Below are 57,671 nucleotides of genomic sequence, written 5' to 3'. Positions count from 1 at the left end.
CTTGCTTTTCGATCTACTTCCATTACAATTTCTAAACTATCATACGAACGCGGAATAATTAAAAGTTCTAATTCATCGAGCTTTCCATAATATTGACCTGATACAGGAACAAATTCAAACTCTTGTGCGAATGGTACATGATCGCGCAAACGATACGGAAGTTCTTCACATTCGGCTTGACGAAGACGAAATCCAAGGTTTTGGACTGCATCTAGTACACTTTTTAATAACAGGTTGGGAAGTATTTGAATGTAATCACGGTCACTTGGGTCAACACTGCGTTTAATATCAAGCCCAGTCTGTACCCAAACGGTATTCATTCCAAATGTTAACGGCGCTTCAATCGGCATCGGGAAAGAAAATGGAATTTCTCGTTTTTCATTTATCCCGATAGTAATAGGAGTTGTTAAACGAACTTTCTTTAAATCATATGTTGAACTCATTTTCTTATCATCTACTTCGCGAATATACGTCGTAGACAACGTTAAATAAATACAATCAATTTCTTGCGCTACTGATCCACCAGTAATATGTACAACCCCTGTAATTTCTTCACCGATAAACCATTCTTCTTGTGTTAATACAGTATCAACTTTTGCACTGCCAATCCCAACGCTTGCTAAAAACTTTTGGAACATGTATTTCCCACCCTTTCTATTATACAGCGCACATCTTCAAGTAATTCTTGTACATTTTCATAATATGGCTCTTTCATTTGTAGCATCCGCATAATTACATCACTACTATTTGCTGATAATGTTAATTCTTCGTACCAAGGCCGTTCTTCTTTTGAAGATTCATAACTAGAATACAGCAAAAACAAAACAAAATGTCCAAGAGCATAAAAATCACTCCGATAATGGATTTCACGCATATGCGCTTGTTCCCCTTTATAAGATTGAGCTCGTTCATCATTTTCACCAATAAAACGAGCTAATCCAAAATCAATGACAGATATTTCATCATCATTCATTAATATATTAGGAATTCGTAAATCGCGATGCACAATACCATGACTATGAAAATAAGAAACAACTTGAAGTACTTTATATAAAATAAGAAAAACTTCTTTCTCTGTATAAATTTCTCTATAATCAAAAATAAAATCTTCAAATGTCTTTCCCCTCATTTCCTCCATTACAAAAAAAGAACCTTTTCTCCATGTAAAACTATGAAAGAAACGAGGAATTGCATGATGCTCTAACTGCTGTAAAATCGTTTGCTCATATGTAAACGATTTCCTACCTGATGCGTAGCACTGTTTACTTTTTCGAAGTTGTTTTAAAACTCTTTTCTCACCGGACAATAGATCCGAAACAAGATACGTAAAACCATAACTTCCCATACCGAGAATTTGATGAATTTGATATCGCTGTGCAACGACAGTATTGATAGATAACGGTCGATCAATCCACGCCAATATTTTTTGAAAATTCATCAGCTACTAGAGAAAAAGCTGTGACTTTTATGTTTTCTTTTATAATGATGATGTCCATACCCATGGGATGGATGATGCTTATGATAATCACTGCTAGAATACGAACGATGTCGATGTCGATAATCACTACTGGAGTAAGAGCGGTGCTTATGTTTATTCCCAAGCAAAGAATCAATAATTTTTTTGAACATCTCTTCACCTCTTCAAAAAATTTTCACTTTTATTATACCAAATACAACACGAGATAGTGATATTAGTTTTTATTTATACGGTGCAAAAAACGACGAGTCTATCCCGTCGTTACTTTCCTTCATCATCTTCGTCAAATACCTCATCAATCATACATTTTTCTAACAAATAATCAAATGCAATATCTGCAAGATCTTCAATTTCTTCGTGCTTTGGTACATAGCCTCTTACAATTAATTGCTCATAAAAAAATTCCGCAATTTCTTCCGTATCAATCACGACTTCTATTTCCTTCATGAGCATCACCCCTTTAATTCTGTTTTATGAAGAAAAATAGAAATTATGTATAACAATAGAAAACATTTTTCTTTTTTTGCTAGATAAATAGGTTATATAAAAAAAGTTTTTGCATAGGATGTAGTACAAGCTATATAAAGGAGGAAAACACAATGAAATATAAACAAGAAATCATACATACAGAAGACGGTTTCGTACATGAAGATGTGTGGGTGGACAAGCTCGTTTCTATATTTATTATCTTTTTAACAATTATAGGCATACCATATACAACTTATATTTTCTTTCAGTTCCTTTTCTCTTTTTAAGTTATTTTTTCTCGGATAATTTGATTAAATAATTACGTACAACATCCATCACAATTTTATATTCTTCATCTTGAAATGTTTCATACAATGTTCTGTAATCATTAAAAATATCTAGTAAACCATCAATAATCTCTTTTCGATTCGTTTTTATACTTACTTTTTTCGAATTATTAATAGACTTTAATTTTCCTAGATCTAGCTTATTCATACCTGCCTTATCTTGTTTCATTTTCTTTAAAATTACATTTGCTGTTTGTGCATTCACAATAAGGGTCAAATCGGATTCATCCGCTTCGAGCCATTCCCCATCTGTAATACGAGATAATTCATAAATTGTATCTTCCCAAGCATCATTTTTATAACGCCATACTTCCGTCCGGTAACCAACAACACGAAACACATCTTTTTCATAGCCTGTTACTTGAACGAGATCACCAAAAGTAAATTTATAACGAAGTTCAATCCACTCTAATTCGCCATCCTTCATTTCTTGGTCCGTCACAAGCTGCAGTGTATGTTCTACATAAAATCCATCGTGATTGTTTACTTCATATACATGAACGCCATCGAGCATTTTAATGTTCGTGATTTTACCAACTGTACCATATAACGTAATCACGACTATATCTCCTATATTGTATTTGGGCTGTTTTTTTCTCGTCATGTTTCTCTCTCCTTTTGTAGTCGTGATTTTAAGTATGTGACGATAACAGTATATGCGCCCCACTCCGAAAACGCTTATAACATGAGGTTGTATAATTGAATATTTTTCATAAAAAATACACTCCACTATCGGAGTGTACTTAATACAAATTGAAAAATGATTCGTAGTAAAACAATCTACAAATAGTCGTTTCACTCTACCGCTCTTGCATATATAATTCCCAGGCACGATCAAAAATGCTCATGCTTTCTAATGAACCACTTAACTCTAGGTATGAACTAATTTCATCATAATCCTCAGATTGCTTTGGAAAACTATGATCTTCATACATTGTTTCTGCCAAGTCGGATAGTTCATCTTTCAATAAGGAAGCACGGTGCTTCATCATATAATGATAAAATGACTTTTTCAACAATATTCCCTACCTTTCTAACTTGGCTACATTATACAAGGCAAACAAGAAAAAAACCAGCATAAAAAATGCCGGTTAAAAATCAAAATAATTTCGCTTTAATAAACGTGGACGCTCCATAAGCTCTGTAAATTTGATTTGTTTTGGCAAATCTTTCGTATAAATCAAAAAGAGTTGATCTTCAATTTCTTTCACAATCGTATCTGACTGATAATGCATTCCGCAATTTGAACATGCGATACAAGGTGTTTCTTCAATTGTAACTGTTTGTGTTCCATCTGGTAATTCCCAGTATACGGTGTTTACGCTTTCAATTGCTTCTTCACCTCCACACCACATACATCTCATACTGCATCTCCTTCAGTTTTTGTATCCTCATCTACTTTTGCCATTTGCGCTTTAAATTTTTTATCTTTCAATTGATCACGCTTTTCACGTTTATCTTTTAATGAAGCATGTGTATTATTTGTTTCATAATCTTTACGGCGATTCATACGCTGCAAGCCTTCAGGTACAAGATTAAATTTCTTATCACTCATTAGCGCTGCTATACCAACATCAGAGCGCTTTTCTTCGTAAGTAGGATAAATTTCTTTGAAATATCCTTCTGCTCTGCCTGCTACATAATTTTCTGGCTCTGGATACGTTGTAATAACACCTTCAAAGTTACGAAGAACAACTTTATCAGCACTTTGTGAAATAATGTAGTTTGGCTGAACGGCAATTTTACCACCGCCGCCCGGTGCATCTACAACAAATGTTGGTACCGCATAACCAGATGTATGTCCGCGTAATCCTTCAATAATTTCAAGACCTTTTGATACCGGCGCACGGAAATGACCAATTCCTTCTGATAAGTCACATTGATAAATATAGTAAGGACGTACGCGAATTTTTACTAAATCGTGCATCAGTTTTTTCATAATTGGTACGCTATCATTAATTCCTGCTAAAATAACAGCTTGGTTTCCAAGTGGTACACCTGCATTTGCCAGCATTTCACAAGCAAGTTTAGATTCTTCTGTAATTTCAATAGACGTATTAAAATGTGTATTTAACCAAACTGGATGATATTTCTTAATGATATTGCAAAGATTTTCCGTAATACGCTGCGGAAACACAACGGGAGCCCTTGTTCCAATACGGATAATTTCCACATGCGGAATTGCACGTAAGTTCTTTAAAATATACTCTAAAATGTTATCGTTAATAAGAAGTCCGTCACCGCCAGAGATTAATACGTCACGAACTTGCGGTGTTTCACGAATATAAGCAATCGCTTCGTCTAATTGTTTCTTTGGTACACCCATCCCAATTTGTCCACTAAAACGACGACGTGTACAATAGCGACAATACATCGAACATTGATTTGTAACTAGGAAAAGAACACGGTCTGGATAACGATGAGTTAATCCTGGAACTGGTGAATCTTCATCTTCATGAAGCGGGTCTTCTAAATCATACTTCGTTTTATATAATTCCTCTGTAATCGGAACAGATTGCATACGAATTGGACAACGTGGATCATCTGGATTCATAAGGGATGCATAGTATGGTGTAATGTTTAATGGGATTGTTTTTGTTGAAATTTTAACACCTTCTTCTTCTTCCGGTGTTAAATTAATAACTTTCTTTAAATCATCTAATGTTTTAATTGTATTTGTTAACTGCCAAATCCAATCATTCCATTGTTCCTCTGTAACATCTTTCCATAATTCAATATCTTTCCAATGACGTTGTGGTTTATATACGTCTTGTAACATTGCCATTCCCCCTTTTTAAACGCTCACTACTTATTAAAGCAATAATCATGCCAACTTTATCGGTTACATCTAGATTTTGATTCGCTTTTACTAGTACAACCTTAACTATTACAAGCTTTCTTACTATAAAAATATCGTTTTATACGAAAACAAAAAATAAATACCCCTTAAAAGAAACAGAATTTTCTTTACTTTTATATATGTAAGCACTCATTTATTGGTGCAAATGCACAAAAAGCTGCCAATTATTCGGCATATTTCGCATATTTATTTAATTTATACTGCAACGTTTGTCTTGGAATGCCTAACAACTTTGCAGCCTGTAAAACGTTTCCTTTCGATTCTAACATTGCTTGTTCAATCAAGTCTTTTTCCGTTTGATGAAGTGCCTCTCGAAGTGGTAATATCGACTTTTTCGGCAGATGCGGTGTTTGTCGAAACGAACGTGGTAAACAAGATAATGTTAGCATTTTCCCTTCTGCTACAATGACCGCATGTTCAATCATATGCTTTAATTCACGTACATTACCTGGCCAATTGTATTGAAGTAAGTGCTGCTTTGCATCTTCATCTATTCCAACTACATTCTTTTTATATTCCTTATTATAAGCTTTCAAAAAGTGCGGAGCTAACAATAAAATATCTTCCTTTCGCTCACGAAGCGGCGGAATAAATAAGGAAAACACATTTAACCGATAATACAAATCTGTACGAATTTTATTTTCACGAAGACACTCATCTGGAGGTTGATTCATCGCTGTAATTACACGCACATCAACTTTTCTTGTTTTATTATCACCGATGCGGCGAATAACACCATCTTCTAGTACACGAAGCATTTTTGCTTGTAAATCTAACGGCATCGAATTCAGTTCATCTAAAAATAAGGTACCACCGTCCGCAAGTTCAAATAAGCCGGCGCGCTCTATGGCACCTGTATAGCTTCCTTTTGTCGTTCCAAACAGTAAGCTTTCAAGTAATGATTCTGGCAAAGCAGCACAGTTTTGAGCAATAAACGCGTTATTTCTTCGTTTCGATGCTTCGTGTATCGCTTGTACAAATAACTCTTTTCCCGTCCCTGTTTCACCGTAAATCAGCACGTTTGCATTTGTAGTTGCAACCTTTTGCGCCAATTGTTTCGCCTGTGAAAAGCGCTTATCATTCGTTATAATCGTATCGAATGCTACATGCCTGTATGGTGCTTTTTTCGGTGATGACCGTTTCATTTTCGACTGCAGGTCAGCAATTTTTTCCGTTAACTTTTGAATCGTAGAATAATCTTTTGCAATTTCAACAGCGCCTGCTATGCGTCCTTCTATAAAAATAGGAAGCGTTGTATTCACCGTGTATACATCTTCTCCCCTTTGATTTTGATATCGTTGCACTTGGTGTAGGATTGGCTTTTTCATTTGCAATACCTTTAACAGTGTACTCGTTTCTGGCGTTAACGAGGGAAATGCTTCTAATAAATATTTACCAAGTACATCTTCTACATTCGATCCATCATGTTTTGCTGCCACAGTGTTATAAAAAATCGTAACCCCATTTTCATCTACTGCATGAATAGCTTCATCAATGCTACTTAAAATCGCTTCAATCACTTCTTGTGTTGAAATCGCCAGCAACGTACTTCCCTCCTTTGCTCAAAAATCAGCAATTATGGTGCCAAATTTTGAGCATCAATCACTAAGATGAAACTCCCATCAGCGAAGATATTTTCTTCTACGCTTATGGAAGTTAAGTAAGTTGATTCTTTATGAACTGTTATCTACGAAATACGAGATAAATCCTTTACCCAAACGTTCATATCCTCTAACTTATCGAAAATATAACAGTTATTCGCAAGTCGGCCTGTATACGTATATCCAAGCTGATAAAATGCTGCGTTCATACCAAATGAAAGTGCCCGCGCGATTGTATACGAACAAAAAATACCTCTCTCTTGCAGTTCCTCTTCTAACTTCATCAGTAAACTTTTCATAAAACCGTGTTTTCGATACTCTGGTAATGTTGCACAATTTGTTAATTCTGCATTTCCTTCTTTTACGTTTATTTCTGCTGAAGCGGTGCTTATAATCTTTCCATCCGTTTCATACACGTAATAAATTGTATCTTCCTTCATCGTTTTCACAATATAATCGACTTCATTTAAAGGTGTTGGATAAATCTCAAATACTTTTCCAAATACATCCGCAAGCTGCTGTGCATCTTCTTCTGTCGCTTTTCGTAATATAAACTGTACTTGTATTTCTTTTTCTATTACTTTCTTAGCAATTACACCACTTAAAATTTCATCTTCCTTCACCCACTGCACGCTATTACGGCGCTCATCATCCCGATACTTTACCATAAAATATGCATCATGCCCCTGGAAGTATTGAGGAATATTTGCTTCTAGCGCAAAGCCAAGAGAGAGCCACTCAGAAATGTGCTCTCCCTTTCCTTTAATAATTAATTTCGTGAAAGAATGAGAGTTTGCGAGTTCTTCAACTCTATGCATTACTTTTTCAACATTTCCCTTATAATGGTCAACTCGAATACGTTTATTAAAATAATCTAACGTGCCTTCTAAAGTATAGTACTTCGTCTGTTCTACAAATTCTTCGTAATATTTCATTGGTCCACCTCGCACCAATCCAGCAGTGTACATGCAATAATCTTTGCCGCTGCAATCATTTTATCAATTTCAATATATTCATTTGGATAATGTGCGACTTTCGTTTCCCCTGGACCAAATACGATCGTTGGAATATTTGCGATTTGTGTAAATAACCCTCCATCTGTTCCCCAAGGTGATGCCTCAACAATTGGCTCTGTGCCTTCAATATGTAAAAAATTATCTTTTAGTGTCGTGATAAGCGGATGGTTTTCTTCCAATTCCCCCGGAACCCATCGTGCGCCAAACCATTCTACCTCTACTGGATGTTCTGTAAACCATGAATCTACCTGATTTAACTGTCCTACCCAATTTTCAAATTCTATTTTTGCATCTTCCATACTTTCATTTGGCGCTACGCCGTATCTGCCTTCTAAAGTAAGAAAATCAGGTACAGAACTTGGCCAACTGCCACCTTCAATTTTCCCAATATTAATCGGGATTGGAATCGGAATTCCTTTATATAAAGGATCCGTAATCCGCTCATTTCGTTTTTCTTCTAGCTTCCTCATATGCTCAACAACAAGCATACTTTTCTCAATAGCACTTACACCTTCATAACGTGTCCCACCATGCGCAGCTTTCCCCTTTACGAATAAACGAAACCACATTGAACCTTGTTGTTTCGAGAAAAATTTCATATTCGTTGGTTCTGGAATAATTACGCCATCTGCCTCGTAACCTCGTAAAAGTGTCGCAAGCGTACCTGCGCCGCCGCTCTCTTCTTCTATTACACTTTGAAAATATACATCTCCCTTTAGAAAAATGCCTGTTGCTACAATGGCTTCTATCGCCAGCATGAGCGATACATTACCACCTTTCATATCAGTAGTGCCGCGACCGTATATACGATTCCCAATTTTTTCTCCTGCATACGGATGATGCTCCCACTGCTTCAAATCTCCTTCAGGCACCACATCAATATGACCATTTAAAATCATCGACTTTCCGCCGCCGCTCCCCTTTAATGTTGCTACAATATTAGGACTATCATTAAAACTTGTACGCGGTGAAACAAAATACGGATGATCTTTCATTTTCGTAAACGACGGCTCCCAAATATCCAAATCTAAACCAAGCTCACGCAGCTTTTCAATTACTACTGCCTGCGCACCGCTTTCATCTCCGCTCGTGCTTTTTTCTTGAATTAAACGTTTTAATAATTTCACACTCATATTTTCATGACTTTCAATATATTCACACACTTGTTTTTTATATTGCTCCAATTGTTACCTCTCCTTTCAGTCAATCACTAGTAAAGATGGACTTACATGAAAAGCAGCTTCTGTACATTTTTTAATATCTTCTACTGTGTACGGACTCATTAATTCTTGCAATACTAATCCTTTCGGTGTTACTTCCATTACAGCCATATCTGTAATAATGACGTCTACACATCGTTTTGACGTAAGCGGAAGTGTACATTCTGAAACAATTTTGGATTTTCCGTATTTATCGACATGACTCATTACAACGACAACACGTTTTGCCTTTTGTGCTAAATCCATGGCACCACCTATTCCTGGTACACGCTTTCCAGGTACAATCCAATTTGCTAAGTCACCTTTTTCACTTACTTGTAGTGACCCTAGAATGGTAACATCAAGTAATCCTTTTCGAATCATTCCAAATGCTGTGCTGCTATCAAAATAACTAGCTCCGGCAATAATTGATGTTGGCAAGCCAGCCGCATTACATAAATTTTCATCCTCTTCGCCTTTTACCGGTGTTGGCCCCATACCTACAATGCCATTTTCCGCATGAAACATAACATGCATATCATCTGGCAAATGATTCGGAATAAGAGATGGGATGCCGATTCCTAAATTCACAATCATCCCGTTTTGAATTTCCTTTGCCGCACGTTTTGCAATTTTGTTGCGAACATCTACTCCCATGCCCATTTCCAGTTCACTCCTTCCGATGGAACGATATAATCAACAAATACACCAGGCGTGATAATTTCTTCTGGATCGAGTTCTCCAAGTGGAACAATTTCTTCAGCCTCGACGATCGTAATATCACCGGCCATCGCGACATGTGGATTCATATTGCGCGCGCTTTTATCAAACACTAGGTTTCCAAACGGGTCTGCTTGTTTCGCAAACACGATAGATACTTCTGCAGTTAGGGCCGTTTCAATCAAATATGTCTTCCCATTTATTTCAACCGTTCGTTTTCCTTCTTCTACAATTGTATCCATCCCAACATCAACAAGAACACCACCTAGTCCTACTCCTCCAGCTCGAATTCGTTCTGCTAATGTGCCTTGAGGAGAGAATTCAATTTGTAATCTCCCTTCATTTAACTGCCGTCCTGCATTTGGATTTGAACCGATATGTGATGTAATTAACGATTTTACACGCTTATTTGTTACAAGACGGCCAATGCCTACATCAGGAAAACCTGTATCATTTCCAATTAAATGTAAATCACGAATTCCTTTATCTAAGATTGCTTGAATTAAAGAGGGAGGAGAACCAATCCCTCCAAATCCTCCAAACATAAGCGTCATCTCATCATGAAAATATGGCATAACATCTTGTATTGTTTTTATCTTTCCAAATGTATTTGTAATAGTTGTCATACGATACTATGCCCTCCTTTTTGCGTCATTTCTTCTACGCTTTTCGCAAAAATATGAAGTAGTTCATCAAGCTCTGCATATGTAGTCGTAAGCGGCGGTGCAACTAATAATGCACTATCTTCCTTACCCGCTTGTCCCGATACAGCTTGGTATAAAAGAAGACCGTTTTTCGCCGCAACAGAAATAAGTTCAGACGCCTTTGTAAACGGTTGCAATTCTACCCCGATTAACAATCCTTTCCCGCGTACATCAGCAATGATTGTCGATTGTTGCTGCACCTTTTGCAAACCTGCCATTAAATATTTCCCTTTTTCAGCAGTTTCTTCTGGTAAACGGTGCTTCTCTGTATATTCAATTACCGCTAAAGCTGTCGCCGCAGATAGTGGATTTGCACTCAATGTATGTCCGCTCATCACAGAACGAGACCCTCGTAAAATCGGTTCCATCACACGATCACTTACCATCGTGGCAGCAATTGGCGCATAACCAGCTGCTAATCCTTTTCCGAGCGTCATAATATCCGGCTGGACATCCCAATGCTCCATCGCAAACCATGCTCCTGTGCGGCCTAGTCCTGTCATAACTTCATCAGCAATAAATAAAATATCATAATGCTCACAAATCTCTTTAATCACCTTATAATAATCTTTCGGTGGTACTACAGCTCCCCCAGCTGCACCAATAATTGGCTCCGCAATAAACGCTGCAATATGCTCTGCGCCAATACGTTCAATGGATCGCTCTAACTCTGTCGCACACGAAAGTTGACATGTTGGGTACACCTTTTGTACAGGGCAACGGAAACAATACGGTGCTGGTAATGTCGGGTAATCTTCCAAAATGGAAACAAAACGTTGTCTACGCAATGGATGCCCAGACAATGATAATGCTCCCATCGTAATTCCGTGATAACTCATCCAGCGTGACAAAATTTTATTCTTTCCTTGAATACCGCGCTCTTGAAAATGTTGAATCGCAATCTTCATAGCCGTTTCATTTGCTTCTGTACCGCTATTCACGAAAAAGCTCCAATTTAAATCGCCCATATTTAAATCGCTTAGCTTCTTCGCTAGCTTCTCTGCTGGCTCACTCGTAAACTGTGAACGATATACAAAAGCAATTTCTTCTGCTTGCTGTTTAATAACCTCTGCAATCTCTGTTACACCATGACCAATGCTTGCTGTAATCGCTCCTGACGAACCATCAAAATATTTATTTCCATTTTGATCATATAAATAAACACCTTTCCCGTGTGAAATCATCGGATACGGTTGACCAACAAGTGGCTTAATTAAGTAATCACGCATGACGTTCCCCCCGTTTCTTCAACTCATATATAAATATGTAGAAAATCAATTCTTCTTTCATAAAAAAAAGAACTCTCTGCTTAAGCAGTGAATCTATTAAAAAGCCAATATTATAGAATATAAAAATAAATGCATAAAAATAAAATAGAAAGAAATTTCAGAAATAAAAACCTATAAATCAACAACGTTTTCTCTACATCCCTCCCTATCCAAACGAAAACATCAATTAAAAACCACGTACTCCTCTCTTCTAAACTATCATTTTAAGCGAAAACATGTTGCTAATATGTAAACTTCGACAACCCTCTAGTAAATTTCCTTCTTACTTCTTCATTTTATTCCATATACTTTCAAACAAATTTAGACAAAATTTTCACAAAAAGAACCTCGTCCTATGATAAGACGAGGTTCTCCTACTGTATATTATCCCACTACAACTTCTTCTCTTTTTTCTGTCTTGCTAGTTAAATATTCTACGATATTACGAGCAATATGAACACCACATGCACTTGCTTGTGCTAATCCCCGTGTTACGCCAGCACCGTCTCCGCCTAAGTATAAACCGGAAATTTCTGATTCAAAGTGTTTATTAAGTTTTGGTCTTGCAGAGTAGAATTTCGCTTCTACACCGTAAAATAATGTATGTTCAGAGGCAATGCCTGGTGTGACATGGTTTAATGCCTCAGTCATTTCAATTAAGCTCTTCATTGTATTGTATGGCAATACAAGACCTAAGTCTCCTGGTACCGCTTCTTTTAATGTTGGCTCAAGAAACCCTTCTTGAATACGCTTCGGTGTAGAACGGCGACCTTTTAAGATATCTCCATATTTTTGTATCGTAACCCCGCCCATTGAAATGCGATTTGCTAAGCGTGAAACTTCATGTGCATATTCGTTCGGCTGATCGAATGGCTCAGAAAATTGATGTGATACTAAGAGCGCAAAGTTCGTATTATCACTACCTAGCGCAGAATCTTTGTACGCGTGACCATTCGCTGTCATAATACCAGAATGATTTTCAACAACGACGTGACCAGATGGATTACTACAGAATGTGCGTACTCGCGTTCCTACAGATGTGTTGAATACGAATTTTCCTTCATAGAGATGCCTATTTATTTCTTCCATCACAATATTTGAAGTTTCAACGCGAACACCGATGTCTACTTGGTTCGTGTTCATTTTTAAACGGCGTTTTTTCATAATTTTAGTAAGCCAAGCAGATCCATCACGACCTGGTACAATGACTACTTTTTTTGCAGATAATATTGTTCCATCTTTTAAAACAATTCCACGAACGGTATGTTCATTCTCTGCCTTTTCAGTTACGATATCGTCCACTTCCACTTTAAATTTCATGTCAATTTTCTCTTTTAAATATTCGAAAATGCTTTTTAAAATTTCTAAGTTTTGTTCTGTACCTAAGTGACGAACTTGCGCACGTAATAGTTTTAACCCCGCTGCATAAGCACGTTTTTCAATATCACGAACTTCATCCGTTAATGGATCTGTAATTGAAGTAGTTGCGCCGTGTGCTAAGTTAATTTTATCTACATATTTGATTAAGTCCATTACTGTCGATGGCGATAAATAATCTGTCATCCAACCACCGAATTCACTTGTAATGTTAAATTTCCCATCTGAATATGCTCCTGCCCCGCCGAATCCATTTGTGATAGAGCATGCTGGTAAACATCCTGCATACTCTTTCTTTCCAACAGCAGGCGGACATTTCGTTATTTTCTTTTGAAGAATCGGACAATTACGTCGATATATATCATGTCCTTTATCGATTAATAGCACCTTTGCATCTGGCATTTTACCAGTTGTTTCATAGCAAGTAAAAATCCCCGCAGGACCTGCACCTACAACAATTACATCATAGTTCGTATTCATATATTCATTCCCCCATTGCATTCCTAAGAAAACCCTTACTAAAGGTATCATGTCCCATTTGGAAAGTCAACAGATTTAACGAACGATTATTAATAAAAATGTTTAAATGTTCGTGAAAAATCACGTTTTTTTATGTAAACAAATAAAAATAGCATCCAAAACAAGAAAGAACCGATTAATCATTTCTGCATCACTGGAGAGTAAGACCCCCACCTCACATTTAAAAGAGGCAATAAAGCTAGGTGGAGGATAACTGCCTGTATAAACCCAATTGGGCAAACTTTTCATCAGTGAGGCGAAAAGACTCCCACTGATGGAAGTTTCACTTTATTTTTAATCGGTTCACCATGACGCTCTTTCTGCATAATTAGAAACGTACGCAAGTAGCTCCAATTATAATTAATAAAATAAACAACACGACCACGATTGCAAAGCCAAAACCACAGCCTCCAGCACCACCGCAGCCATAACCACTGCCATAGCCTGGATATCCTCCACCATAGCCCCACATAATTTTTCACTCCTTACATCCATTTAAAATAGTTTACATTTACAAAATATGTAGGACAAACATTATTTTGTATGTGTGTTTGCCTAGAAATTAAAAAAATCTCCAGTTCAGATAGAGATTTCATCCACTTAAGGCTTTTTTTGCATATCTTCTCCTTGTACATGCATATAGTTGTAATAATGAGAAAAGAGGGAGGCATATCAATGAATTCATTTGAAGGAGAAAAATACGCGCAGCAAGCTTCGATGTATGAGCAACTTGCTCGTTATTACAAATATACAAATCCCCAAAAATATATGGAAGTATACTTAAGACACTATGAGGTGATGAAACAATTCGTACAAGCTTATGAGAAGAATCGTGTATCACTACCATTTTCAAGTGAGCAATCATTACCCTCTTACGTTCGAATCCTACACGCTTCTCCTGATTTATCTGCTATTGATATTGTCATGAATGGACAAAAAGTAGTAAAAAACATTTCATTTAAGCAATATAGTCCATATCTTTCACTTATCCAAGGACAATACCGCGTTGATATCGTACCTACTGGCGAAGAAACCCCCATCTTTTCAACGCTCGCTCCTGTAATGGGAAATCATGCATATACTTTTGCGGCAGCTGGAAATTCCAATAAACTGCAACTTCTACATTTAACTGATAATACACCTCTTCCATATGGACAAGCCAAAATACGATTCGTTCATTTATCTCCTGATGCACCTCAAGTAGATGTGGCTTTAAAAGATGGGGAAAGCCTGTTTGAAAAGGTTATATTTAAACAAGCAACAGATTATTTACAAGTGAGCCCTGGAGTCGCAGATATTGAAATAAGTGCTGCAGAAACAAAAAACGTTATTTTAACAATACCTGAGGTGAAAATTGAGGCAAATAAAATTTATACGATTGTTACACTTGGTTATGTAAATAAATCCCCAAAACTGGAGAGTTTATTTTTGACAAATTAGTTTTCCATAAACATGCGACTAACAAAAAAACAGAATAGAAAAAATATTGAATTTTATTTATAATTGTAAATAAATATATATTTCCAGGAGGTTGAACATGACTCATTTTGAAGAAAATTTAAAAAAGTACGCGCAATTAGTTATACAAATTGGGATTAATATTCAAGAAGGACAAACTCTCGTTATCCATGCCCCTATTACATCTTCACGCTTAGTTCGTGAACTATCAAAGCAAGCCTATAAATCTGGAGCAAAAAATGTCCATGTCGAATACTCGGATGAAGATTTAACGTTAATTAAATACTTACATTCACCACTAGAAGGTTTGAAGGAATTCCCTCACTGGAAAGCAAAAGGACTTGTTGAATTAGCGAAAAACAACGCTGCCTTTTTGTATGTTGATGCATCTAACCCTACTCTTCTTCAAGATATTGATGCAGAACGACTTGCAATTGCGATGAAAACAAGTGCAGCTGGTATGAAGGAACTGACCGAATACCGAGTTAATAGTCAATGTAGTTGGTCTATTATCTCTTTTCCAACCACCGAATGGGCGTCGCAAATCTTTCCTGAACTTAGTGCTGAAGAAGGTGTCAATAAATTATGGGAGCTTATCTTTACAACTACAAGAGTAACTGATGATAATCCAATACAGGCATGGCAAAATCATATTCAATTATTAAATAGTAAAGCACATCATTTAAATGAGAAAAAGTATAAAAAGCTGCACTATAAATCTGATAAAACTGATTTAACGATAGAACTTCCGGATACTCACAAATGGTTAAGTGCACAATTTCAAAATAAAATACATACTCCGTTTATACCGAACATGCCTACAGAAGAAGTATTTACTGTCCCATTAAAAACTGGTGTAAACGGTGTAGTAGGAAGTACAAAGCCCTTAAATTATGGCGGTACATTAATCAATAATTTTTCTCTTACTTTCCGTGAAGGAAAAGTTGTTGATTTTTCAGCCGAAACTGGTTATGAAACTTTGAAAAAATTATTAGAAACAGATGAAGGCGCCTTGCACTTAGGAGAAGTTGCGCTCGTTCCGTACGATTCACCTATCTCTAATACAAACGTTATCTTTTTCAACACATTGTTTGATGAAAATGCATCCTGTCATCTTGCATTAGGCAGTGCACTCCCTATGTGTATCAAAGACGGTATTCATATGAGTAAAGAAGATCTGCAAAACAATGGATTAAACGATAGTATTACACATGTTGATTTTATGGTTGGATCTGCCAACCTCGATATTGATGGTGAAACATTAGATGGAAAATTTGAGCCTATCTTTAGAAATGGTAATTGGGCATTTTAATTTTTTGTTTCAAAACATAAAAATATATCAACTTTTCTTTCAACAAAAACACACCGTTCAAAATGAGAACGGTGTGTTTTTAAATGTACAATGTACCACACTTTAGTACCTATTAAAAAATATATAAATCCATTTTAATTTTTCGACATACAAATTGCTGCCATGCACAGCCAAATGCTCTGCGCCTCTTAAAAAAGACCGTTATATGTGGTCTATAATCGATACGTTTATAGACTGACCGCTCGCTCTGCCGTTATATTGCTTTTTCAAACGAAATATGAAATTCTGTCCACTCTTTTGTTGACTTACACGTAATGTACCCTTTATGTTTCTCCACAATTTGTTTACAAACAAATAAACCAATTCCAGTTCCTAACTTCTTTGTAGTTACAAATGGTTCAAATATTGTTTCTATATTTTCTATTGGAATCATCGGTCCGTTGTTTTTAATAAAAATATGTATTAATTCTTCATCTTCACAAATTTCAATAACAATTCTCTTGCTTTCATCTATTCCTTCAAGAGCGTCAATAGAGTTCATTAAAATATTTAAAAACACTTGTCTAACTTCGCTTCGATACCCTGTAAATGGTATTGGATACGGCAAATTTTTCTCAATAGAAACATTTGCATTCACTAAACTCGGATATAAGAAATGAATAATATCATGAAATAAGTCATTCAGCCAAAATCTTTCTGCTTCATTCCATATTTCTTTTTTTGATACAAGTAAAAATTGAGAAATTCTAAAATTTAATTGATCAAGCTCATGTGAAATTATATCTAAATACGGAAGATTCGGTTGATCTGATTTTAACAATTTTACAAATCCCATAATAGATGTTAATGGATTACGAAATTCATGAACGAAACTCGCTGACATTTGCCCTAATATTGTCAATCTCTCTTTATGTGTTTCATTAATAAATTTTTGCTTTTCTTCCAAATTTTTCGAAATAATCTCCGAATATTTCAGAACTGTATAATAAATTAAACGATCAAAACAAATATGTATCTTACCCATGATTGGTTTCAATTCACGAGCGTTCACATCCAATTCACACATCGCTTCAAATAATTCATTCCGCCCTACATTTGCATTATAGACAAAATCGCCAATATTTGCGTCTGCCTTCGCACGTTCAATGGCAATTTTCTCACATAATGGTCTAATAAGCTCAATATCTTTCTCACTCATAATAAGCTCAATCATTAATGATAATATTTCTTCTCCGTTCTCAACGATTTCTTGTTTAAAAGGATCATTTTCTGAAATAATAATTTTGTTTTTCCATTTCTCTACGAATTGCTGATTATTAATTTTTAAGTACGTACAAAACATTTTACTAATATCCTCGATCGGAAAAACCCCCATTCCCTCCATCTCCATACGAAAAATACCCTATATATATATTTTGAATATTAACACAAAAAACATTTTTCGTTAAGACACTATTGTCACATTTTGTTATTTCATGTTGATAAAATTTTTCAATATAGTATGTGAAATTATTTTTTTTGCATCCTTTTCATTTTTTTCATACAATATAAACAGGAAAGGTGTGAAAAAAATGATAAATAAAAATGTGGAAGACTATCTTCAAGAAGGCATTCACGGCCAAAAACAAAACAAACCTGAAGAGCGTAACATGTTTTTAAGCACATTGCGTGAACGTGTAGAAATAGCATTAACGATCGGACAAGTGATGCAAAAAAGCGTATATCCAGAGATTAAAGATCGTATTAGTTCTTCTAAAGGATTAACATTGTATGTGAACGGTAACATCACTTATCCACATTTATCTAAATACATTACATTAGCAAATGAAAAACAAGTGCCTTTTACAATTGTACAAAATAAAGATGCAAATACACCAATTGGACTTGTTCTCGCACATAATACAGCAATTGAAAAAGAACAGATTTATGTAGAAGATGAAATATACAAGCAAGAAATGAACTGACAAAATACGCCCGGCCTCTAAACGGGCGTATTTTGTACGATAAAGTGAAACTTCCGTCAGTGGGGGTTTTCTTCATCCCCCACTGACGGTTAGTTGAACCAATCGGGCTTTTACGGGCAGTTATCCCCCACCTATCTTCTTTGCTTCTCTCTGAATCTTGAGGTGGGGGTCTTACTGCCCACGAATAGCGGGATAAATAAAAAACCTCACCTTAAAGGTAAAGGTTATGAACTGACTTGTTCTTGAAATGAAACGGGCTGTTCTACTACCTCTGCAGACTGAACTGTAAGTTGCTTTGTCACTTCAATTTGTTTAATGTAATATCCATCTAATTCAACAATACGAAACTTATAATTTTCAATATCGATACTATCACCTTGTTCAATTTCAAGATGTTCTGTTAAAATCCAGCCTCCAATTGTATCAACATCTTCATCGTCGATCGCAAGTCCTAACAATACATTCACTTCACTAACAAGTACCTTTCCTTCTAAAATTAATCTTGTTTCGCTAATGCGCTGAATTTCTGGCTTTTCATCTGTATCAAATTCATCCTGTATGTCGCCAACAATTTCTTCTAATATATCTTCAACTGTTACAATTCCCGATGTCCCGCCGTACTCATCCACTAAAATTGCCATATGCGTGCGTTCCCGTTGCATTTTCACAAATAAATCATGAATAGCGATGGATTCAATAATTTGAATAATTGGACGAGCATACTGCGCAACAGTTTCTTTATTATTTGTGCCATTATGTTTCACAAAATCTTTGAAAATATCTTTAAAGTTTACAAAGCCAATAACATGATCTTTGTCACCGTCAATGACAGGATATCTCGTATATTTCTCATTTGACATCATTTTCATTGCTTCCATAACAGATTGCTCTTTCTCTAAAATGACCATTTCTGTTCGTGGAACCATTATTTCTTTCGCTATTCGATCGTCAAATTCAAAAATTTTATTCACATATTTATATTCTGATTGATTAATTTCACCATTTTTATAACTTTCTGATACAAGCATACGTAACTCTTCTTCTGAATGTGCTGCTTCATGCTTTTGCATTGGCATTATACCAAACATTCTTGTAACTATACGCGCTGAACCATTCAATGTCCAAATAAAAGGATACGCAAGTCGATAGAAGAAGATAAGCGGTCTTGCAACTGATAAGCTAATTCCTTCTGCCTTCTGAATCGCCAATGTTTTCGGAGCTAGTTCGCCTACAACAACATGAAGAAAGGTAATGAACATAAAAGCTAGAAAAACAGATAATATAGATGTCGCCGAGGGAGGCACTTCCAATTTTGTAAAAATCGGTTCCAGCATACGTTTCACTGTCGGTTCTCCTAGCCAACCAAGGCCGAGTGCTGTCACTGTAATCCCTAACTGACATGCTGATAAATACTCGTCTAAGTTTGTAATGACTGTTTTCGCTGCAATTGCACGTTTATTTCCTTCTCCAATTAAATAATCGATACGTGAGCTCCTAACCTTGACAATTGCAAATTCAGCTGCAACAAAGAAAGCAGTTAAGGCAATTAAAACAATCACCATACTTATACTAAATATGTCCAAATACGTTTCCTTACTCACTTTGTAAGTAAGGAAGCCACCTCCTAATTGTTTTATTCTAAAGAAAAGACTACTCTAACAATCTTACAAGTTTCTACACTAGTAATTCCCTTTTATACATTATATGCATACATGATAAGGATATTTACGTTTATGATAACGAAACTTATACTCTCCGTCAAATAAGAGAAACAACTGAAATTATATACATACAAATTAAAAAATCGACATAAAAAAAACACTCTTTCTTTCCGGGATGGCGAGAGCAGCTTGTCAGGCATAGAAGCGGCCAGGTTCTTATTCTATGCCTGGTAAGGTTTAAAACAAAAAAAAGCAAGTAGCGGTCATATTGTATTTTGCATAGAAGTGACTTATATGTCGAAAAATCAAACTAGATATATATAGACATTTTTTTCATTTTCGAGATGTTTCTATCCTAAAAAAATTTATTTTTGTCAAAAAGCACTTTCTTTGCCGATTCCTCGCTTCTTTTGTCAGCTATGCAGGGAACAAACAAGTTATCACGAAACCTTCTAATTAATGAAATATAGGAGGGGTTATTGTGGAGTATAAAACGCCGATGATTGCCAAAACGTTAGGGATTAGTCCAAAAGCTGTTATCCGCCTTGCACAGCAAATGGGATTAGAGTTAAAAAAGAATAAATTTGGCCACTATGTTTTTTTCGAAAAAGATTTACAACAAATGCTTGATTTCCAGCGATCTGCACCAAGTCAAAATCATGAACCATCTTCCTATCATGCTGCTGAAGCAGCACCGTCAAATGAAATGGAACAGTTTATAAAAGAATTAAAACATCTATCCTTACGATTAGATCGGCTAGAAGAAAAATTACACAATAAAGCAGATGATGTCGTAAGTTATCAGTTGTTACAACACCGAAATGAAATGGAAGAAATGTATGCAAAAATTAACCAATTAGAAGCAGCACTTAAACAAAAAGAATCTATCTATATTACACAGGAAGTCGCAGCGTCAAAACAAGAAGAAAAACCAAAACGTCGGAAAATGCTTTTAAGTATTTTTGGATTTTAATACACGTAATGAAAAAGGTGACGTTCATTGAACATCACCTTTTTCATTATGATAACATCACTTTCATATCTTCTTCTGCCGTTGTAATGAGTTTTAAACGAAATGCGTCCTGTAACACTTGTAGTACACTTGGTGATATAAACTCCGGTGCTTTCGGGCCGATACGAATATCTTGAATACCAAGGCTAAATAATCCGAGTAAAATGGCTACAGCCTTTTGCTCAAACCAAGATAATACAATGCTAACTGGCAATTCATTCACTTCACATTGAAATGCTTCTGCTAAAGCGGCTGCAATTTTTACTGTTGAAATCGAATTATTACATTGTCCGAGATCAATATAACGCGGTATATTCGTTCCTGGTACAACACCATAATCTACGTCATTAAAGCGGAATTTCCCGCAAGATGTCGTTAAAATAACTGTTTCTGCTGGTAAGGATGTTGCTAATTCCCGGTAATATTCTCCGCCTTTGCCAGGTGCATCACAGCCAGCAATGACGAAGAAACGTTGAATTTTACCAGCTTTCACCGCATCAATTATTTCTGGTGCAAGGGATAATACAGTTTCATGGTGAAATCCCGTTGTTAACTGTTCTTCTGACTCCATTTGGACATCTGGAAGCTCCAACGCCGTTTCAATAAGCGATGTAAAATCATTATTTTCAATCCTACGTACTCCTTCTAATCCTGCAACATCATAGGAAAAGAAACGGTTTGCATATGTTCCTTTAATTGGCATGACACAATTTGTCGTTGCTAATATAGCTCCTGAAAATTTTTCAAATAAACGACGCTGATCATACCAAGCCTTTCCGATATTCCCCTTTAAATGCGTATATTTTTTCAACTGCGGATAGCCATGTGCTGGCAGCATTTCAGAATGTGTATAAATATTGATACCTGTTCCTTCTGTTTGCTTTAATAACTCTTCTAACGCGAACAAATTATGTCCTGTAACAACAATCGCTTTTCCATAGGCGCGATTTTGTGTAATTTGTACTGGTTCTGGCACTCCGAAATGATCAATATGTGCCTTATCAAGTAATTCCATCACATGAATTGCAGCTTTCCCAACTTTCATTGCCATATCTAAATGTTCTTGTTCATTAAAGTTTGAATTTGTTAACGTCATATATAATGCTTCATTTACTACTGCATCTACAAATGGGTCTGTGTACCCAAGCTGCGCTGCGTGGGTACGATATGCAGCAATTCCTTTTAATGCAAAGACGATAATATCTTGTAAACTTGCAATGGTTTCATCTTTTCCACAAACTCCGATAATTTTACATCCTCCGGTAGACGTTTGTTCACATTGATGACAAAACATCATTCCCATCCCCTCTCTAGCAATCTTTATAGTGTAAGCGTAATACAAATCACTATCGAAAGATGTGATGAGAATCACATGGAATAATGCAATTATGTGACAATAATTACCTTGTTAACATAATTTTTTTACTGTTTTCTTTAATTAGTGCTTGTGCATGTTCATTTCCTTGAATCACGTCACGAAATTCTTTCAAGGAGTACATATGTGTTAATCCTTTCAAAACATGAATACAAACTGGTACACCTTGTATCTCATCATTAACAGGAAATGCATCATCAATTGGTTCTATTGGAAACCCTAATGAACGTAAGTACATATACATACGCTTTGTTACAACCGCAATATACCACTCTGCTTTAACTTCTAATGCATGTATAAATAAAATCGTCGCAAGTTGTTTAAATTGCCCACGACCGCGAGATGTTTTTGCAATACTTAACTTTCCAACTTCGTACAAGTTTTTTAACCCTTTTATATATTCATTTTCAGAAAACGGATAAAAAAACTCGGAATTCGATTGTTCAGGTGTTGTATAATTTATGCATTCAATGGTTCCGATATAATGATTGTCCTCTATCAATAAAAATCTTGAAGGTGTTAAATTTCGTTCTACAAACATTAAGTTTCGTTCTTCACAAAAATCTCCCCATAATTGTTCGAACCAAAAATGTTCTTCCTTTGTTTGAACACGTTGGAACATACTTCCCCGCCTTTCCCATCGCTATTTACTTTTGTTAGCGCTTTCACAATCTATCATATAAAAAGGTAACTTGCTATGCAAGAAAAAATATTTTTCATTTAAAAATAATGGTTCCTAAATTATTTTTAAATTTATACAAAAATCCCCTGAAAAACATGTTACATCTTGAGAAGGCCCTACACATCTCAAATTTCAAAAGAAAAACTGACCAATCAGGGGATAAAGTGTAACATTATTCCCTTATCCCCGCCAGCCATCTCTGAAAAATGTTCACTAATTCTTTCTTCCCCGCTAGCCTCTCTTCTCCTTTTTTTGTTTTATACGGATACAATTGTAAAAATACACCGCAACCTGCTTCAATTTTTTTGGCATGCAAATGACTGCCTGGATATACACATATAACTTCATAAATTGCACGGCGGTGAAATAATCGTTTTCCATCCTGCTCTTCTACGTATTTAATTGACCAATATTTGTACATCTGCTCGGTTGCTTTCGTATTTCCAACTGGCTGAAAAATGTTATACATCGGACTATATTTTACTTCAATAATAATTGATGATTGATATTCATAAGCAGTTTCCCCTCGCTTATAACAATCGATACGAATATCCGGTTTTTTTGTATCTTCTCCATTATAAAAATGGCTCTGTTTACTAAGTGCAATAAGTGGATGGGTTTCAATTAAATCATTGAATGCCACATGCAGCTGCAACTCTTCGTTTTCTAACACGATTATTGTACCATCTTGTAAACCGTCTAAATAGAAATACGATTGAATTTGTTCTGCAATTGACGGAACATCGTTAAAGCCAATCTCCTGTAAAATTGCCACAACAGTAAAATATGCATAGTACTCATAAATTAAAAATGTCGGCTTATAAACAAATAAAAATGATGGTTCTATTTCATTGTGCTGCGGTAAAAATTCAAGCTGACGTAATAACTGATGATAAACAGGGGGGAGTGTATGTGTTGTAAGCGTAGCTTCTTCCCGAACACCTCTCCAAAATGGTGTGTATAAAAGATGTGAAAAATACGTAAGTATACTTTGCAAAATGGAATATAGCACTTTATATTCTTGAATTTTCATCGCAATTTTGCGCAAATCAGTGTCTTTTAACAAATGAATATTACTATATTTTTGTTTGTCTCGCTCAGTTACAGAGCCATTTCGCTCAATCATTTGCATAATGGTATGCACTGCTTTTTTCTCTTCTCTTCGCGTTTGCTGTGCCCTCTCTAATTTCTGAATCGTTTCACGTAAAAACAAATCAATTTCTAATAGCTTATTATAAAACAACTTCGTTTTATATTTTACATAGCCATTTTCATTACAGTGCTTTTGCTCTGTAAATCGGCGATTAAATCTTTTTGCATACGGCTTTTTCTCATGTGAAATGATGCTCTTTCTTGTGGGCTTTCTCTCTTTTATTTCCCATATATATTCTTGTTCAAAAAATTTCTTATGCTGCACTTCATAATATAACTGCTTTACTTTTTTCATTTTTTGCGGCAACACACGTAGCATACGCATATATGAATAATCTTCAATCTCTGCAAACGTAACAAATGTCTTTTTATAATATCCCCGATCTAAAATGACTCCACCTAGTATAGACTTTACATATTGCTGAATTAACTCTAGTTGATCGTCAAAAAAATTTTTCGGAACGATTTGAAATGCTCCGTAAAACAGCTCTTCTCCAATCTGCACTTCAAAGTGATATATACCGCAGCGCCATGGATATGTATAATCCGTTTTTCCGTGCTCATACAGTAAAACGGTACGCTGTTTTTCATGCAGTTCATATTTCCATTCCATATGGTGCTTTTGGCCTTCATATACTTTATTCCAAATAAACGTAACTTTAATAGGATATTGTGATTGTATATGTAACCGAAGCGGTTTTAATTCTTGTACTTTGTACACACATGAAGAAATTGTAACTGGTGAAACACAAAGTTTATTTAAAACAATATGTTCCCCCTTCTCTCCTGCTCCTACTATCACTTTCAATACGAAAGGAAGCCTCTCCCCTGTCTCTATAATCTCTGTCTCATACGGACTTTCATTTAACATATCCGTACAGCTCCAACTCTCGCTGTTTTTGTTTCATATACAGCAGTGAGTGTTCAAAGGTTGAAACACGATTTGCAAGTGATGACTGTAATAATTGTACAAGAGACATCTCTTTTTTCCCCTCTTCACGAAGCAATGCCCCTATTGTCGCTTCTGTGCCACGTAACTTCGTTAAAATACGTTGTTTTATTTGTAAATCAAATGCTTCTTCACGACTTATTAACAAAGATTCTCCTTCATCATACGGAATATTTTGTAAATAAGATGCAATTGCCGATGCAACGCGAAAAGAAATTCCTTTTGAAGCATCGTGAAGAAATAACAGTTGATGCACTTTATCTAATAACTCCAACTCTTCATCTGTAAACACGTCAAGCATTACCTTGTGGTGAACCCAATTCATTCGAAATTCTAATGCTGAAACAGATAATGCACACGGAATATTTATCATCTTTCTCTCCACTATACTCATCTCACAAAATGGGATTTTTTGAAGGAATACGACATTTACACGGTCTAATAAACGGTCAGATAGCTCCTTTGTTGTTTCATCAAAATTAACTGTACCAATAAATATGACATTATCACCAATTTCTATTTGCGGTGGTACATCCTGTTCTTTTTCATTACTAGCTGCATATAAAGTTAAAATACGATTTTTCCGATTTAGCTGCAAGAGTGATAGAAAAGGAGTAAACCAATGTTCAATATATGACAAGTTCATTTCATCAAATACAATCATATATAATTGATTTGGATTTTTAGCGGCATCTAACAGTGTTCGAACAAGTTTAGTTTCACTTTCCATATACGTTCCATTTGAATGAAGATAACCTAATACGTCATGCGGTTCTTGATACGATGGTGACACAGGAATCCAAATGAAATCTTTCCCAAACGTTAATCCGAGCGCTTCTGCATAGGCTTGCACAAACTGTGATTTTCCGATTCCAGGCATACCACCTACTATTGTTAATAAATTTGTCTTTACACAAATATGAAAATTGTAAATATCGATTTCATCAATATATAATTCTTTTTCTGTGATAATTTTCTTTACGTATTGTATAAAAGAATACTCACGTTCATTCCATTCATTTCTCTTTTCTTGTTTACGTGTATCGCTGATTTCAATTTGTTTTCCATTCTCTTTTATTTGTTTTTCTAATTGTTCATATACTTCTGCTCGAACAAAAAACAAACTATTCTCTACATTCATATCGACATACTGCATCCAATCATCCATATCGAGGTAACGAACATCACGCCTCAGTTCTCGATATGTAATGGTACTAATAGAAGGTTTTAAAGATACATTTCCATATATCCGCCCTTCATGCCATAGCAACTCTGGCGTACCAAAATCATGCGGGAATTTGGGCACTAGAAATGAAACATATCCTTTCCCAAGTTTTCTTTCAAATACTTCTCTCGCTTTTGGGACTGATAGTTTAGGAGAAGGAATCATTTTATAGGAGCTTGCAATTTCTCTTTCTTCAGCAGCTATTAATTCTGCATATAAAATGTTCTCCATATAAGAAAGTTGGAATAGCAACAATTGTTTTTCTCGTCTTCCTTCTTTTATACTGGCAAAGAATTTTTCATTTTGTTTACTTTTATATAAACCCTCAAATATATGTGAATCTTCTCCAAAAGCCGCTTCAATTATGTTTGGGATTGGCGAAAGACAAACGACAAAAAATGACCCTTTCTTCTTCTTTTTCTCTTCTACAAATTTCCCAATAAAACGCATATGCTGTAATCTCTTTACAAAGCTTGGGTGAAGAGCTTTCTCAAGTTTCATCTCGCTCACCTTCTTTTTTCAATGCTTTTATCCCGTTAGTCGCGGGCAGTAATGCTCCCACCTCACATTCTGGACGAGCCACTTCCACATTTCTTTGTTGTCCAGCTCTAGCGGCTTAGAATCTCCGGTCATTTCGCCCCCTCGGACGAGGCAAAAAGCACCACTCTGCCTTATGCGTGGGCGTCCTGCGATTCTGAGCAAGCTGCTTCCGCTTTTCTTAAGAAGTTAGGTAGGAGATAAACTACCCGTAACCCCCCACTGATTAAAGTTTCACTTTATCATTGTATGAATAATAAGAGCAAACTAGAAATAAAAAAAACTGACACTAATTGTCAGTTCAAATGTAAGCCTTCTTTTTCTTGTGAAATTGCATTGTGAGCAATCTTCATTTTCGCTAAAACATAACGTAATGTATCTTCTGCATTCATATCTTCATGTACATGCATATTGGCTAAAACTTCTACAGAACAAGCTAAATTTTCTACCGCTCCGCGCAGTTCGGGATGTCGATTAAAGAACGCTTCTTGCACTAATAATTTCTGAATATCTTTAGCTAACTCTACAATCCGCATCAATTTTTCCTTTTCTTCCATAACAATCCCCTCCTACACATTATTAAAACTATATATTCTGTTTATCCTTAAAAATTCCTGCCAATTTTTAAAATTAACACGTAAGAAACCTTATTCACCCACTAAAAAGGCGTTAGCCTTAAGATGGGAATCAATGATCCAATTTTTTTATTATAAAGATGGAAATTTTTAAGTGTTGTTTGCTCAAAAATCTTACTTGTCTCCTACGAAACCATAATTTCATAAGTACTATAAAAGTTATAGCTTATAAAATAAATCAAATAGATTATTTGTACAAACACTTTTCCTTATTTGTCATTTTATATACTATAACTTTATAAAGAAGAAGAGTTATATATATATGTGTAATTCTGCGAGTAATGGATGTTGTCCTTTATCTCAATTTGTTGTTGATAGTATATGTGGCATTTTTGATACAGATCTTATAATAAATGTTTTTAGTGATTCTACTGGATTTCAATTAGCGACGATTACGATAACAATTCATACAACATCATTGGTTCAGTTGTTTTAGTTATTCATGAAAAGAATGAAATTTTTTTTGAAAACAAACAATATATAAGATAAAAAAACCTGATTTCTAAAATATCTTAGCGTATAATATCCGCGTTTTATCGTTAAGACCCTATGCCCATCAACTTAAGATTTTAAAATTCCCCAAAACAAAAATTTTGTGCATTATGCTCGTTTTTATTGTTGGTTATGATTGGTAGGGCCATTCTCCATTAATAATTCGTAGGAAAGAGATAAATATTAGAAAAATTGTCAATGAAAATTCATGTAAACCCTCTAAAAAAATCTTACAATCAAAGCAGAGAGACTTTGGAACGGGAGGCACTAGCCATGAATCGAATTGAACGTGAAGAGAAAACAATTAGCATTATGATTGATATGTATTGTAAAAACGAACATGAACAAGATACTATATGTGAAGAATGTCAGAAGTTAAAAGAGTATGCTTATTTTCGTTTATCAAAATGTCCATTTCAAGAGAAGAAGCCAGCATGTCAAAATTGTAAAATTCATTGTTATAAACCAGATATGAAAAATTTCGTTAAGGATGTTATGAAGAAGAGCGGACCGAAAATGATTTTAAAACATCCATATTTCGCGGTCATGCATGTTATTGACACAATGAAGAAGGCTCCTGACTTACCGAAAAGAAAAAAGAGCTAAAAAATCAATTTTATTATTTCTTTAGGTCTATTTGTCGTTTACATATAACAAGGATTTAACAAAATGAGCCAAAAACGGCCGTTTAAGGAACTTTATTGAGTTCTAACGAAACTAACAGAAAGATGGTCAAAAACCAGTTCCGAAACTCATTACCAAAAAAAATCCCGTAACAAGCATTAAATATCGTTTAACCGATGATCAAACGCAAACACGTCTGAAAAACCAAGCGATACGCGAAAAGAAGAAAGGCATTATCATGAAGGATAAAAGTAAACGTTTAATGGGCATGCGTTAAGACCCCTTATTGAAAAAATTAATAATTTTAAATGACTGTATTGCTAAGACATCCTTTTTAAGGATATTTTACCCCCATCCAAACCAGGACGGGGGTATGTGTGTTGGAAGTATTAAACTTAAACAACTTGTTGTAATCTTAACACTTCCTTTTTACGGGTGGTGACAGCTTTGCTGGCCCTACCCTTTTTGTATATTGATATTTTTACATTCCAATCTTGCCAGCAACGAGCATATAAATAGAAACTACTGCTGCAAGTAAAATGATTATCATCACATACCGTTCAGCGCGAGTAAAACAGCGATTTCCTTGTTCTTTTCTTGCAGCAACATATACGATAAGTCCGATGCCATATACTAAAGAAACAAGTAATAAATTTTTTAATCCTGCTGCATATACAAGCCAAATCCCATATAAAGATGCCATAGAAGCAAGTATCCCATCTTTCCATCTGTTTCCTTCATATGCTTTTGTAATCACTAATTTCAACTGATATAGTGCTGAAAATACATATGGGAGTAAGATTGATGTTGATGCAATAAAATACATGATCTGATATGTGGATGCTGAAAATAACACAATAATAAATAATGTTTGGGCAACACAGTTTGAAATCCATAATGCCATATGCGGTGTATCTTTTTTGTTTGTTTTCGTAAATACCTTCGGAAATACGCCGTCTTTTCCAGCAACGTGAGAAATTTCCGAAACAAGTAAAAACCAACCAATTAATGTACCAATAAGCGAAGCAATTAATCCTAAGTTAATCACATATGCTCCCCATGAACCAACGACATGTTCTAATACATGTCCCATTGATGGTGTTTCAAGTGCCGCTAATTCCTCTCGTGACATTACCCCTAGTGATAAAACAGAAATTAAAATATAAATGCTCATTACTAGCAGTAAACCGAATACAGTTGCTTTTCCGACATCACGGCTATGTTTTGCTCGTCCTGATAAAACGACGGCTCCTTCTACCCCAATAAATACCCAAAGCGTAACGAGCATCGTGTTCTTCACTTGTCCAAATACAGAAGATAATGAGACCGTACCTTTTCCCCAAAAATCATGCGTAAATGTATCCCAGCGAAATGCAATAACCATAATCACAATAAATAATACAATTGGGACAAGCTTACCAATTGTCGCAATAAAATTCATAATCGAAGCTTCACGAATTCCAACTAATATAAGAAAATGAAGTGTCCACAATAAAAGTGATGCACCGACAATAGATGGAACATTATTACCACCTTTAAAAATCGGGAAAAAATATGCTAATGAGTTAAATAGCATCATAATTGTTGCAACGTTGCCTAATATTCCAGCAATCCAATATCCCCATGCACTGTTAAATCCAATATATTCCCCAAATCCAGCGCGTGCGTAGCTATAAATACCACCCTCAAGTTCAGGCTTTCGATATGCCAACGATTGATATACGAGAGTAAGCGGAATCATTCCTAGTCCTGTAATACACCAACCAATTAAGGTCGCACCGCTGTTTGCTCCTGCTGCTAAATCGTGCGGTAAACTAAATACACCGCCTCCAACCATTGTTCCTACTACAAGTGCGATTAATGGAAAAAATCCTAATTTCTTTTCTATTGGTATCACCCCATCTGTAATTTCTTGTTGTGCTCATTCCGTTCTATCAGGCATCCATAATATGAGTTATTTATATAAAATACGTACCTCGAAAATAACGAACTGTTTCACTTTATATTCTTTCAGAAAAACATTACTTATTCTAAAAGAAAACGAGCAAAAATGGAATACTTTTTCGAAAAAAAGTATAAGTATGCATAAAAAAGGTCGTTTATTTTTATATAAACGACCTTTTTTTATGCATTTGTAAATTAATTCTATTTTAATAATCCTTCTTTTCGTAAAAAATCTTTTGCTACATTCTCCGCTGCTTTCCCTTTTACGTTCACTTCATAATTCATTTTACGCATTTCTTCATCAGTAATTTCCCCTGCAAGTTTATTTAATGATTTTTCAATTTCCGGATATTTCTTTAACGTTTCTTCACGCAATAATGGCGCTCCTTGATATGGCGGAAACAGCCCTTTATCATCTTCTAGTACTTGCATACCGTATTGCTGTAATTCACTGTCTGTTGAATAGGCATCAATGAGATTCACATCGCCAGATTGAATAGCACTATACCGCAGCTTTGGTTCCATTGTTTTTAAATTAGGAAACTGTATATTATAAAGTGTTTGTATTCCTTTATATCCATCTTCACGATCTGCAAATTCAAGCGTAAATCCAGCTTTCATATGAGAAGAAACATTTTTTAAGTCAGAAATTGTCTTAATGTTATACTGCGTCGCTATTTGTTTTGGGACTGCTAATGCGTACGTGTTATTATATTGCATTGGCTTTAATAGCCTCATATTAAATTTCTTCTCCATCCCATTTCGTGCCTGCTCATATACTTCTTGACGATCTTTATTTTTGGGTTCTTCTTTTACGAACGTTGATAAAGCCGTTCCTGAAAACTCTGGATAAATATCGATTTCTTTAGATTTTAATGCCTCAAATACAAATGATGTTTTTCCAAACCCAGGTTTTACTTCTACATTTAAATCCGTATCTTGTTCGATTAATTGTTTATACATCTGAATTAAAATTTCCGGCTCTGAACCAAGTTTACCAGCGATTATAATGTCTTTCTTTTGTGTACTCCAAAGAAATGGTGTGATGATGATTCCAACTACAACGGCAATTGTAACAATTATTCGTTTTGGTGAACGTCTTACATGCAAGATCATGCGCAGCACACCATCAAAAAATAATGCTAATAATGCAGCCGGAATAGCACCTAATAAAATTAGAGCATGGTCATTCCGATCAATTCCAAGTAGAATAAGCTTCCCTAACCCTCCTGCTCCAATTAAAGCAGCTAATGTCGCTGTACCAACAATTAGTACCATTGCGGTCCGAATCCCTGCCATAATAATAGGCCAAGCAAGTGGTATTTCTATCTTCCATAACCGTCTCCAACCGTTCATTCCCATTGCTTCTGCTGCCTCAATAAGCGATGGATCTAGTTCACGAATCCCTGTGTATGTATTTCTTAAAATAGGAAGCAGTGCATAAATCACAAGGGCAATTATAGCTGGGAACTTCCCGATACCAACTAATGGAATTAACAATCCAAGAAGGGCCAAAGAAGGAATCGTTTGCATCACAGCAGAAGTACCAATTACCCATTCAGCAATACGCTCTTTTCTAGTTAACAAAATTCCAAGTGGAACTGCAATAAGAATTGCAAAAAATAAGGAAATCAACGAAATTTGCAAATGTTCTAAAAGGGCACTTAACAATTCTTGTTTACGCTCTTGCATCGTTTGTAAAATGGTTGTCACTTTCTATGCCCTCACTTTCATTTGCTCTACTATGTACTGAACGATATGCTGACTTGTTAAAGTACCAATATATGTACCATTTTCTTCGACGGGTATTTCTTTTTCGTGTTCTAAACGAAGTAAAGCATCATGTAGGGAAACTTTAGTCGAAAGTGGATAACCATCACCTTGTTTCCCTTCTTGTGCTAATATTGATACTATATCTTCTACTTTTTTATGATCATACCAGGATAATCGTGGTCTCCCAATAAATTCTTCTACAAATTTATTTGCGGGATTTTGTATAATTGCTTCCGGCGTATCAAGTTGGACAACTTTCCCATCTTTCATTATACAAATACGATCACCAAGCGCTAACGCTTCTTGCATATCATGAGTTACGAAAACAATTGTTTTTTGAATCTTTTTTTGCAAGTCTACCAAATCACGCTGCAGCTGCTCACGGCTTAAAGGATCTAGCGCACTAAACGGTTCATCCATTAAAACTATTTTCGGATTAGCAGCAAGTGCTCGCACAACGCCGACACGCTGCTTTTGACCGCCAGATAATTCATCTGGCATACGATCCCTATATATATCAGGATCTAACCCTACCATTTCTAATAACTCATCAACACGCTCTTGAATTTTCGCTTTACTCCATTTGCGCATTTCTGGAACAACCGCAATGTTTTCTGCAATTGTCATATGCGGAAATAGCGCAATTTGTTGTAATACATATCCAATATCCCATCGTAATTCATGAATGTTATAATCCCGAATATTTTTCCCATCAATAAAAATTGAACCTTCTGTTGTTTCAATCAATCGATTGATCATTTTCATTGTCGTAGTTTTTCCACATCCACTCGGGCCGATTAAAACAAAAAATTCTCCTTTACGGATCTCTAGCTGCAACGAATCTACAGCCTTCGTTTTATCATCAAACGTTTTTGAAACGCGTTCAAATCGAATCACAAATACAACTCCTTTTTCATTCTTTCCTCTATTCTTACGGAATTTTGAGCTATTTTCAAATGATTTGCCTTCTCAAAATAAAAAGAGCTCTATTTTGAGCTCTAATAATCGTTTAAAATTGTCTTTATGATTGCCGCATATTCACGTATATATGCCTTTTTTCTCGAACGCTTTGGCGTCGGTGCAGCAAGTGCTTCCATCTTCATACCTAAGCGGTCTGCAATAATTTTTGCTCGGTATAAATGGTAGGTGTTACTGACTACAACCGCATGCTTTATCTCATATAAATCCTTAGAAAACTTTATATTTTCATATGTACTCGTAGAACGATCTTCAAGTAAAATTCTTTCTTTTCCAATACCGTTTTCCATTAAATAGCGGCTCATACTAAGCGCCTCTGAAATATCTTCATCGTCTCCTTGTCCACCAGATACAACTACCTTTACTTTTGGATGCGAATGTAAATAGCCTAGCGCTACATCTAATCGATTTTGTAGTGATAACGATGGTTTATCACCAAATAGTTTCGCACCTAAAATTAAAACATACGGTGCTGTATGACTTACTTTCTCATTAGCAATTCTCTTCATGCGATATGTGATATACACAACGTATACTGGCGGCATTAACAACAGTAATAATAACCATTTATTCATATAGCAGTTCTCTCCCTTTTTTATATTATATAAAAGAAAAAGATGCTACAGAAGTATTTTACCTACATTTATTAAATTTCAAAAAAATAGCGAGGAGTCAATCCTCGCCACCTTCCCTACCCTTGACGCTGTCCTGCATTTTGAGCATTGCGTGCTTTCTTTGAAGACGTATGATCTTGCGTTTGATTACCTTTATGCTTCGCTGAACCTAATGCTTTTGTTTTTCCCATATCAATTCACACCTTTTTTAAATATTACATCTATAGGATGTGTTTTAGATTCGTTACTATACAACCGTTTTTTTGGTAATATGAATTCGTTCTTGCCGCTGCATTTTCACATATGAAAACGCAATACATGTTGCGCTAATTAATAATAGGCTCAGTGCATAAAACGGCACCATGACACCGATTTGAGACACAAACGTTGTAAAGGCAATAAGAAGAATAACTCGTACACCTGTACCAACAAATCGAAATAGACTATCAACACGCCCAACTATTTCATTTGGAACCTCTTCCATCATAAGCACACTTCGCGCAACACGTGTTCCTGCATTTCCCATCGCCTTAAAAATAGCAAGGCCGTATAATAAGTAAACGGATGGTTGTATAATCATTACGGTAATTGAAATTGTATATATGAGCATCGTGAATACAATAGATACTTCTGTTTTTACATATTTCATAAGAATTGGAATGCCAATTCCCGCAAGCATCGCACCAATACCGTACATCATTCCTTCTGTACCATATACCGATCCATTTGCCTTTAGTACGTCTGAAATATATACAGGCATTAAATAATTTGTCATCATCACACCGATAAACGGCATATATGTCGCAAATAAAAACCAAAATAATCGCTTTCTTTGCTTCATAAAATGAACACCTTCAAAAATTTGTTTTACGAATGGTTGTTTTCCCACTTTTGTTCTCTGTTTTGTATACGGAATAAACGATAATAAAATAAATGCTCCTACATAAGATATCATATTGATCAATAAAATCCATTTCACATCGACAATTGCAATCATAAGACTTGCAACAGCACCTGCGATGACTTGTGTTAACTGTCCCTGTATTTCCATCGTTCCACTTAATGATTTATAATGCTCCGGTGCAAACACTTCTTGGTTAAATGCGAAAATGTTCGGATAAAACACTAAGTAATAAAATGAACCTGTTATATACAGCACAATGTAATGGATTGTTTCATAGGAGTGACCTGTAAATCCCCAACATACCATAGCTAAGGCAGCGATTGCTCCAATGGCTTCATTCACTAAGAGCAACGTTTTACGAGAAAAACGATCAATACAATGTCCGATAAACGGTGTACACAAAAACATAAAAAGTGTAGACATAATTGAAATATAACCGAACGTTGTATTTCCACCTGGCGACGATACAAGCAGCCACGAAATCGTAATCATTGTAATCCCAGAGCCAATCGCTGATAGGCTATTGGCTCCAAGAATATAGTACAACCGAGAATCACGGTAAAGAGATGACATATTAATCAGCTCCTAACTGTTTTTTCAGTTCTGGAAAAATGCTCATGTATCCTTTCAGTTCTTTTAACAAATCCGCAATTAGCGGTTTCGCATCTTCTCCTAATTCTCCGTTTTGCACATGAAGACTATCAATAACAACTTGTTTCGGAATCACATTTGCATATACTCCTCTTGCCACGATGCGCATACTATTTAATGCATTTATACCGCCTTTACCGCCGCCTGCAACTGCAAGAAGACCAACCGGCTTATGCATAAACTCACTGCTTCCAAGAAAATCAAATGCATTTTTTAGTGCACCGCTCATCGCATTATGATATTCCGGCGTGCATAGTACAACACCATCTGCCTCTTTTACAAGTTTCTTTAATTTTGCTACTGCCTGTAATTCATATTGAGAATTTTCTCCGTTATATAATGGAAGTGCCTCAACAGCTAAATCATATAATTCTCCGTTAAAAGTCTGTGCAATATGCTTTGCAATGACGCGAGTTTTACCGGATTTACGTGGTGTACCATTAATAACAACTAGTTTCATACTTATTTCTCTCCCTTGTTTGAATTTGTATATTTATCTTATCAGAAAATTCCCTCTTATAAACCGTAAGAAAGATGGAAACCATTTGAGAAAATAGTATGAATAAGCAAAAACAGAAACTCATACTTTCGTATGAGTTTCTGTCATTACGCTTCCTATACAACACCATGTTTCACCGCATACAAGGCTGCTTGCGTTCGATCATCTACATGTAATTTAGCTAGGACATTGGAAACATGTGTTTTCACAGTTTGTTCTGTAATATGTAACTCTACTGCAATTTCTTTATTACTTCTTCCTTTGGCGATTTCACGCAACACTTCTTTTTCTCGCTTCGTTAACATAGATAAATGATCTTGCTTGATCTCCATTGCCGCAGGACGACCTAATAAGGCAGGTGTTACTTTTGGATGAAAATTCGCATTCCCTTGATAAACCGCAATAATAGAAGCTACAAGTTGATCCGGTTGCACTTCTTTTAATTGATATCCATCTGCACCTGCTTCTATTGCTGGAAGAACATAATCTTGTTCTGAAAAACTGCTTAACATTAGTATTTTAATAGATGAGTCATATTGTTTTATACGCTTCGTTGCTTCAATTCCGTCCATTTTCGGCATCGACACATCCATTAATACAACATCAGGTCGTTCTGTTTGAATAAATTGTAATGCCTCTTCTCCATCTCCCACTTCACCAATAATGTCAAATTCTTCTTTTGTCTTTAAAAAGAAAACAAGTCCCCTTCGGACAATATGATGATCTTCTACAAGCAGTAATTTAATTTTCAATATTTGTCTCCCCTTTATACCGGTAACTGAATCTCAATCTTCGTTCCTTCACCTAGTTTCGTTTGAATATGAAACTTTCCTTTCAACAACTCAATGCGTTCCTTCATATTTTTTAAACCAAGCGCAGAATCTCTTACTTTTTCTTTCATAAACCCTATTCCGTTATCCTCAATTTGAAACTTCAACATATTATTTTCTATTTTTAAATGTACAAATACGTTTTCGCAAGAAGCATGTTTTTTACAATTATGAAGCGCTTCTTGACTAACACGCCATAACATTTCTTCTATTTCATCGTCTATCGAAATAACTCCATCAATTCGCATAATTACATGAATACCAAGGAGCTTTCCATAATTTCGAATTGCTTCAGCAAGACCTTTTTCTAAACCCTCAGGCCGTAACTGCCAAATTAATAATGTCATCTCTTGCAGTGCCTCTTGTGATAACTCTCCTATATACGTTAACATCTCCTTTAATTCTGTATTCTTCGTCATATCCATTGTTCCTCGAGCTGTTAACATAATTGAAAAAAGAAGCTGTTTAACAGAATCATGTAAATCACGTGCTAGGCGATTTCTTTCGGCAACGACTACATATTTCCGTTCCTTCTCAACTAGCCTAATCCGTTGAATCGTTGTCCCAATTTGAAAAGCAATCGCTTCTAATAAAGCTAATTCTTCTTCTGCAAAGTGCGTTTTATGAGGAGAAGCAACATTTAATAATCCAAACCTCTCCCCTCCTGCCTGAAGTGGAATCGTCGCATGATGCGTAATACTCTCTGTTTCTCCCCATTCATATTCAATCGCATCTTCTATACGCTTACATTCAATAATATTTGTTGCTTTTTGCAAACGCCCCGCAACAAATCGATCAATACACCAACAATCACCTTCGCACATTGGTTTCTTTTCTTCCCATGTAAGTGCTGGTGGTAAATTTGTATCAACGAGCATTCGATGTGTTCCTTTTTCATCAATAAAAAAAATCCACCCTGTTTGTAAATTCATGACTTGCAAGAGCGTATGCAATACTTTTTCTAACATTTTCTGCAAATCAGTCGCTTCATTTAATAACTCCGCAATTTCTTTTAACGCTTGCAATCGATGCATTTGTTTTTCATTTTCATTCATGTTCATCACCATTTCCTATTATAACATTAAGAAATTTCTAAATACTATAAATGAAACAAAACTTATATCACTATATAAATACAAATGAAAAAATCGACATAAAAACCCTCTTTCTTTTTAGGCAAGCAAGAGCATCTAGCCATGCATAAAAGCGGTCAGGCCTTTTTCTGCCACATGCAAGGTTTAAAACAAAAGGAGCAATCGAGTACTGATCATAATTGTATTCTGCATAGTAGCGACTTATAAAGAAAAGCGGAGCCGACTGTTTAGGCTCGTTGGCTAAGGTTCTTTCACACAGAAGGTGTTTTTTACCTTCTTGTGTGGAAGGTTCTTAGACAGGAGGGCCTAGGAGGCAGAGCTAGACAAAGATGTCGAAAAATTAAAATGGACATATATAATTGTTCGAATGTCTGCATCTCTCTTTTTCTAGGAATCTTATTGCCGGCGAATAACCGATCCTGTATCTTTTCGAATATATGTGCCACTTTCACTTTTTTCTTCTATTTCATCATTTTGCGTCACTTGAATTGTTAACATATCCTTTTCAAAGTCGACTTTACTCTTTTCTATCTCCCTCTTCCATAAGAAAGGAATTCGAAAAGAGGATAAAGAAAAATATACAGAAAGAAGTTCTAAAAGAAACAATTTTTTACATTAAAATAAAAAAGAAAGGTGATAAAAAATTGAGTGTTTTGAATAAATTAATTAAACAAGCTAAAAATCCACAAGGTTTTGTCGGCTCATCTATGTTATGCATCATGAATGTCGCTCATACTAGTATGACAAAATGGGCTTTAAGTAAGGTGAAAATTAGTGAGCGTGCAATCATGCTTGATATAGGGTGCGGCGGTGGAAAATCAATACATATTCTCTCTAAAATGAATCTGGACGGAAAAATATATGGTATAGATTATTCCAAACAAGCCGTAGAAAACTCTATCAAAATGAATAAAAAAGATGTGGATTCAGGAAAAGTGCTTATCAAACAAGCAAGCGTATCGGCTATACCTTTTTTAAATGACTTTTTTGATATGATTACTGCTTTTCAAACCCATTATTTTTGGCCTAATTTAGAGAATGATGTAACAGAAGTATTTCGAGTATTAAAACCAAATGGATATTTTCTCATTGTCGCTGAGCACTATAAAATAAAGTATCATATGACAAAATTCAAAACGAAAACAGACATAGAAAAATTGCTAAAAGAAACGGGATATAACAACGTGATATTCCATGAATATAGGGGATCAATTTGTATTTTTGTAAGAAAATAACAAAACCGCCAAAATTTCTATTTTTCTGGCGGTTTTTTCTTCTTACTCTACTTTAGCTTGTAGACAAGACTTTACATGCTGCAGGGCGAACTTATGCCCTTGTTCATTTAATGATGCAACTGCTTTTTCATACACGAGAATGCGGAATCCTTTATTATAGGCATCAATTGCTGTATGTAACACACAAATGTCCGTACATTATCTTTGAATTTACCATATGCATATTTATAATCCTCTACAAAAACCCTTATATATCAATACTTTTAAAAGTGTGCATAATTAAAATAGTACATAATTAATAAGTTTTAATGTATTGCTAATAAACGTTAAGAAGTTCTGAAATACTACCAGCGTTTTAATATAAAAATCGATTTTAAGATATTTATAAAATATCATTTTCTCCAATTTAAGAAGAAAGTATGCTTTTAGTTTTCTTCTTTAGTTATTTATATTAAACATACATCTATGTGATATCCATCAGCACCCCATAATGATCACTCGGTAATATCGCTTCTTTAGTAACTGGATAATCCCCAAAGACTTCCACGTTGTCTATGGATGAAATATTCAATTTATTATTTTTGTTAATTAAAATCCAATCATATCGAGCTTGTAATTTTAAACTTGATTCATTTTTTATGTTTAAATTATTTATAAAGTCTAGAGTTGGTTGAGGTTTAATATCATTGTGTTCTTCTTTAAACTGTGCTACATCTATCCACTGATTATCAGTTAGGTATTGATGAATACTCGAATAAGGGTCGTCATTAAAATCTCCACAAAGAATTTCGCATGTTCTAGCCTTATTTTCTGTAAAAATCCAATCATGTACTGCTCTAATTTGTTCATTTCTTATGAAAGTGGATTTCCAATTCAAATGAACATTTGTTATGCCAAATTCATAATTTCCATATTTGAAAGTGATTCTAATGGCACAGTAATTTGATTCTTTAGTATTTTTGTTCCAAATAACATCTTCAGTACAAATTGGGACTTTACTTAAAAATGCAAGTCCTTCATCTGGAGAATCTGGATATTCTTTGAAAATACAAAATGGATAACCTGTTTGATTCGCAATGTATTGTGCAACATTTATCCCTTTTTCACCATCAATAGTGCTCCTGACTTCCTGAATAGCAAGAACCTCAGGATTAACATTTTTGATTACTTCACAGATTGCTGCTAGCCGTTCACCCCACAAAGTTTGATTATTCCAAATATTAAAAGTCGCAATTCTCATTATTCCCCTCCCATTTTACCAATATTAAACTAGTAAAAACTGACCCTTCTCTTGAATATGCTAGATTAACTGATGTATTATCAATAAAAAAATAAGAAAGAGTATCAGACTGCAGAAACTCTTTCCGAAGAATTATGACTCTTTCCCTCATTTGTGCATCAGTTGGTCTTTGAAGGTCACGTTTCAAGTGAATTTCCTGGTTTGCCCACAACGCACTTCTATCCCTTGTTTAATCCAATAGTCGTGTACTTCTTAACATCATCCCAAAATGCGATCCAATCAATTATAACGTCATACTTTGCGTCTAAAAAATTATTACACAATGACACGATATTTTTCCAAACGAGTTCCTTTTCGTTTTCAGATCCCCAAGACTTCTCACGTCCTGAAACTGGCATATGGCTGATATGCACTTTTTTATCCCGCATTAACGGGCAGTAATACTCCCACCTCAAAATTCGGCGAAAGCAAAGAAGTTAGGCGGGAGATAAACTACCCGTAAAAGCCCGATTGGTTCAACTAATAATCAGTGGGGGATGAAGAAAACCCCCACTGATTAAAGTTTCACTTTATTCAATGATTTCAGTATGAAAACAAAGCTGCATATGATTAATCATCATTTCTCCAAGATCAGTAAATGTCGCTACGCCTCGTTTGTGTATTGCCGTTTTGAAACCTTCTGCATCTGCTCCAGCTATTGTCAAAAAATCACAAATATCCGTACAAACTCCGACAGTATGAACTTTTTCAACTCCTAATTTTTTTAAAGTGGTAGCCAAATCTGTTTGAAAGAAAGCATTATAATTTGTTTTTGGGACATAAATTAAATTTTGGTTTCTACTATTTTCTTGATGCCATTCGTATAATTCGCCGTATAATTGTTGTCCTTCTGTATTCACAATATTATGTGGTGTCCATAACTTAAAGTGCGGATCATCAGCTTGGTGTGCATCCATTGTAACTACAACAATATTTCCCTCCTCTAAAAATTGGGTTGCTAATTCTTTAATATACGGTACAATTTCCTGTGCTGGTTTACCAGCAGTCAAAGCTCCCTTATCTGCCACAAAATCATTACTCATATCTACAATTAATAAAGCTTCTTTTCCCATATTTGTTCATCTCCCATTATCGAATAGATTTTAAATATATTCTTTCAATACTTTTTATATATTCAGCCACATTTATTAACTGTTTTTACAGACTACCCAAATCAATATAACTTCCAACGAGTTCAACTCCAAAATCCTGGATCGCCACTCCAACCTTTTCTATTACTTGTCCTAGTCTTCCGCTACTAAATCATATGTATAATCAATGTTAATAAGTGCTTGTTTCATCTTTTCTATTCCTTTCGTTTCATAGTAAACAATAGAAAACGCGTTATTTTGACACGTTATGATAAATTCGACATGTATAGTGAAAATCCCTATAAAAACAAAAGAAACCTGCTTATAAAGCAGATTTCTTCTTACAGTGCTGGTTTATTTTCAAACTTCGCCTCGGCAAAGTTAATTACTTTTCCATTTGGATCATTATTTTCATACTGGATTACTGTTACGGTATGAATACCTGGTTGTAGTGTTTCTTTTTTTAATGCGATTGTCGTTTGGGTTAGTTCATTTGCTTGATGCGTTTCTTCAAATCGTTTATCAACGTATACAAATGTTTCTTTATCCCCTTGGAAATTTGCAAGTTCGATTTCTACTTGTTGAATAATCGTATCTTTTTTAATAAATACGACAGGTACATTCCCATTTTCTGATGTACCATCAGGTGTAATAACTTTCACTTTTCCTTCACCAACTGAAGTTACTCCTTCAGGAAATGAGTACTTGCTTTCTTGCTGCGCATTAATTGTTTGTTCTTGTTGCGTTTCTTTCTTCACATTCTTTTCCTTTGTTACTCCACAGCCCACTAACAACATAACAGATAATCCAGTGATTATGAATTTTTTCAAAATCCATTCCCCCTGTATCTTAATACCTAATTTATTTAATAAAAATATTTTATATATACACCCATTTGAATCACTTTCGTAAACATACTATCGTACCTACACAACTAACTGTACCACACTTATCAACTTATTATCATCATTATTTCTTCAAGAAATTTTTGTAAATCCTTTTCAGCATTCTTCTCAACCTATTTTCCCTGTATTTCTTTCTACACGAAAAATAATCTTAGCTCTTTCAGCTAAGATTATTTCAAACTTTCTCACTATCAATTGAAATTTCACTTTATCGGATAAACTTCGTAATTTCCGCAACCTCTTTTCGAGCTAACTTTTTCGGCTGGTCCTTTGGATGTCCTAATGCAATCACCATATTAATTTGTTTATCAGATTCAATTTCTAAGTAGTCTCTTAGCTCATCCTGCGCTAATAACACCGGTCCCGTCATTGGGCATGTACCAAGACCCCTAGCATGAGCCGCAAGCATTAAATTTTGTGAAGCTAAGCAACTACTTTTGATGCCTTCTTCTTCCCAAATAGAATTTGGAACAAACTCAATCGGATCAAAAATCTTTTCCCGGAATTTAGATTGATATGGTGTTGCTAAACAAATAATTAATACCGGTGCATCTGAAAAAGCTGTTGCGTATGGTCCAAAAGAACGAGTCAATAACTTTCCTGCTTTTTCTTCTCCTTTTTCTGTTGCCTCTTCTGCTCTTTTATGTAATGCGTTCCATGTCATTTCTTCTATGTCTTTAATTTTATCACGGTTCATAATAACGACAAATTCCCACGTTTGCGAATTTGTATCACTCGGTGCATATCTCGCACAATCAATAATTTCTTCAATATCTTCCATAGAAACATCTTGCTCTGTATATTTACGAACACTGCGACGACCGTGAATAATATCTTTAAATGCTTGATAATCCATACGATTCAAAATCCCCTTTTATAACGTTTTCAAAACCTCTACCTGACTGATTATAACATATAATAAAAAAAAGCGATTCATCCCTCACCTATCGTCCGCGGTTAAGGTGGGGGTAAGTGACATTCCCACTATACACACTCGCCTTATACGCCGCCTGCAGCATTCTTATAATTGGTTGGTCTCCCGTTTGATACCACTCTTCTCCAATTTGCTTTACTGGTACAATTTCAATGGGTGTAGCTGTAAAGAAACACTCATCCGCGCCAAATACTTCTTGAAGAGAAAATTGTCGTTCTTCAACAGGAATGTTTAACTTCTTTGCTAAGGAAATGACATGATGACGTGTAATCCCATACAAAATATATTGGTTTGCAGGGTGTGTAATCAAAGTTCCGTTTTTAACAATAAAGAAATTAGAATGACACCCTTCTGTTACAATGCCATTTCGAACTAAAATTGCTTCGTAATAACCACCTTTTGCAATTTTATTTTTAATCATAATATTAGGAAGTAAATTAAGTGATTTTATATGACAATAATGCCAACGTATATCCTCAGCAATTGTTGCCGTAATTCCGTTTTCCATCAAAGTATTTGGCCTTGGAAATGGTACGATATTTGCATAGTATGTGGGCTGAAGATCGGACTCGAACAAGTGGTTTCTAGGCTGTACACCTCTTGAAATTTGAATATATACATTTCCATCCTCTTGAAATTGATTTTTCTCAACCAATTGCTCCAACTGATAAATAAGTTCTTCTTTTGTAAAAGGCGGTTCTAATTCAATTTCTTTCATAGATTGGAAAAAACGCTCTAAATGAAGATCTAATAAATGAGGCTTCCCATCATATAAACGAAATACTTCATATACTCCATCTCCAAACTGTAATCCTCGCTCTTCTAATGAAATCATTGGTTCTTTCTCTTTCGTATTCACGATGCTTCCATTAAATAAAATCCAATCTTTATGATTATTTTTCATACCATTCCGCCTCCTCTTCATACATACTTCTATTGTACAACCTGAATTAATTAAAAATAAATAATTTTCGATCTATTTAAAAACAAAATATTCTCTCTACTTATCATTCTTAGAAACGCGATATATAAATCATTCCCATTTGAAGACATGCCGAAAGAACCTAGATTTTTCGAAAGGACTTGCTCATATTGTATATAAAAACATAAAATATTAGACTTAAACTTGTTTATTCTCATTTTTCATCTTCTGCAAAAAGGGGGTAATAACTTGGGTTTTTTGGAAGGATACAACAATTTTAGCGGAGCGTTTTCTCCTCTAATTGTACGTTCCATTCACTCTTACAGCCAAAGATGGAAACGACAATTTCACAGAAAACAACGCCACATACTACGAATGAATACAAAAAGACATCATTATCTCAAGCGTTTACCGTGATGGAGAAGTTCAAGAAAAACATCTTGCGTTCTCGATGAAATACAAAAGAACCTAGTTATTTTAACGTTTCGCGCTATTAGCAAACTTAAGGGTTCCCCTCCATATCCACAATTGTGGATATGGAGGGGTTATTCACTCTAACTACACCTCCATCACGTCCTGTGATGGAGGTTTCACTTTATCAATAGAACGAATAGACCGTGTTGATGATAGACAAAAATCATCTTATAAAAGACGGTTTCCATCATCTCGCTTCAGCCAATTTATAATCAAAATATAAGTTTGATAGTGGACATATCTCAGACAAAGTAAACAACAAAGAATTCCCATTCCGATGCAGCTATATATTAACCCTAATTTCAAAAAAATCGCAATCGTTGGTGGGAAAAGAGTGACTTTTTGCAAAATATATAGCAAAAGAAATAACATTAAAAATAAAGGAAAATACTGTAATTCATATGGTTTACGTCTCTTACTTAATATATTTCTTACTAATAATTGAAAAAGCTCTGCAAACAAAAAGCAGCCCAGAATTACAATAAGTGCTAGTGTCATCCCCATACACTTCCCACCTTATTTTATAATGTACTGATAAAGTGAAACTTTAATCAGTGGGGGTTTTCTTCATCCCCCACTGATTATTAGTTGAACCAATCGGGCTTTTACGGGCAGTTTATCTCCCGCCTAACTTCTTTGCTTCCGCTGAATTTTGAGGCGGGAGTATTACTGCCCGTTAATGCGGGATAAAACAACACATCTTGCCACTCATCAAACTTATAACCTACTTCTTGAAAACACCCTACATATGTAAATCCCATCTGTTCATGCAGCTTCACACTTATATCGTTTCCCCTTGTAATTCCAGCAATAATAGTATGATGCGCTGCCTCTTCTGCCAATTGAAGTATGTGTCCTATCAATTTCTTCGCTACACCTTTCCCGCGCGCTTGTTTATCCACATAAACTGAAATCTCTACTGTTTGCTTATATGCCTCTTTTTCACGGAATGGTGATAAAGAGCAATACCCAAGTACGATACCATCTTCTTCAGCAACGATGACTGGATACATCTCATTATGCGCATCAAACCACATATTCATCTCTGTTAATGTCTTTTCTTGCAAATCAAATGTAGCAGTTGTATGAATAATCGCATCATTATATATATGTAAAATAGATTTTACGTCTCTTTTATATGCGCTGCGAATTTCCATTTCTTCGTCTCCCCCATTACACTTTCTTTATGTAAACATGATTACTTTGTTGAAAACCAAGTTGTTCAAAAAATGATTCTATTCTTTCATTTTTATTTATAAATGTGATTTGAATCTCTTTCACATGCTCTCTTTTTACAATCTCCTCAAACGTATAATAAGCATTCGTTCCATATCCGTATCCCTCATAATCGTGATGAATAAGAAGATACGATAATATCGCTTTCTCTTGTTTCACAGTATAGTCAACAATACCTATATATGTATCATCTGCTTTTATACAATATGCTACATCTTGAACTAGTAAATCATGAGAAGAAAACATTTCTTTTACTACCAGCTTTGTTTCGTCTGTTACTTTTTCGAACGTTAACATATTTATTCCACTCCTTATTATTGTATCAAACAGGACAAGTATTTATGAAAAAAAACCTTAAGATAGCAATGCTATCTTAAGGTTTTCTCCTTAAACTAAGCTATAAGCGCGCTTTGTTTCTTCATGAAATGCATTTGTATCATATTTATGTTCAACAAAAATTTGATGCCACACCATAAATGCAAGTACTGTCCAAATTTTACGGCTATAATCACCTTTGTCTGCACAATGTGCTTCTAACAAGTCTAATACGTACTGCTTATCGATTAAATGCTCTGTTTTGCTTTCTTTAATAATATTTACAGCCCAATCATGCATTTCATCTTTTAACCAGTGACGGATTGGCACTGGGAAGCCTAACTTCTTACGATCTAATACGTGATCTGGTACAATACCACGTACTGCTTCACGTAAAATAGCTTTTGTTGTGCCGTTTGCAATCTTTAATTCTGTTGGAATTTTAGATGCCACATCAAATACTTCTTTATCTAAAAATGGTACACGAAGTTCTAATGAATGTGCCATTGTCATTTTATCAGCTTTTAATAAAATGTCGCCGCGCAGCCATGTGAACATATCAATGTATTGCATTTTGCTTACATCGTCATAATTCTTGATATCATCATACAACGGCTTCGTAATATCCATGTAATTCACACTCTCATCGTAGTGCTTCATAAGTGCTGCTTTTTCTTCTTCACGGAAGATTTTCGCATTTCCATAGTAACGCTCTTCAATCGATGTACATCCGCGCTCTAAGAAACTTTTCCCTTTAAACCCTTCTTTTAATGCACCACTTAACGCTTTTAATACGCGTTTTCCTGGGCTAGGGATGTAAGAGAACATTTTCAAAGAATTTGGCTCACGATAAATGTTATATCCGCCAAATAGCTCGTCTGAACCTTCACCAGAAAGAACAACTGTTACATGTTTACGTGCTTCTTTCGCAACGAAGTACAATGGTACAGCTGCTGGATCCGCTAATGGATCATCCATGTGCCACATGATTTTTGGAAATTCATCCATGAATTCTTGTGGTGTTACGAATACGCTATAGTTTTTTACACCTAGTTTTTCCGCTGTTTCTTTCGCTACGTCAACCTCACTAAAACCACGACGTTCAAAGCCTACAGAGAAAGTTAATAAGTTTGGATTCATTTCTTTTGCGATAGACGCGATAATCGACGAATCGATACCACCAGATAAGAATGAACCTACTGGTACATCACTGCGCATATGCATTTTCACAGAATCGTATAATACGTCACGAATTGCTTGAATATGCTCTTCTTTCGTCGCATCAGATGCATTGAAATATGGTTGCCAATAACGACGGATTTCCATTTCTTTACCAAGTTCTTTTACAAAGTAGTGACCTGGCTCAATTTTGTTAATATCTACTGTTAACGTTTCAGGCTCAGGAGCATATTGATACGTAAAGTAGTGTTGCAAGGAAGTTGGATTTACTCCTTTATCTTCCATCACATGTAATATACTTTTCTTTTCAGATGCAAAGAATGTTGTATCCTCGTGCTGCGCAACATAAAGTGGCTTAATACCGAAATGATCACGTGCACCGAATAGTTTTTTCTCTTCGCGATCCCAAATCATAAATGCAAACATACCACGAAGGTAATCTACACATTTTTCTTTCATATGAGCATATAATGCAATGATTACTTCTGTATCAGATTGTGTAGCGAATGTTGCACCTTTTTCAAGAAGCATTTCGCGAAGCTCTACATAGTTATAAATTTCACCATTAAAAATAATTACATAACGATCATTTTCATACGTTAACGGCTGATGTCCTGCCTCTAAGTCAATAATGCTTAAACGGCGGAAGCCAAATTGTACATGTTCATCACGGAAGTACCCTTCATCGTCTGGACCACGGTGAAAGATAATCGTATTCATATTTTCAAATTGATGTTTTTCTTCTGCCGAAAACCCTCTAGGGTTTTCACATAAACATCCTACAAAACCACACATACTTTCTTACCCTCTTTCGGTTTTCATTCTTTTTCTATACTACTATATCAACCCTATTTATACTAGCATAATCATAGCAATATGGCGACAAAAAGTACATAAATCCATTATGTTTTTTCAACATATTCATCACTGCTATGCAAAATAAAACATACTTTTCTCAGTTTTCCCTCTTTCCTTTAAAAAAGCTTTGACTGCCCCTAAATATATCCAGCTGCTCCCACTCACCTAAAAAAGATGTTTTCTGTTGCTTTTTCAATTTGCAATTATATAAAACGATTCTATTCTTATCCTTCATCAATTTTCAATTTTTTACTTACCTAAAAAACCACACTCACATTTAGGCTTTTTTGTCATATGATATTTCAGATTTATTTTTAGGAGGAGAAATGATGAGCGATGAAAAAAAACCTACACGTCCACAATTTCGAGGTTACTTAAAACAAATTGATGACTTTTTCGAACAAACTCCACTTCGTGATGTGATTGCAGATATGAACCACTTTTTCCAAAAAGGAAACCGTTTAGTAACATTTCCAGTTGATTTATTTGAAGTGGAAAATGACCTTGTTATAAAAGCTGAACTTCCTGGAATTCAAAAACAACAGATTCAAATTGAAATACAAGGTGAATACTTAAAAATTTCCGTAAAAGACGACGTTTTAGGCGAAGAAATGAACGAATCATATAATTATTATCGCCGTGAGTGTACAATGTCAGAAGCTTCTCGCGTTATTAAATTACCGTATCCCATTAACAAAAAACAAGCAAAAGCTTCTTACCAAAACGGCATTTTAGAAATTCGTGCACCAAAGCTTCCGCAGCAACATGATATTTTATCAATTGAATAAGAAAAGAATGCTAAGCTAATCGTATCCACTCCAAATAGAAAACAATCTCAAAATCCCCTCTAGATAAAGAAGTGCACTCCAATTGTTAGACTGTGTCTAACAATTGGGATGCACTTCTATCTTGAGGTGGGGGTCTTACTGTCCGCGAATAGCGTGATAAACAAAAAAGAGTCCATCATACCATTTTATTAAAAGTCAAGCAAATAATTAAATTTATTTGTAAGTGGAGGTTTTTATATACTGTCACACATTATATAGTGAAAAAAGAAGGATAGGAAAGCAGAAGTGGAAACTGCTATTTCTATCCTTCTTTGTACTACAAATGACTTCATTTACTACAACAACATTTTTGGACCTTATTGAACTAACGCATGCGTTAGTTCAATGAGAAAAAACTGCCTTAATTGCAGCCCTTGCCTCTCCTTTTGTGCGTGGTGGGTGGTACTTCCATTTTACCAATGGATGGTTTCTTTTTGTTTTTCTTGACATAAAAAGGGGCAAAATCCCTCAGCCAATTTTCCACGGCTTTTGGGACGGCCCCTCTAATCCTTTAACTGATAGAAAACTTGTTCAATTTTGCCTCAGTACCAAGCATGACAGTGTTAAGCTCATTCCCTCGGCTATCTTGTCCCCTTCTGAAATAGAGACTGCGTAAAAAATTCTTGCTGTTCACACGAGCAATCACCTGACTGCGACTTCTCGGCAAATTGCAGCATTGCGCTAAGTCGCTAATCCAATCAGCGATTTCTAAATGTGGAAGTAACTCTTTGTCCATCATCGTATCCACGATGCTGACCAAGCGTTCATCATCCTCATCGCTAAAAATGTGTCTACCATTATGAAGCATGTTAGAAATAGCGACAAGAACCTCACGTAGCAGTGCGACGCTGCTCTCCTCGCACTGCACCAGCTCGACAAAAACATCCGCACCGTGAGACGCGCTATGAGCCCAGCCTCCTACTGAAAGGTAACCTCGCAGATCCTTCTCCTCTTTATAATAACGGAGCATTGCATGCATTAATTGCTCAATTTCCGCTTGATTGAAAAATGGATTCTGTCTGTGGTGTTGCACAATCAAAGCGATAGTCAAGGCAGAGAACGTCCTTGTAAAAACTGACTGATCATCCTCGCTGCCAATATTATAGAACAAATGGTTCTCATCAGTCAGAACAGTTAAGAGGCTACGCAACTCCTCTCCACTGAATCTATTTTCTTCCTTAATCCACATATAAAACATTGGATAAATCAGGTTATCCCGTAATTCTGGCTGAGGATCGCCAATATATTGAAGTAACAAAGGTAAGAAATCTTGATGCCGCTCACCTTCGCGTAACTGATACTTATCCTTCTCAATTCTTTGCAAATCCATCATCAATTTAGTCCTTGTATCGCTCATTTTCCTATCTCCTTCAACATTAACATAATCTCCTCTATAACAATTTCTGGCTCATCATGTTGAATATAATGTCCACTTCGACTAGCAATCCGGTACTTGCTTGACGTTGACAGCCATTGGAATTCTGCTTGGAGTCTTTGCTCAATTTCCAATATTTCTTGAGATGGCCATCCCTCTTCACCATTGTCAGGTAAACCTCTTGTAATAATTGCGAGAGGGAGGTTACTTTGCTTTGAATGATCAACGACTTGCTTATAGCTTTGTATTTTATCAATCTTCTCACTATTCAACATAGGATTCTCGTAATATTCCCTATTTCCTGCAAGCAGATTTTCAGGTAGAACCTTTTCATAGGCAAGTTCTTTATATTCCGGTGCAGCGTCAACCAAAACCATACCACAGATGTTCAGTGGATAAAGGCTGGCATATAATCTAGCGACCAAACCACCAAAAGAATGTCCCACCAATATATAGGGCTTCTCCACTTCAAGCGCTAGCAACAATTCGTTGAGCTCCTCGACTAGATCATAGCAAGTCGTCGGGACGGATGCGACTTGACTCCTGCCAATACCCGACCTGTTATAGGAAAAGGTTGATGTTTTTTGCGATATTCGGTCTTGGACTTTTTTCCATGTCTCATAGCTATCGCCTAACCCTGCTATGAAGATTACGCTTGGAATACTGTTACGTGAATATTTATTTAATAGTCTGCGGTTATCACAGATATCAATTATCTTTTTATTTTGTATAGTCACTTTTAATCACCCAGTTCAATTATAAGCTTCACACTATCAATATTTCCATAATAATTTGATTATTATATATTTTGCGAACCTTACCGTTTTTTATTTTGTAACTTCAGCTGAAACCACTCCAAAAGAAATCTGTAGAATACCAATTGATAATTTGCTTACTTCCAAGTTTTTTGTCGTTTTAAACATTTCACACTGAATCGCCGAAATCTACTTGATGTTCTGTACATAAAAATAAACCATCGAAATGATGCTCTTGTTTAATTAAGCACCCTTTTAGGCAATTTTTCGCAATCTTGTTGTGGGCCAGGAAGAAATGCTAAAGGACATATTCGACAGAGTTAATCAATAATCCTTGTTCAACTATACTGCCATTTAGTTGAATAAGGAGTAGGGAGGCTACTACTTAAACATTTCAAAATAATTTGCCACCCATTTTGAATTATTTTCTGCAATATATTGTTCTGCCAAAATCAATCGCTGTACAAGGTCATTTTCAGGAATTCTCCATCCTTCTTTATCACTATTGCGAAATGCGTTTGGGAACTTTCCAGACCGTAGCCATCGTTTAATTGTTTCTTCATGCTTCTGTAAAGCTAACGCCAATTCTTTTACTGTATACATGTTCATGTAAGCACCTCAAAAATAAACGGTTATTTAAAATAGAAACATACATTCCTGTTTAGTGTAACCACACTAATGTTGTTGTATATGAGGTCGTAAAGAGATCTGTATAATAAAAAAAGTACATCACTCTTATTGAGCAATGTACCAATACATATATAATGTGCAACATTATATCCATCCTCTTATCCTTACAAGGAACGATAGATATTGTCACTTATTTATTTTACAGAGTAATTGGACTCTTTTTTACTGTTTATTCAAAAGGAATAAACAAATAGTATTATTATCGTGTTAAACGCTTAATATCACGCAATATATCATCATATGGTGTATTCTTAATACCGCTGTATTCTTTCATCACTTTTCCGTTTTGATCCACTAAGTAAAATTGTGTTCCATGCATGACTTGATCTGAATTATCAGGTTTATCAGCTAACGTTTTAAAATTTTTTTCCGCAAATTTTTTAATGTCATTTTGCGAATAACCCGTTAATAAGTTCCAATTCTTCGTATCATCAGTAAATTTTTGTACAAATGCTTTTAACTTTTCAGGCGTATCTACCTCTGGATCAACACTAAATGATACAAATTGAACATCTAACTTTTCTTCTTTTGCCATTTTTTGTAATTTCGCCAAATTTGCTGTCATCGGCGGACATACTGTTTGACAATTTGTAAATACGAGATCCGCTACCCATACTTTTCCTTTTAAATCTTTTGTACCAAATTTTTCACCATTTTGATTTATGTATTGAAAACTTTCAACATCCCAATTTAGCGGTTTTCGAAGTTTCGATCCTGAACTGCATCCAGCTAAAAGCAGTATGCAAAAAACAGTAAGAAGTCCAACCCACTTTTGATATCGCTTCATTATTAAAACACCTTTCTCTCCTTTAAAAATTACATTTCTTCTATCCTATACTAACGAGCAGTATAACGCTCCTGCTAACCGTAGTTTCACTTTATTGTAACAAAGGTAAACACCATGAGAAAACCGTTTACTTCACTTGTTCACTAAATCGTACTAATTTTCCAATTGCTTCTTCTTTATGTAATGTGCTAAACCACCTATAATTTTCACCGTCTAAAATCCGATAATGTTGACTAACAATATTTTGTTGTAAACGGAACTCTCCTTTTTTCTCAATTTCTTTCCACCATATATGTCCGCCCATCGTTTTTTCTTTTTTATATTCCATTTGATGACGAGCAATTGTTTGGACAACTTCAAGAACAGCTCCCCCAAATGCAGACTGCAATACTTCGCTGTTTTGAAACAGCGCACATACCGCAATAACGGTCGTCCACGAAGGTAAGATGCGCTCTTTTTCAATTTGAACAAGTGTCTTTTTAGAAAGCCCTAAAATTTCTGCCATTTCTTCTTGTGTATAATTATATTCAGTTCTAATTAACTTCATTTTTTTCGCAATTATTAATACCACTTCGTCTTTATTCATTTGAGCACCCTTTCTTACTATTCAAATCGTATCCTATTGAATTTTTACACTTTTTTAATACTTAGTCAATTTTACTTACTTCTTTCTTGGTTTTCAATAAATTTCCGAATGCTTCCATAGGCATGATTGCATGTTTTATTTCTTTGGTAAACATATATTACACCTTCCCCCTCCTGTCCAAAAAAAGAAGTAGAGAGAGAAATACTCATTTATAGCATACAAAATCTATTTATCCCGCTATTCGTGGGCAGTAATACTCCCACCTCAAAATTCAGCAAAAGCATTGTCCAGTTCCACATTTCTTTGTTGTCAAGCTCTAACGGCTAGAATCTCCGGCCGTTTCGCCCCCTCGGACGAGGCAAAAAGCGCCTCTCCGCCTTGGGCGTGGGCGTCCTGCGATTCTGAACGAGCCGCTTCCGCTTTTCTTAAGAAGTTAAGTGGGAGATAAACTGCCCATCAAAGCCCAATTGGTGAGGGCTAATAATTAGTGAGGGATGAAAAAACCCTCCCACTGATTAAAGTTTCACTTTATTCAGTACGAAAAAAAGCTACTTGAATATCATCAAGTAGCTCTTTTCTATTCTGCAAAATAAGAGAATCCAATCGCCCCAACACCTGTATGTGTACTAATAACCGGTGTCGTATAGAAAATTTCTGATTGTGTGAATCCACTAATCTTTTCAACTGCCTCTTTCATCTTCTGTGCTAACGGTAATGCTTTTGCATGTGGAATCGCGACTGCTTTCACTGTTTTTCCAGCTATATCTTCTTCAAATATTTTCGCTAATGTTTTTACAATTTGCCCTTGACTACGTACCTTAGTAATCGGGTTGTAGACTCCGTCTTCAATACTAGCAATTGGCTTAATATTTAACAAAGATCCAAGCATTGCTTTTCCTTTACCAATACGGCCACCTTTTACAAGGTTATCTAACGTATCAACGACAACAAATAGGCGTGTATTTTTTCTAACTTCTTCAATACGTTTTAAAATATCTTCTAAAGAACGTCCTGCTTGCGCCATTTTCGCTGCCTCAATCACTTGATATCCTAAAGCATGAGTAGTGAATAAAGAATCTACTACAGTTACTTTTGTATTTGTCATTGTTGCTGCAGTACCTGCTGTTGCAACTGAACCACTTAGTCCATTTGTTAAATGAATCGAAAGAACTTGGCTACCGTCCTCTCCTAAACGATCATACAATTCTACAAATGAACCAACTGCTGGTTGAGATGTTTTTGGTAGCTCTTCTGCCTTTTCCATTTCTTCAATAAACTTATCTGGTTGTAAGTCTATACGATCTAAATAAGTTTGTCCGTTCACAGAAATTGATAATGGGATAACATGAATATCGTATTTCTCAATCACATCTTGTGAAAAATCCGCCGTTGAATCTGTGACAATTTTAATTTTTTGCATGTTTGATTTCTTCCCTTTCCACTACGCTCTCCCTGTTATTATACTAGTATTCCCACTGCTTTCAACAGTTTAAGGTAATTTTCCCATGAAATTCTTATTTTTTATATCTAAAAAGAAAGCAGCAGAGCACCTTTGCTCTGCCGCGATTTTTTCCTATGCATTTTTTTCTAACGTATTTATTTCATATACATTTGAATAATCATTCCATTGCAAGCAACCTTGCAAATATTCTCGAAATGAGTACGAAAACCTTGGTTGTTTTTGTTTTTGAATTTTAGAAATAAAGAGCTGAAGACGCGACTGAATTTGAAACGCTAATGGATGCTGTGTTTGTAGTACTGGAATTTCAACCACCTTTACGCACTTTCCTGTTGGATGAGTAAAATAAAAACTCTTCATAATCACGATATCAATCCTCTTTTTTTTTGGATTTATAATTTTAGTATAAACCGACAAAGACAAAAAGTTTGTCTAAATTTTGGAGAAGCATTAATTTTTTTCTTTTTCATATTGTATACGCTTACACCAATAGTATAACAAAGAAATAAAAAAAGTGCCTGTCATAAAGAGGCACTTTTCGATGAAGATTGCAATTCTCGCTTTATTTTTCTTTTATAAACAATTTTTGACATTGTAATACTTAATTCATAAATAACTAATAACGGGATTGCTACAGAAAAATCTGAAATAAAATCAGGTGGTGTAATACATACCGCAATTACAATTAATATAAAGTACGCATACCGTCTAATCTTTTGTAATGCTACTGGATTTAAAATTCCAATGCTCGTTAAGAACATAGTTACAACAGGTAATTCAAAAATCACAGCAAATGGTACTGTCATGTTCATAACAAAGGAAAAATACTTCTCTGTTGTAAACATTGTTTGAAACATTTCATCACCAAGACTAACCAAAAACTTTAGTACAAATGGTAGAATAATAAAATATCCAAAACATAGTCCACCAATAAATAATATAAATAGTCCTGGTACGTATAAAAGCGTCATTTTCTGCTCATGTGGAAGTAATGCTGGCTTGACAAATAACCAAAGCTGCAAGGCAGCGATTGGAATAGTGCATACGATTGAAAACACAGCCGCAATTACAAAATAAATCCATAAAATATCGCTCGGTCCAAGAACTGTTAATTTCATATGTAAATCTTTCACAATAAAACTATAAATCTCTTTCGTAAAAGAAAAACCCATAATAAGGAAAAATAAAAATGCCAATGCTGTAATAATAAGTCGCTTTCGCAACTCACCAAGATGATCTACTATGCTCATTTCATGATCGTTCATATTCTCACCCATTTCCTTGTTCACTGGAAAAAAGATGCAAGCTCGTCTTACATCTTTTTTCCTTCACAAACGGACGTAGGTATCCGTTTGATTCAACTGATAATAAGCAGGAACTCCTCCCTACTGATACAAAATTCATTTTTTTTCATCTATATCATCATGCAAACCTTTGGCGGATTTTTTAAATTCTTTTAAGGTTTCTCCAAACGCTCGTCCAATTTCCGGTAATTTTTTTGGCCCAAAAATAATTAATGCTAAAATTAAAATTAAAATCAATCCTGGAAACCCAATATTTGGCATGATACTTCCCCCTTATTCTCAATTAATTTTATTTTGTCAAAAAAGTCTGTAAACGTCAATGTATCCGTTGTCTTTTGTCAAAAAAATTAGAAAATAAATCCTTTATACAATTTTCATTTCCTATTCCATTTGTATATGATATTGTGAAAGAAACTATATTCTTCATTTTACTATGTGAGAAAGGAGTCGAAACATGACTCAAAAAATAACTCGAATGACTCAATTTGTTAAAGAAGAAATCGCTAATGCAATTACACATGGCATCGGTGCCATTTTAAGTATCCCTGCATTAATTATTTTAATTATTCATGCATCAAAACATGGAACTGCATCAGCAATTGTAGGATTTACTGTATATGGCGTGAGCATGTTTTTACTATATTTATGTTCAACACTATTACATAGCATCCATCATCCAAAAGTGGAAAAATTATTCACTATTTTAGATCACTCTGCCATCTATTTGTTAATCGCCGGCACATATACACCGTTTTTACTCGTTACACTACGCGGGCCACTTGGCTGGACATTACTTGCGATTATTTGGACACTTGCAATAGCAGGAATCATTTTTAAAATATTTTTTGTACGTCGTTTTATTAAACTATCTACTTTATTTTACATTCTGATGGGCTGGCTCATTATCGTTGCTATTAAACCACTATATGAAAACTTAACTGGTAGCGGCTTCTCATTATTATTAATTGGCGGGATTTTATACTCTGTCGGTGCTATCTTCTTCCTATGGGAGAAGCTCCCATTTAACCATGCAATTTGGCATCTCTTTGTATTAGGCGGAAGCACAATGATGTTTTTCTGCGTTTTATTTTATGTATTACCTGTAGCATAAAATGAAACTTCTATCAGCGGGGAGTCTTTATCCCCTGCTGATGGTTAATTGAATCAATTGCGCTTTTACGGGATAAAAAAAGGTCTCAGCTTATATGATGAGGCCACTGAAAAAGTCCTCATAGTTCAAAAAGTGAAAGCTTCCCCGATGAAATCGAGGAAGCTTTCACTTTTTTTATGTATAATGGTTGTACTAACTCTAGGTGGTGTCTCGGATGATTTCAAAACAACAACCTCTTAACCTTAGCCCATTCATGGCGATTTACGATATCGTCGTGCCAAAAGATAATATGCTTCGTCAATTTAATGAAATGGTTGATTTTTCTTTTGTGTTAGAGGAATTAAAGAATAAATATTGTCTCGATAACGGTCGCAATGCAGTGCCGCCCGTTCGTATGTTCAAATATTTATTGTTGAAATCCATTTTTG

At 35.3% G+C, this 57,671-nt stretch carries 59 protein-coding genes and 3 pseudogenes (1 of these 62 running past the window's edge); 11 read left to right on the top strand and 51 right to left on the bottom strand.

What is annotated here, in order from left to right:
• The 4 genes from BM211_RS06165 to BM211_RS06150 form a co-directional block, all read right to left on the bottom strand.
• Positions 1-638, bottom strand: partial view of a sporulation protein gene (locus tag BM211_RS06165; protein WP_035430301.1) — the 5' portion only. 118 nt of this gene lie to the left of the window's left edge; only the first 638 of its 756 coding nucleotides appear in the window; the start codon lies at positions 636-638; the stop codon falls past the left edge of the window.
• Positions 620-1,438, bottom strand: a complete 819-nt coding sequence (locus BM211_RS06160; protein ID WP_090995794.1) for a serine/threonine protein kinase — start codon at positions 1,436-1,438, stop codon at positions 620-622. Before BM211_RS06160 ends, BM211_RS06165 begins: the two co-directional genes overlap by 19 nt.
• Positions 1,438-1,629 (bottom strand): hypothetical protein, encoded by a 192-nt coding sequence (locus tag BM211_RS06155; RefSeq protein WP_081904775.1) that lies wholly within the window; start codon positions 1,627-1,629, stop codon positions 1,438-1,440. Before BM211_RS06155 ends, BM211_RS06160 begins: the two co-directional genes overlap by 1 nt.
• A gap of 109 nt (positions 1,630-1,738) precedes the next feature.
• Positions 1,739-1,924, bottom strand: a complete 186-nt coding sequence (locus BM211_RS06150) for a YozD family protein (protein ID WP_035430307.1) — start codon at positions 1,922-1,924, stop codon at positions 1,739-1,741.
• A gap of 152 nt (positions 1,925-2,076) precedes the next feature.
• On the opposite strand from BM211_RS06150, the gene BM211_RS06145 reads away from it, so the two are divergent.
• Positions 2,077-2,232, top strand: a complete 156-nt coding sequence (locus BM211_RS06145; RefSeq protein WP_081904776.1) for a DUF3930 family protein — start codon at positions 2,077-2,079, stop codon at positions 2,230-2,232.
• Between the two features lies 1 nt (position 2,233).
• On the opposite strand, the gene BM211_RS06140 is transcribed toward BM211_RS06145, so the two are convergent.
• The 12 genes from BM211_RS06140 to yjcZ all read right to left on the bottom strand — a co-directional run bounded on the left by BM211_RS06140 (position 2,234) and on the right by yjcZ (position 14,028).
• Entirely contained in the window at positions 2,234-2,896 is a 663-nt protein-coding gene (locus BM211_RS06140; RefSeq protein WP_035430310.1) for a hypothetical protein, read from the bottom strand.
• A gap of 196 nt (positions 2,897-3,092) precedes the next feature.
• Positions 3,093-3,308, bottom strand: a complete 216-nt coding sequence (locus tag BM211_RS06135; RefSeq protein ID WP_035430313.1) for a YozE family protein — start codon at positions 3,306-3,308, stop codon at positions 3,093-3,095.
• Between the two features lie 75 nt (positions 3,309-3,383).
• The gene (locus tag BM211_RS06130) at positions 3,384-3,656 is read right to left on the bottom strand and encodes a YokU family protein (protein WP_035430316.1); all 273 of its coding nucleotides are present in this window, start codon (positions 3,654-3,656) and stop codon (positions 3,384-3,386) included.
• On the bottom strand, positions 3,653-5,071 hold the full coding sequence (gene ablA, locus BM211_RS06125; protein ID WP_035430319.1) for a lysine 2,3-aminomutase: 1,419 nt from the start codon (positions 5,069-5,071) through the stop codon (positions 3,653-3,655). The genes BM211_RS06130 and ablA overlap by 4 nt, the downstream gene beginning before the upstream one ends.
• Before the next feature lie 245 nt (positions 5,072-5,316).
• Positions 5,317-6,696 carry a sigma-54 interaction domain-containing protein gene (locus tag BM211_RS06120; RefSeq protein WP_035430320.1) on the bottom strand — a complete coding sequence of 460 codons (1,380 nt, stop codon included), beginning with the start codon at positions 6,694-6,696 and terminating at the stop codon, positions 5,317-5,319.
• Between the two features lie 143 nt (positions 6,697-6,839).
• Positions 6,840-7,688 (bottom strand): putative beta-lysine N-acetyltransferase, encoded by an 849-nt coding sequence (gene ablB, locus BM211_RS06115; RefSeq protein ID WP_035430321.1) that lies wholly within the window; start codon positions 7,686-7,688, stop codon positions 6,840-6,842.
• Complete coding sequence (locus BM211_RS06110; RefSeq protein WP_090995791.1) at positions 7,685-8,953, bottom strand: peptidase; 1,269 nt, start codon at positions 8,951-8,953, stop codon at positions 7,685-7,687. Before BM211_RS06110 ends, ablB begins: the two co-directional genes overlap by 4 nt.
• Before the next feature lie 15 nt (positions 8,954-8,968).
• Complete coding sequence (locus BM211_RS06105) at positions 8,969-9,631, bottom strand: CoA transferase subunit B (RefSeq protein ID WP_035430324.1); 663 nt, start codon at positions 9,629-9,631, stop codon at positions 8,969-8,971.
• Positions 9,616-10,314: a CoA transferase subunit A gene (locus tag BM211_RS06100; protein WP_090995788.1), complete on the bottom strand. Its 699-nt coding sequence runs from the start codon at positions 10,312-10,314 to the stop codon at positions 9,616-9,618. Before BM211_RS06100 ends, BM211_RS06105 begins: the two co-directional genes overlap by 16 nt.
• Complete coding sequence (locus BM211_RS06095; protein WP_035430328.1) at positions 10,311-11,621, bottom strand: aspartate aminotransferase family protein; 1,311 nt, start codon at positions 11,619-11,621, stop codon at positions 10,311-10,313. Before BM211_RS06095 ends, BM211_RS06100 begins: the two co-directional genes overlap by 4 nt.
• 423 nt (positions 11,622-12,044) lie before the next feature.
• Complete coding sequence (locus BM211_RS06090) at positions 12,045-13,517, bottom strand: NAD(P)/FAD-dependent oxidoreductase (RefSeq protein ID WP_090995787.1); 1,473 nt, start codon at positions 13,515-13,517, stop codon at positions 12,045-12,047.
• Positions 13,518-13,884: 367 nt separating this feature from the next.
• Entirely contained in the window at positions 13,885-14,028 is a 144-nt protein-coding gene (gene yjcZ / locus BM211_RS26670) for a sporulation protein YjcZ (protein WP_035430331.1), read from the bottom strand.
• A 203-nt stretch (positions 14,029-14,231) separates the two neighbouring features.
• On the opposite strand from yjcZ, the gene BM211_RS06080 reads away from it, so the two are divergent.
• Entirely contained in the window at positions 14,232-14,996 is a 765-nt protein-coding gene (locus BM211_RS06080) for a DUF4397 domain-containing protein (protein WP_090995784.1), read from the top strand.
• A 97-nt stretch (positions 14,997-15,093) separates the two neighbouring features.
• Positions 15,094-16,326 (top strand): aminopeptidase, encoded by a 1,233-nt coding sequence (locus tag BM211_RS06075; protein WP_035430336.1) that lies wholly within the window; start codon positions 15,094-15,096, stop codon positions 16,324-16,326.
• 253 nt (positions 16,327-16,579) lie between these two features.
• Here the strand turns inward: BM211_RS06075 and BM211_RS06070 are convergent, their stop codons facing one another.
• A complete protein-coding gene (locus BM211_RS06070) occupies positions 16,580-17,716 on the bottom strand; it encodes a BA2291 family sporulation histidine kinase (protein WP_090995781.1) in 1,137 nt (378 codons plus the stop codon).
• A gap of 181 nt (positions 17,717-17,897) precedes the next feature.
• Here BM211_RS06070 and BM211_RS06065 point away from each other — a divergent pair, with 181 nt between their 5' ends.
• Entirely contained in the window at positions 17,898-18,290 is a 393-nt protein-coding gene (locus BM211_RS06065; protein WP_090995780.1) for a YueI family protein, read from the top strand.
• Positions 18,291-18,514: 224 nt separating this feature from the next.
• Here the strand turns inward: BM211_RS06065 and BM211_RS06055 are convergent, their stop codons facing one another.
• Positions 18,515-19,873 carry a hemolysin family protein gene (locus tag BM211_RS06055; protein WP_231559665.1) on the bottom strand — a complete coding sequence of 453 codons (1,359 nt, stop codon included), beginning with the start codon at positions 19,871-19,873 and terminating at the stop codon, positions 18,515-18,517.
• A gap of 559 nt (positions 19,874-20,432) precedes the next feature.
• On the opposite strand from BM211_RS06055, the gene BM211_RS06050 reads away from it, so the two are divergent.
• The gene (locus tag BM211_RS06050; RefSeq protein ID WP_035430344.1) at positions 20,433-20,924 is read left to right on the top strand and encodes a chromosome segregation protein; all 492 of its coding nucleotides are present in this window, start codon (positions 20,433-20,435) and stop codon (positions 20,922-20,924) included.
• A gap of 46 nt (positions 20,925-20,970) precedes the next feature.
• Here BM211_RS06050 and hcp read toward each other — a convergent pair whose 3' ends face one another.
• From hcp to BM211_RS06025, 5 genes are all read right to left on the bottom strand, one after another.
• Complete coding sequence (hcp, locus tag BM211_RS06045; protein WP_035430346.1) at positions 20,971-22,257, bottom strand: hydroxylamine reductase; 1,287 nt, start codon at positions 22,255-22,257, stop codon at positions 20,971-20,973.
• 106 nt (positions 22,258-22,363) lie between these two features.
• Complete coding sequence (locus BM211_RS06040) at positions 22,364-22,960, bottom strand: hypothetical protein (protein ID WP_035430348.1); 597 nt, start codon at positions 22,958-22,960, stop codon at positions 22,364-22,366.
• Positions 22,961-23,192: 232 nt separating this feature from the next.
• Entirely contained in the window at positions 23,193-25,043 is a 1,851-nt protein-coding gene (locus BM211_RS06035; RefSeq protein ID WP_035430350.1) for a hypothetical protein, read from the bottom strand.
• Complete coding sequence (locus BM211_RS06030) at positions 25,033-26,847, bottom strand: hypothetical protein (protein WP_035430352.1); 1,815 nt, start codon at positions 26,845-26,847, stop codon at positions 25,033-25,035. Before BM211_RS06030 ends, BM211_RS06035 begins: the two co-directional genes overlap by 11 nt.
• Positions 26,848-27,179: 332 nt before the next feature.
• Entirely contained in the window at positions 27,180-27,440 is a 261-nt protein-coding gene (locus BM211_RS06025) for a hypothetical protein (RefSeq protein WP_035430359.1), read from the bottom strand.
• Between the two features lie 340 nt (positions 27,441-27,780).
• Here BM211_RS06025 and BM211_RS26365 point away from each other — a divergent pair, with 340 nt between their 5' ends.
• Both BM211_RS26365 and BM211_RS06020 read left to right on the top strand, forming a co-directional pair.
• Positions 27,781-27,954, top strand: a complete 174-nt coding sequence (locus tag BM211_RS26365) for a hypothetical protein (RefSeq protein WP_156107894.1) — start codon at positions 27,781-27,783, stop codon at positions 27,952-27,954.
• A 254-nt stretch (positions 27,955-28,208) separates the two neighbouring features.
• A complete protein-coding gene (locus BM211_RS06020; RefSeq protein WP_141771595.1) occupies positions 28,209-28,616 on the top strand; it encodes a nitrous oxide-stimulated promoter family protein in 408 nt (135 codons plus the stop codon).
• 499 nt (positions 28,617-29,115) lie between these two features.
• On the opposite strand, the gene arcD is transcribed toward BM211_RS06020, so the two are convergent.
• From arcD to BM211_RS05980, 8 genes are all read right to left on the bottom strand, one after another.
• A complete protein-coding gene (arcD, locus tag BM211_RS06015; RefSeq protein WP_090995774.1) occupies positions 29,116-30,543 on the bottom strand; it encodes an arginine-ornithine antiporter in 1,428 nt (475 codons plus the stop codon).
• Between the two features lie 236 nt (positions 30,544-30,779).
• Positions 30,780-32,291 (bottom strand): ABC transporter permease/substrate-binding protein, encoded by a 1,512-nt coding sequence (locus BM211_RS06010; protein WP_090995770.1) that lies wholly within the window; start codon positions 32,289-32,291, stop codon positions 30,780-30,782.
• Between the two features lie 3 nt (positions 32,292-32,294).
• Positions 32,295-33,248: an ABC transporter ATP-binding protein gene (locus tag BM211_RS06005; protein ID WP_090995767.1), complete on the bottom strand. Its 954-nt coding sequence runs from the start codon at positions 33,246-33,248 to the stop codon at positions 32,295-32,297.
• A 101-nt stretch (positions 33,249-33,349) separates the two neighbouring features.
• Entirely contained in the window at positions 33,350-33,904 is a 555-nt protein-coding gene (locus BM211_RS06000) for a YdcF family protein (RefSeq protein WP_035430364.1), read from the bottom strand.
• A gap of 286 nt (positions 33,905-34,190) precedes the next feature.
• Positions 34,191-35,420, bottom strand: coding sequence for an MFS transporter (locus BM211_RS05995; RefSeq protein ID WP_035430365.1), 1,230 nt, complete (start codon positions 35,418-35,420; stop codon positions 34,191-34,193).
• A 1-nt stretch (position 35,421) separates the two neighbouring features.
• Entirely contained in the window at positions 35,422-35,958 is a 537-nt protein-coding gene (locus BM211_RS05990; RefSeq protein WP_035430366.1) for an NADPH-dependent FMN reductase, read from the bottom strand.
• 155 nt (positions 35,959-36,113) lie between these two features.
• Positions 36,114-36,749 carry a response regulator gene (locus tag BM211_RS05985; protein WP_090995764.1) on the bottom strand — a complete coding sequence of 212 codons (636 nt, stop codon included), beginning with the start codon at positions 36,747-36,749 and terminating at the stop codon, positions 36,114-36,116.
• Positions 36,750-36,763: 14 nt separating this feature from the next.
• On the bottom strand, positions 36,764-37,882 hold the full coding sequence (locus BM211_RS05980; RefSeq protein ID WP_035430430.1) for a GAF domain-containing sensor histidine kinase: 1,119 nt from the start codon (positions 37,880-37,882) through the stop codon (positions 36,764-36,766).
• 683 nt (positions 37,883-38,565) lie between these two features.
• On the opposite strand from BM211_RS05980, the gene BM211_RS05970 reads away from it, so the two are divergent.
• Positions 38,566-39,156 carry a class I SAM-dependent methyltransferase gene (locus BM211_RS05970; RefSeq protein WP_090995761.1) on the top strand — a complete coding sequence of 197 codons (591 nt, stop codon included), beginning with the start codon at positions 38,566-38,568 and terminating at the stop codon, positions 39,154-39,156.
• A 42-nt stretch (positions 39,157-39,198) separates the two neighbouring features.
• Here the strand turns inward: BM211_RS05970 and BM211_RS05965 are convergent.
• From BM211_RS05965 to asnB, 11 genes and pseudogenes are all read right to left on the bottom strand, one after another.
• Positions 39,199-39,354 (bottom strand): annotated as a pseudogene (locus tag BM211_RS05965) (isochorismatase family protein); the annotation flags it as partial.
• 265 nt (positions 39,355-39,619) lie between these two features.
• On the bottom strand, positions 39,620-40,396 hold the full coding sequence (locus tag BM211_RS05960) for an endonuclease/exonuclease/phosphatase family protein (RefSeq protein WP_090995758.1): 777 nt from the start codon (positions 40,394-40,396) through the stop codon (positions 39,620-39,622).
• A gap of 218 nt (positions 40,397-40,614) precedes the next feature.
• A complete protein-coding gene (locus BM211_RS05950) occupies positions 40,615-40,824 on the bottom strand; it encodes a hypothetical protein (RefSeq protein WP_090995752.1) in 210 nt (69 codons plus the stop codon).
• A gap of 141 nt (positions 40,825-40,965) precedes the next feature.
• Entirely contained in the window at positions 40,966-41,508 is a 543-nt protein-coding gene (locus BM211_RS05945; protein WP_090995749.1) for a cysteine hydrolase family protein, read from the bottom strand.
• 359 nt (positions 41,509-41,867) lie between these two features.
• The gene (locus tag BM211_RS05940) at positions 41,868-42,356 is read right to left on the bottom strand and encodes a hypothetical protein (protein ID WP_035430380.1); all 489 of its coding nucleotides are present in this window, start codon (positions 42,354-42,356) and stop codon (positions 41,868-41,870) included.
• 283 nt (positions 42,357-42,639) lie between these two features.
• A complete protein-coding gene (locus BM211_RS05935; protein WP_035430382.1) occupies positions 42,640-43,287 on the bottom strand; it encodes a nitroreductase family protein in 648 nt (215 codons plus the stop codon).
• Positions 43,288-43,375: 88 nt separating this feature from the next.
• Positions 43,376-44,269, bottom strand: a complete 894-nt coding sequence (gene dat, locus BM211_RS05930) for a D-amino-acid transaminase (protein ID WP_035430384.1) — start codon at positions 44,267-44,269, stop codon at positions 43,376-43,378.
• Between the two features lie 660 nt (positions 44,270-44,929).
• Positions 44,930-45,259, bottom strand: a complete 330-nt coding sequence (locus tag BM211_RS05925) for a hypothetical protein (RefSeq protein ID WP_035430434.1) — start codon at positions 45,257-45,259, stop codon at positions 44,930-44,932.
• A 107-nt stretch (positions 45,260-45,366) separates the two neighbouring features.
• On the bottom strand, positions 45,367-45,918 hold the full coding sequence (locus tag BM211_RS05920; protein WP_081904780.1) for a GNAT family N-acetyltransferase: 552 nt from the start codon (positions 45,916-45,918) through the stop codon (positions 45,367-45,369).
• 16 nt (positions 45,919-45,934) lie between these two features.
• Positions 45,935-46,294, bottom strand: a complete 360-nt coding sequence (locus BM211_RS05915; protein WP_035430386.1) for a GNAT family N-acetyltransferase — start codon at positions 46,292-46,294, stop codon at positions 45,935-45,937.
• 90 nt (positions 46,295-46,384) lie between these two features.
• A complete protein-coding gene (gene asnB / locus BM211_RS05910; RefSeq protein ID WP_035430387.1) occupies positions 46,385-48,286 on the bottom strand; it encodes an asparagine synthase (glutamine-hydrolyzing) in 1,902 nt (633 codons plus the stop codon).
• Positions 48,287-48,678: 392 nt separating this feature from the next.
• Here asnB and BM211_RS05905 point away from each other — a divergent pair, with 392 nt between their 5' ends.
• Positions 48,679-49,137, top strand: a complete 459-nt coding sequence (locus BM211_RS05905) for an Hsp20/alpha crystallin family protein (protein WP_035430388.1) — start codon at positions 48,679-48,681, stop codon at positions 49,135-49,137.
• A gap of 550 nt (positions 49,138-49,687) precedes the next feature.
• Here BM211_RS05905 and BM211_RS05900 read toward each other — a convergent pair.
• The 9 genes and pseudogenes from BM211_RS05900 to tatA all read right to left on the bottom strand — a co-directional run bounded on the left by BM211_RS05900 (position 49,688) and on the right by tatA (position 56,393).
• Positions 49,688-50,533 carry a DUF2785 domain-containing protein gene (locus BM211_RS05900; protein ID WP_090995743.1) on the bottom strand — a complete coding sequence of 282 codons (846 nt, stop codon included), beginning with the start codon at positions 50,531-50,533 and terminating at the stop codon, positions 49,688-49,690.
• On the bottom strand, positions 50,530-51,288 hold the full coding sequence (locus BM211_RS05895; protein WP_035430390.1) for an alpha/beta fold hydrolase: 759 nt from the start codon (positions 51,286-51,288) through the stop codon (positions 50,530-50,532). The genes BM211_RS05900 and BM211_RS05895 overlap by 4 nt, the downstream gene beginning before the upstream one ends.
• Positions 51,289-51,768: 480 nt before the next feature.
• Positions 51,769-51,915, bottom strand: a pseudogene (locus BM211_RS27465) (helix-turn-helix domain-containing protein); the annotation flags it as partial.
• Positions 51,916-52,195: 280 nt separating this feature from the next.
• Positions 52,196-52,783, bottom strand: a complete 588-nt coding sequence (locus BM211_RS05885) for an SCO family protein (RefSeq protein ID WP_035430394.1) — start codon at positions 52,781-52,783, stop codon at positions 52,196-52,198.
• Between the two features lie 127 nt (positions 52,784-52,910).
• Positions 52,911-53,369, bottom strand: a complete 459-nt coding sequence (locus tag BM211_RS05880) for a helix-turn-helix transcriptional regulator (protein ID WP_035430395.1) — start codon at positions 53,367-53,369, stop codon at positions 52,911-52,913.
• A 577-nt stretch (positions 53,370-53,946) separates the two neighbouring features.
• Positions 53,947-54,789: a DegV family protein gene (locus BM211_RS05875; RefSeq protein ID WP_035430396.1), complete on the bottom strand. Its 843-nt coding sequence runs from the start codon at positions 54,787-54,789 to the stop codon at positions 53,947-53,949.
• A gap of 153 nt (positions 54,790-54,942) precedes the next feature.
• The gene (locus BM211_RS05870; protein WP_035430397.1) at positions 54,943-55,194 is read right to left on the bottom strand and encodes a DUF2535 family protein; all 252 of its coding nucleotides are present in this window, start codon (positions 55,192-55,194) and stop codon (positions 54,943-54,945) included.
• A gap of 155 nt (positions 55,195-55,349) precedes the next feature.
• Complete coding sequence (gene tatC, locus BM211_RS05865) at positions 55,350-56,105, bottom strand: twin-arginine translocase subunit TatC (protein ID WP_035430398.1); 756 nt, start codon at positions 56,103-56,105, stop codon at positions 55,350-55,352.
• Positions 56,106-56,228: 123 nt separating this feature from the next.
• A complete protein-coding gene (gene tatA / locus BM211_RS05860; protein ID WP_035430399.1) occupies positions 56,229-56,393 on the bottom strand; it encodes a twin-arginine translocase TatA/TatE family subunit in 165 nt (54 codons plus the stop codon).
• A 193-nt stretch (positions 56,394-56,586) separates the two neighbouring features.
• Between tatA and BM211_RS05855 the strand changes: the two genes are divergently transcribed.
• Together BM211_RS05855 and BM211_RS05850 are read left to right on the top strand one after the other, a co-directional pair.
• A complete protein-coding gene (locus BM211_RS05855) occupies positions 56,587-57,243 on the top strand; it encodes a PAQR family membrane homeostasis protein TrhA (RefSeq protein ID WP_035430400.1) in 657 nt (218 codons plus the stop codon).
• A 214-nt stretch (positions 57,244-57,457) separates the two neighbouring features.
• A pseudogene (locus BM211_RS05850) lies at positions 57,458-57,671 on the top strand (IS5/IS1182 family transposase); the annotation flags it as partial.

Origin of the sequence: Bacillus sp. 491mf (genome assembly GCF_900112415.1) — a bacterium.
Classification (GTDB): Bacteria; Bacillota; Bacilli; order Bacillales; family Bacillaceae_G; genus Bacillus_A.
This window is presented reverse-complemented; position numbering and strand designations above follow the sequence as displayed.

What these genes read in the sequence shown, in the direction of transcription:
- BM211_RS06160 (WP_090995794.1), bottom strand. Translation starts at nt 1,438, where the DNA reads ATGAATTTTCAAAAAATATTGGCGTGGATTGATCGACCGTTATCTATC.
- BM211_RS06155 (WP_081904775.1), bottom strand. Translation starts at nt 1,629, where the DNA reads ATGTTCAAAAAAATTATTGATTCTTTGCTTGGGAATAAACATAAGCAC.
- BM211_RS06150 (WP_035430307.1), bottom strand. Translation starts at nt 1,924, where the DNA reads ATGAAGGAAATAGAAGTCGTGATTGATACGGAAGAAATTGCGGAATTT.
- BM211_RS06145 (WP_081904776.1), top strand. Translation starts at nt 2,077, where the DNA reads ATGAAATATAAACAAGAAATCATACATACAGAAGACGGTTTCGTACAT.
- BM211_RS06140 (WP_035430310.1), bottom strand. Translation starts at nt 2,896, where the DNA reads ATGACGAGAAAAAAACAGCCCAAATACAATATAGGAGATATAGTCGTG.
- BM211_RS06130 (WP_035430316.1), bottom strand. Translation starts at nt 3,656, where the DNA reads ATGAGATGTATGTGGTGTGGAGGTGAAGAAGCAATTGAAAGCGTAAAC.
- ablA (WP_035430319.1), bottom strand. Translation starts at nt 5,071, where the DNA reads ATGTTACAAGACGTATATAAACCACAACGTCATTGGAAAGATATTGAA.
- ablB (WP_035430321.1), bottom strand. Translation starts at nt 7,688, where the DNA reads ATGAAATATTACGAAGAATTTGTAGAACAGACGAAGTACTATACTTTA.
- BM211_RS06105 (WP_035430324.1), bottom strand. Translation starts at nt 9,631, where the DNA reads ATGGGCATGGGAGTAGATGTTCGCAACAAAATTGCAAAACGTGCGGCA.
- BM211_RS06100 (WP_090995788.1), bottom strand. Translation starts at nt 10,314, where the DNA reads ATGACAACTATTACAAATACATTTGGAAAGATAAAAACAATACAAGAT.
- BM211_RS06095 (WP_035430328.1), bottom strand. Translation starts at nt 11,621, where the DNA reads ATGCGTGATTACTTAATTAAGCCACTTGTTGGTCAACCGTATCCGATG.
- BM211_RS06090 (WP_090995787.1), bottom strand. Translation starts at nt 13,517, where the DNA reads ATGAATACGAACTATGATGTAATTGTTGTAGGTGCAGGTCCTGCGGGG.
- yjcZ (WP_035430331.1), bottom strand. Translation starts at nt 14,028, where the DNA reads ATGTGGGGCTATGGTGGAGGATATCCAGGCTATGGCAGTGGTTATGGC.
- BM211_RS06080 (WP_090995784.1), top strand. Translation starts at nt 14,232, where the DNA reads ATGAATTCATTTGAAGGAGAAAAATACGCGCAGCAAGCTTCGATGTAT.
- BM211_RS06075 (WP_035430336.1), top strand. Translation starts at nt 15,094, where the DNA reads ATGACTCATTTTGAAGAAAATTTAAAAAAGTACGCGCAATTAGTTATA.
- BM211_RS06070 (WP_090995781.1), bottom strand. Translation starts at nt 17,716, where the DNA reads ATGGAGATGGAGGGAATGGGGGTTTTTCCGATCGAGGATATTAGTAAA.
- BM211_RS06065 (WP_090995780.1), top strand. Translation starts at nt 17,898, where the DNA reads ATGATAAATAAAAATGTGGAAGACTATCTTCAAGAAGGCATTCACGGC.
- hcp (WP_035430346.1), bottom strand. Translation starts at nt 22,257, where the DNA reads ATGTTTTGTCATCAATGTGAACAAACGTCTACCGGAGGATGTAAAATT.
- BM211_RS06040 (WP_035430348.1), bottom strand. Translation starts at nt 22,960, where the DNA reads ATGTTCCAACGTGTTCAAACAAAGGAAGAACATTTTTGGTTCGAACAA.
- BM211_RS06035 (WP_035430350.1), bottom strand. Translation starts at nt 25,043, where the DNA reads ATGTTAAATGAAAGTCCGTATGAGACAGAGATTATAGAGACAGGGGAG.
- BM211_RS06030 (WP_035430352.1), bottom strand. Translation starts at nt 26,847, where the DNA reads ATGAAACTTGAGAAAGCTCTTCACCCAAGCTTTGTAAAGAGATTACAG.
- BM211_RS06025 (WP_035430359.1), bottom strand. Translation starts at nt 27,440, where the DNA reads ATGGAAGAAAAGGAAAAATTGATGCGGATTGTAGAGTTAGCTAAAGAT.
- BM211_RS26365 (WP_156107894.1), top strand. Translation starts at nt 27,781, where the DNA reads ATGTGTAATTCTGCGAGTAATGGATGTTGTCCTTTATCTCAATTTGTT.
- BM211_RS06020 (WP_141771595.1), top strand. Translation starts at nt 28,209, where the DNA reads ATGAAAATTCATGTAAACCCTCTAAAAAAATCTTACAATCAAAGCAGA.
- BM211_RS06000 (WP_035430364.1), bottom strand. Translation starts at nt 33,904, where the DNA reads ATGAATAAATGGTTATTATTACTGTTGTTAATGCCGCCAGTATACGTT.
- BM211_RS05995 (WP_035430365.1), bottom strand. Translation starts at nt 35,420, where the DNA reads ATGTCATCTCTTTACCGTGATTCTCGGTTGTACTATATTCTTGGAGCC.
- BM211_RS05990 (WP_035430366.1), bottom strand. Translation starts at nt 35,958, where the DNA reads ATGAAACTAGTTGTTATTAATGGTACACCACGTAAATCCGGTAAAACT.
- BM211_RS05980 (WP_035430430.1), bottom strand. Translation starts at nt 37,882, where the DNA reads ATGAATGAAAATGAAAAACAAATGCATCGATTGCAAGCGTTAAAAGAA.
- BM211_RS05960 (WP_090995758.1), bottom strand. Translation starts at nt 40,396, where the DNA reads ATGAGAATTGCGACTTTTAATATTTGGAATAATCAAACTTTGTGGGGT.
- BM211_RS05950 (WP_090995752.1), bottom strand. Translation starts at nt 40,824, where the DNA reads ATGCGGGATAAAAAAGTGCATATCAGCCATATGCCAGTTTCAGGACGT.
- BM211_RS05945 (WP_090995749.1), bottom strand. Translation starts at nt 41,508, where the DNA reads ATGGGAAAAGAAGCTTTATTAATTGTAGATATGAGTAATGATTTTGTG.
- BM211_RS05935 (WP_035430382.1), bottom strand. Translation starts at nt 43,287, where the DNA reads ATGGATTATCAAGCATTTAAAGATATTATTCACGGTCGTCGCAGTGTT.
- dat (WP_035430384.1), bottom strand. Translation starts at nt 44,269, where the DNA reads ATGAAAAATAATCATAAAGATTGGATTTTATTTAATGGAAGCATCGTG.
- BM211_RS05925 (WP_035430434.1), bottom strand. Translation starts at nt 45,259, where the DNA reads ATGACACTAGCACTTATTGTAATTCTGGGCTGCTTTTTGTTTGCAGAG.
- BM211_RS05920 (WP_081904780.1), bottom strand. Translation starts at nt 45,918, where the DNA reads ATGGAAATTCGCAGCGCATATAAAAGAGACGTAAAATCTATTTTACAT.
- BM211_RS05915 (WP_035430386.1), bottom strand. Translation starts at nt 46,294, where the DNA reads ATGTTAACGTTCGAAAAAGTAACAGACGAAACAAAGCTGGTAGTAAAA.
- asnB (WP_035430387.1), bottom strand. Translation starts at nt 48,286, where the DNA reads ATGTGTGGTTTTGTAGGATGTTTATGTGAAAACCCTAGAGGGTTTTCG.
- BM211_RS05905 (WP_035430388.1), top strand. Translation starts at nt 48,679, where the DNA reads ATGAGCGATGAAAAAAAACCTACACGTCCACAATTTCGAGGTTACTTA.
- BM211_RS05900 (WP_090995743.1), bottom strand. Translation starts at nt 50,533, where the DNA reads ATGAGCGATACAAGGACTAAATTGATGATGGATTTGCAAAGAATTGAG.
- BM211_RS05885 (WP_035430394.1), bottom strand. Translation starts at nt 52,783, where the DNA reads ATGAAGCGATATCAAAAGTGGGTTGGACTTCTTACTGTTTTTTGCATA.
- BM211_RS05880 (WP_035430395.1), bottom strand. Translation starts at nt 53,369, where the DNA reads ATGAATAAAGACGAAGTGGTATTAATAATTGCGAAAAAAATGAAGTTA.
- BM211_RS05875 (WP_035430396.1), bottom strand. Translation starts at nt 54,789, where the DNA reads ATGCAAAAAATTAAAATTGTCACAGATTCAACGGCGGATTTTTCACAA.
- tatC (WP_035430398.1), bottom strand. Translation starts at nt 56,105, where the DNA reads ATGGGTGAGAATATGAACGATCATGAAATGAGCATAGTAGATCATCTT.
- tatA (WP_035430399.1), bottom strand. Translation starts at nt 56,393, where the DNA reads ATGCCAAATATTGGGTTTCCAGGATTGATTTTAATTTTAATTTTAGCA.
- BM211_RS05855 (WP_035430400.1), top strand. Translation starts at nt 56,587, where the DNA reads ATGACTCAAAAAATAACTCGAATGACTCAATTTGTTAAAGAAGAAATC.